Raw genomic sequence first — 46,418 nt, forward strand, 5'->3', positions numbered from 1 at the left:
CTCCGGGGTTACCACCGTCCACCTGGCCAACCCGGAAGGATTTCCCATCACGCTCACGCCCAATGCAGCGTCAGATGTGGATGCCACCGGCGTAATCGACCTGCCAGAGCCCGATGAGGACGAATGGTGGGACGCCGACGTCGACCCGGGGGTCGCACGTGCCGGTCATGCCGTGGCCGCGCGTCGCAGCGAGCTCGAAATCACCCAGCGCGGCCTGGCGAAGGACAAGGTCATCAATGCCGGCACTCTCATCGCGTTCGAGAAAGGGCGCAGCTGGCCGCGCCGCGGCACCCTGTCCAAACTCGAAAGGGCGTTGAACTGGTCACCGGGCACCATCGCGCGCATCCGTAGCGGGTCGGCTGTCGCCCCGATAACCGCCCCCGCCACAGCGCCCAGTCAGATCCCTGTCATCGATGACGCCACTGAGGTGTTGACCGACACCGTCCGGGCGCCGCTGATGGCCGAGGCCGTAGAACTGGCGATGCACAGCATCGCCGCTGCTGTATCGGAACTGCCCGAACCCACCGACCCGGCCTTCACGCCGAAAGTCACCAGGCTGCTGGCCGACCTACGCAAGCTGGAAAACGTCGCGGCGAGCGCTGCCCGCAACGCAAAGGGCACTCCATCGATCGTGCTGGCGTTGAGCAGCGTTCGCCGCACTTACAACGACGTGCGGGCCCGGGCCGCCCGATCACCCAACGCGACGCTGGGGCAGCGACTGTACGGAGCGCGACACCGCGCCGAACTCAGCCTCGAAGAGGCGGCCGCCGCGGTGGGTCTACCCGCGCCGCTCCTGGCCGATGCCGAGGCCGAGCGTCCCATTCCCGACGACGTCGCCGCCGCGATAACGACACTGATCGGGCAGCTCTCCGTCAGTTAGACGTCCGGTACTCGGGGTCGCTCACCACGGTCTGCTGCGCCGTCGGCGTCCCCACGGGGGCCTGGCTGTGACCGACATTGGGCAGCCCCGGGTGGCCAGGGTGAGCTCCGAAGGCGTGTCCGGAGGAGGGAGCGGACGCAGGGTCGCCGACGAACTCCGCGTAGCTGGCCTCCTGCGGCGCCGCCGCCCGCCGCGGCTCGGGTGCTTGGACTTGTGAGATCTGCTGGGCCTGCGCGGTGGCGCTTTCGTACCCGGCTTCGGGCTCGCCTCCCGGCGTGTACTGGCCGTAGTACTGTGCCGCGGCCTGCGCGTACTGCTCTGCATAGGCCGCGTACCAGGCCTGTTGTTCTTCGGTGGCACTCGGCTGGTTCAGCAGTGCAAAGATGGCGGCACCCGCCTGCAGGCCATTGAGGACCACCAGAACCCACAGCGCCCAGCCCGGTTCCACGCCGTCGGGGACGACGATCACCCGCGACAGAGCGTCCAAGAACCCGATCGCGGCCAGCGTCGCAAACACTTTGGGGACAGGCGTCTGCCGCGGCAGCAGCCCGAACGCCGCAAGCAGGCCCGCCAGCACGGCGAACCGCACGTCCCAATCGATCCCGCTGGCGCCGAGCTTCGGCCCGAAGCTGACCAGGTAGGAGCCCAAGCCCAGCAGCACCACCGCCAGCGTCAGATGCCGAGACGACAGTTTGGCTCCGCTTTCCGGCTCGGCGACCCACTGCGAATAGTCGCCGTACCCGCCGGATTGTTCGGCCGGGTAGTAACCCGAGCTGCCCGGATAAGACATGATCACTCCTTCAATGAGGCTTTGAGGTAGCGCATCTCGTCGTCGGTGGCGACCATGGTGACTACCGAGGAACCGGTTCGCGTGCTCACCTTGACCGTGTCGGCGTCGACGTTCAGCGATTCCAGTGCGACGTCGGCGTTGGCAGTGACCGCCGATTGGGGCGGGACCACCACGATCGCGGTGACCCCGACCCGCACCGACTGCTCGGACACCCCGTCGAACATCTCCACGGAGTAGTTGCGGTCGGCTCCCGCCTGCATTGCGCCGCGGTTGAAGTCGGCGACCCACAACAGGTCGTGGTCATCGACCTCGTCGACCATGGTGCGCCACTTCGTCGGCCGCCGACTGTGCACGAGAACGTGTGCGCCCAACGCCAGCGACCGGAGCACGACCTGCTGAGCCAGGTGCAGCGTCCCGGCGATTTCCACCCGGCGGACCGAAGGACCGAAGAGCGACAACGCAACTGCTCGACCGTGGTCGTCTGCTCCGATCACCTGGCCGCAGCCGGACGCCGGCACGTGCAGATGCTCGAAGTCCGCGCTGTTGGCCGGCTGAGTCGCTGTTCCCTTTGAGTAGGCCCACTTTTGGACCTGCCGCGGCGGCGGCGGGACCGGCAGGCTGGCCGCCAGCGCCGAATATTGCTGCCCCCGTAGATGCGTCAACCCGCGCAGATGTATCCGCGCTCGACCGTGGGTGTCGAAGCGGGCCAATCCGCGGATCTGCACCGGTCCGCGCGGATCGTCGCGGCGCAACGACAGGCACATGGTGGTCGAGTAGCTCGGAACGGTCCAGAGCAACCCCAGGCCCGCGGTGGTCAACATGCGCGGTTTTATGGCGAAGCTACGCAACCGGAAACGGCCTTCCCGGCACGTTCGCCAGGTTTCCTCGACGGTGGCCAGATCCACGCCGTCGGTCAGTTGATTGGTGGCCTGACCGATCTCCTCGGCCGTCAGCACCCGGGTGCGCAGTCCGCCCTCGGTCAGCCGGTTGGCCACCCGGCGGGTCGCGGTGGCGGCCGCACGCAGAATTCCGTTCCGGCCGCCGCCGCGGCGGCGCACCGCTGCCGCGCATCGAGACGGGTCGAAACGAACGGCGATCCACACATTGCGTTGGGCGATGGCGGGCAACGGGCCCAGAACGGCGTCGTACACCGCCGCCACTTGACTGTGTCCCTGAGATCGGGCGCCCTGGCTGAGCACATCAATCGAATCCAGCGTGATGTCGAACTGTTGCAGGCATTCAACCAGGGCCTGCACCGGTACGGTTTCGCCCGATACCGTCGTGCCGGGCTCCATGATCGTCATGGCTTGCGGATTCTCTTCGATCTGCAGCAGCGACATCAATGTGCTTCCGTCCCACCGGAAACCGATCAGCCCGCCCTCGGCGGTGGACACATCGAAGGGTTTGGCCGGGTTGGTTTTCTTGGCGCGCCTTCTGCGTTGGCGCCAGAAGCCCGTGCGCAGCCCGACCAAGCGCGGCAGTGTCGTCCCACGAAACCGAACGACCAGGACCAGCGCCACCGCGAACCCGACCACGCTGCCCTGCCAGCCGGGGAATCCGAGGATCGGCGCGATGACCGTTCCGGCCGCGACGAGCAGTTGCAGAACGAGCAGGTCGACCAGCGGCAGCAGGCGCTGCGCGCCGATGTCGGTCGTCGACCGCAGTTCGTTCGGCTCCGATGCTGCGCCCCGGTTCGGGGACGGAGCTAGAGGGCTCGGCAGGGGGCTGGGCACAGTCCGATTCCATCACAACGGGGACAGCTAATTGGTGCGCCTTTTGTCTGTGACGCCGTTATACGCTACCGAGGCTCGGTGCTTACCCGACGCTGATGGGGGTGTGTATGCCCGCGCAAGTGACCACGCGCGCGCAGGTCAATGGCTATCGGTTCCTGATTCGCCGGCTCGAACACGCGCTGATTCGGGCGGATTCCCGGATGATCCACGACCCGATGCGCGGGCAGATCCGGTCGCTGCTGGTGGGTCTGGCCGTCGCCGTTCTGGTCACCGGTGCCTGCGGCGTGTTGGCGTTCTTCAAGCCATCACCCAACATCGGAAATGCGCAGATCCTGCTCAGCAATTCGGGCGGCGGCCTCTACGTGCGCATCGGCGATCGCTTGCACCCCGTTCTCAATCTGGCATCCGCCCGGCTGATCACCGGCAAACCCGACGCGCCAAAGTCGGTCAGCGACAAGTGGTTACATCAGCTGCCTCGCGGGCCGATGGTGGGAATCATCGGTGCGCCCACCAGCATTCGCGGCGGTGCCGACCTGCGCACGTCGGGTTGGACGGTGTGCGACGGCATCGAAACGCCGGACGTCACCCAGACCACCGGTACCGCCAGCGTGCAGACCACCGTCATCGCCGGTGATCTGACGCTCAACGATGAAATCCGCAAGGCGGATCCAGCGCAGATGCTGCTGGTCAGTGCTGGATCAGGGGCCGGATCCGCCGTGTATTTGATCTACGACGGCGTGCGGGCGCCGATCGACCCGACCGATTCCGTCGTCGTCAATGCCCTGCACCTGCAGAACGCGAAGACCCGGCCCATCTCGGTCGGTCTGCTCAACGCATTCCCGCTGGTAGCTCCGATCCGCCCGGTGGTGATCGACGGCGCGGGCACGGTGATTCCGGGTATCCCGGCGACCTATCCGGTGGGGTCCGTCGTCAAGGCGGTCGACTCGCGGGGCGAGCAGCTCTATGTCGTGCTGTCCACTGGGCTGCAACCGATTTCGTCTGCGGCCGCAGACATCATCCGCTACAGCAACGCCGGCGACATCGCGTCGCAGGGGACACACGACATAGCGCCGTCGGTGGTCAGCCGGGTTCCGATCGTGCATTCCCTGCCGATCGACCACTACCCGAGTGTGTCGCCGCAGATCGTCAACGTCGAACCGGACCGGGTGGCGTGCATGGCGTGGGAACACGCCAACAGCGCCGCGGTGGCAGGTGTCCGGCTGTTGGTCGGCCATCGCCTCCCGCTGCCCGACGGTGCTCAGCCGGTTGCGCTGGCCACCGCCGACGGCAATGGTCCAAGCGTCGATGCGGTGTATCTCAAGCCGGGCACCGGGGAGTATGTCCAGGCCACCGGCGGTGAAGCGGACAGCCGGTCGGTAGGGCAGCTGTTCTATGTGTCGGATACCGGGGTGCGCTATCACATCAAGGATCTGCCTACCGCCGCCGCTCTCGGCGTCACCGGCGTACACGAAACACGCAGCGATGCCGATGTTCCACAACTCGCTCCCTGGCCGGTGCTGTCGTTGTTGCCGTCCGGGCCGGAGTTGTCTCAGGAAGCGGCCCTGGTATCGCACGACGGGATGGGCGCGGACCCACGCGGGTCGAAGGTCGAACAGCCGAAGTCGTGAGTTTGACCGATTAGACCCGAAGTTCGCGGAACATGGCATAGAGCCGAATGATCCAGCAGCACAACGGAAATACGGTTGCGATCGCGATGTACTCCAAGATCTCGACCTGACGGCGCAACACCGGTGAGAACTCCAACCGTGGTGCGGTGATGCCGCATGCGACGACCAACGCCATCAACACCACCAGTGCCAGCGCCGAGGGAAGCTCCCAGTTGTCGAGTCCGACTGCCATCTTGACGATCGACAGCAATGCGATCGCGAGGCCGGCGCCGATCAGTGTGACGGACTGGACCAGATCATGGTGGCTGCGCCCGCGCAGACACAGCACGGTGGCGACCGCCAGCGCGAATGCCGCACCCTGCCAATAGAATCGGCCGCTCACGTCGACAGCGAGATAGCAGCCGACGGTTGCGGTGATCGCCGCGGCCACCAACATCCCGGTCAGGTACTGGCTGGCCCGCCGGACCCGCAGGATCATGCCTTCCTCGGTAGGGATGACCTGCTTGCCGAGGGCGTTGACGCCCTCGACGGTGGTGCCGCCTTGGGTCTCGATGTCGTCGAGCGGCTCACCGGCCGTCGGCACTCGCGGGACCGGCAGTTTGGCCAGCAGGATCGTGACCCGCGGGGCGAGGTAGACGATCATCACCGACACGGTCGCCAGCACGGCGCCCACGGCGCGTTCGGCCGGATTCCACAGCAGGTTGACCACTGTGGCCCCGCCGCCGATGGTCGCCAGTGCAATCACCGCTGAATGCAGCGCCCGGCCGCGCCCGGTGATCAGCAACACCAGCAGTGACGCCAATCCCGTCAGGCCGAACGCCATCGGCAGCGACTTCGCCCCGAAGCCGTCCGGGACCACGTAGAGCGAACCGCCGAAGAGCAGCGGAGTCGCTATCGCGGCCACCCACTCCGAGCGTTGCGACCCGCCAGAGCGGTGTGCGATCACGCAGGCGACGATCACCGCGAGCACCCCGACAGCGAGCGCGGTAGCGGGCACGTAGACCTCGACGGCATGACGAGGTAACAGCAACGCCGCGGTGAGTGTGGCGGCCAGACCAACGCCGAAGCAGGTGATCAGCCGCGAATCGCGCGAAAGCCAGCTCTCGGTCCCCTCAGCTGCGGGAACACCTTCCAAATCGTCGAACAGCATCGGACGTGCCGGCTGGTCGATTTCCCGGATTGTCAGCAGCTCGCCGTCATAGACATTGGCCTCGGTCAGCGACCGGGTGGAATCAATCGCGTCGTCGCCCAGCCGGGCCAGGGTCCACTTGCCCTCGGTGGTGTCGAACGCGAGTCCGTCTCGGCCGGGATCAGTGCCGGGATGTGCCGCCAGCTGTTCGTTGGCGATGTCGATGACGTCGTCGATGAAGGTCGCGATGCTGGTATTGGACGGCAATCCGACGTCGAGGCGAAGTTCGCCGACCACCAAAGTGATGCGGCTGAGCGTGGGCTCGGCCTCGGATTCTGCGTCTAATTCCGATAGCGACGGCGGTAAAGTCATCGCTATCGACCTCCTGCGGCTTGTGTCATTAGTTGGTGACAATACCTACGGCCGTATGGGAATTAGTTCGAGAGTTTTCTGGAAGCTTCGGGGGATGACCAGTTGAGTACGCAGGGTTTTGTGCGCCGACTGCGGGTATCGCCGCCACGCATGCCTGGTGGCGAAGTCAACCTGCAGCCGCCGCCTGAGGTGCCACGGGTGATTCCGGGCAACCTGCTGATGAAGCTGATGCCGTTCGTGATGATCGTCGCGGTGGTCGGGATGATCGCGCTGATGGTGACCGTCGGTGGCCGGGATCTGATGAAGAATCCGATGTTCCTGATCTTCCCGATGATGATGGTCATGTCCATGGCGGGCATGTTCATGGGCGGCGGCGCCCGATCGGGCAAGGCGGCCGCGGAGCTCAACGAGGAGCGCAAGGACTACTTCAGCTACCTGGCGAATCTGCGCGACGACGCCGACATGACCGGTGACGGGCAACGCACCGCGCTGGAGTGGAGTCACCCCGATCCTCGGGCGCTGCCCGACGTGGTGGGCACCCGGCGAATGTGGGAGCGCCGTCCGACCGACAACGACTTCTGCCATGTCCGGGTAGGAATCGGAACGCACCGGTTGGCCACCCGGTTGCTGGCGCCCGAGACCGGTCCGCCCGAGGACCTCGAACCGGTGTCCACGGTGGCGTTACGCCGCTTCGTCAAGACGCATTCCGTGGTGCATGCGTTACCGACCGCGGTGTCCCTGCGCGCATTTCCCGCCGTCACCTTCGAGGGCGACCGAAAGTTGGCGCGGCAGTTGGTGCGGTCCATGGTGTTGGAGCTGTGCGCGTTTCACGGTCCCGACCATGTGCAGGTGGCGGTGGTGACCGCCAATCCTGATGGTGAGAACTGGGGCTGGGTCAAGTGGCTGCCGCAGGCCCAACACGCCACGGCGCGCGATGGCATGGGGTCGCTGCGCATGTTGTTTCCGAGTCTGGAGTTGTTGGAGCGTTCGTTGGCCACCGACTTGGGGGAGCGTGGCCGGTTCAGCCGGAATGCCGAACCGGCCAAGGGACTCAAGCAGATCGTGGTGGTGATAGACGACGGATACATCACTGGCACAGAACGTTTGGTCACCGATGCGGGACTGGACAGTGTCACATTGCTCGATCTGAACGGCGCCGACGGGGCCGCGAATCGGCGCGGGTTGCAATTGGTGGTGGACGGCCAGGACGTCGGAGCGCGGACCGCGGTCGGGGTCGAGCGCTTTGCGACCCCCGACACGATCACTGTCGCCGAGGCCGAGGCGACGGCCCGCCGGATCGGCCGTTACCGTTTGGCCAGCGCCGCGCACATCGTCAGCCTGGAAGCCGACTCGCGTGCCACCGACCCGGGGTTGATGGCGTTGTTGAAGATTCCCGATGCCGCCGAGATCGTCCCGGAACAGGTCTGGCGCAAACGTTCGCCGCGGGAGCGGCTTCGGGTGCCGATCGGGTACACCCCGAACGGTCAACCGCTGGAACTGGACATCAAGGAGTCCGCTGAATCCGGGATGGGCCCGCACGGATTGTGCATCGGCGCTACCGGTTCGGGTAAGTCCGAGTTTCTGCGCACCCTGGTGCTGTCGATGATCACCTCGCACTCACCCGATGTGCTGAACATGGTTCTGGTCGACTTCAAGGGTGGGGCAACGTTTCTCGGCTTAGAAGGGGTGCCGCACATCGCGGCGATCATCACCAACCTCGAGGACGAGCTGATCCTGGTCGACCGCATGCGTGACGCGCTCGCCGGTGAGCTGAACCGGCGCCAAGAGCTGCTCCGCTCGGCCGGCAACTTTCCCAACGTTACTGAGTACGAACGCGCCAGGGCCGGTGGTGCGGAACTGGATCCGCTACCGGCGTTGTTCATCATCGTTGATGAGTTTTCTGAATTGCTCTCGCAGAAACCGGATTTCGCTGAGTTGTTCGTGATGATCGGCCGGCTGGGCCGTTCGCTGCACGTGCACCTGCTGCTGGCATCGCAACGGCTGGAGGAAGGCAAGCTGCGCGGGCTGGACTCGCATCTGTCCTACCGGATCGGGCTCAAGACCTTCTCGGCCGGCGAGTCGCGAAGTGTCCTCGGCGTCCCGGACGCCTACCACCTGCCCAGCGTTCCCGGCTCCGCGTTTTTGAAATGCGATGCCTCCGAACCGATTCGGTTCAACACCTGTTATGTGTCCGGGGACTACGTCCGGCCGCGCCGCGCGGCCCTGGGCGGACGAAAGCGGCAACTCGGCGCGCTGGCACCGAAACTCTTCACGGCGACCCCGGTCAAGAAGGATGCCGTCACGACTGCCCAGGCGGAGGAGGCCGGTGCGTCCGAGACGTCTTTCTCCCCAGCACTGTCCCCGACGAAGACGACATTGCTCGACGTGGTCGTGTCGCGCTTGCGGGGGCACGGGCGTCCCGCGCACGAAGTGTGGCTGCCGCCGCTGGATGAAAGCCCGGCCGTCAATAGGCTGCTGCCAGATTCGAATTGGTCCGGCAGCGAGAACGTCAACGGGCGACTGTGGATGCCTATGGGTGTGGTGGATCGTCCCTACGACCAACGTCGTGATGTCTTGATGGTCGATCTGTCTGGCGCTCAGGGCAACGTCGCGGTGGTCGGCGGTCCGCAATCGGGCAAGTCGACGGCGGTGCGGACGCTGATCATGGCCGCCGCCGCCACACACACCCCGGAGCAGGTGCAGTTCTTCTGCCTCGATTTCGGTGGCGGAACACTGGCCAGCCTCGCCAATTTGCCGCACGTGGGTGGGGTGTCCGGCCGGATGGATGCCGACGGAATCCGTCGCAGCGTGGCCGAAGTGGCAGGAGTGCTGCGGGCGCGGGAGGTGCGGTTCCGTGATCTGGGGATCGAGTCCATGCGCGACTTCCGTCAGCGCAAGGCGCATTTGGCCACCCTCGCGCCCGAGGTCGCTGCACGGGATCCGTTGAGCCAGGACAAGTTTGGCGACCTTTTCCTGGTGATCGACGGCTGGGCGTCGATCCGCAGTGACTTCGAGGTGCTGGAACCGGCTCTCAATGCGTTGGCCGTGCAAGGCCTTTCCTACGGTGTGCACCTCGTCATCACCGCTACCCGCTGGATGGAGATGCGCCCGGCCGTCAAGGACATGCTCGGCACCCGCGTCGAGTTGAAACTGGGTGATTCGATCGACAGCGACGTCGGCCGCAAATTCGCCGACCTGGTACCCGTCGGGCGGCCCGGGCGGGGCATGACCCACCAGCGACTGCACCTGCTGATAGCGCTGCCACGACTGGACTCCAGCTCGGCCGTCGAGGATCTGCCGGAAGGTGTGTCCGCTTCCGTTGAAGCGGTCCGCGCCCGCTACGGCAAGCGCCAGGCACAACGGGTGCGAATGTTGCCGCACAACCTCGACCGCAGCGCCGTGGTGCGTGCCGCGCGCACCGCGGGAATGCTTGGTAAGTCGCGAATCGCGATCGGTATCAATGAATCTGACCTCATGCCGGTCGTTCTGGACTTCGATTCGCAACCGCACCTGGCGGCGATCGGTGACGGCGAATGCGGAAAGACCGGACTGCTTCGCAACATCGCGACGGGCTTGATGGAGAACTCGACGCCCGAACAGAGCAAGGTCATCCTGGTCGATTTCCGTCGCTCCATGCTCGGTGTGGTGGCCAATGAGTTCCTGGGTGGCTACGCGACCAGTTCGCAGTCCTGCACCGAGCTGATGAACGCTCTCGCCAAGTCGCTGCGGGACCGGCTGCCCCCCAGCGACATCACCCAGCAACAGCTCAAGGAACGATCCTGGTGGTCGGGGCCCGAGTTGTTCTTGATGATCGACGACTACGACCTCATCGCCGGCGGTTCGCTGAGTCATCCGCTCGGCCCATTGGCTGAATACCTTCCGCAGGCACGTGATATCGGGTTGCGGGTCATTGTGGCCCGGCGCCTCGGAGGTGCGCAGCGGGCGATGATGGATCCCTTCCTCGGCCGGATGAAGGACTTGTCGTGCAACGCATTGATAATGAGCGGCTCCAAAGATGAAGGTGCGTTCTTCGGCTACAAGGCCAGCCAAATGCCGCCGGGGCGCGGCATGCTGATTTCGCGCACCATGAAAAGCGGCGTCATCCAACTATCGAACATGCCGGACCTGTGACCGGGGCAAGTGAGCTGAGGCAGCTGCACGTGGTCTCGGCCGCGCCGGAACAGATCCGGGTGTCGGTGTTCGGCGGACGAACCCAGCTTGACATTGCGCTGCCACTGGATGTTGAGGTGTCGGGCTTCGTCCCGGAATTGGCCCGGCTGATCCGTTCCCGGGATACCGAGCAAACGGATGAAGTCCCGGCGAAAAAGGATGAGCGGCGCGACTTTTGGGTGCTCAGCTATTTCGGCGACGGCACCGTGCTGCGGCCCGACCAGACGTTGCGTGAGGCCGGCGTGGGCAGCGGCGAGCTGCTACGACTGTCGTCGCAACGGGCGTTGTCGTCACCCACCCTCTACGACGACGTGGTCGACGCCGTCGGGCGGTTGAACAAGGCCGCCTACGCCTCCTGGAATACGGCATCCGCACGCTGGATGTCGTTCGCCGGCATCCATCTCGCGGCCTTCGGCATCGTCTACTGCCTGATCGGCAGGGTCGGCGCGGCGGACCGTCCGGTGATCGTCGGACTGGCTGCCGCTTCGGCACTGGCGCTGGTCGGTGGGGCCGCAATGGCCCACCGTTCGTACCGGCTTGATGAGGTCGCCGCCGGGCTGGGGTGGGCGGCGATTCCGATCACGGCGGGGATCGCCGGCGCGCTGCTGCTGCACCACGGCGACTACGGCGTGGCCGCCGCCTGCGGGGTTGTGCTGATATGTTGCGCCGTCTTCGACCGGGTGGTCGGAATCGGGCATTGGGCGTATCTGGCCGCAGCGGTGCTGTCCGGTCTGATCGGTGCTGGGATGCTCGCTCGCGCACTGCACGCGCCCGCCGTCATCGTTTTCGTGACGCTGGCGGTGGTGGCAACGCTGAAGTGCCTGGTGGTGAAGCGGCTGACCGCACGGCTGGGACGATTCGACACACCGACCGTCGACCTCGAAACCAACCGGGAAGACTGGGATTTCGCGAATCCGTTCGAGCCATCCGCACCGACCGACGAAGGCGATTCGGGCTCGGCGATGCCGACGGCGGAGGCGGTGTGGACAAAAGCCAAGTCGGCGGCCATCACGCGCGCGGCGTTGCTGGCCGGACTGGCGGCCGGCGTTGCGGTCGCCGTGACACTTTTGCTGGCCGGCGGCGTCACCTGGCCCAAATTCGTGTTCGCGTTGGCATGCGCGTCCGTGCTGGGACTGCGGAGCCGAACGCTGGATACCTGGTTCGAGCGTGCCGGGCTGGCGGCACCGGCCGTCGCGATCGTGGTGGTCAGTTGCGTGCTGGCACAGAGTGGAATCAGGTTTCTGCCGGTGACAGCGCTGGGTGTGCTGCTCGTCGTCGCGGTGGGGGCTGCTGTGGCCGGATTGGCCAGGCCCGGCGCTGGGACCCGCTGGGCGACAATGCTCGCCTATCTGGAGTACATCGCCGTTGGTGCGCTGATCCCGTTGGCGCTCTGGGTAGTCGGGGTCTATCAGCGATTGGCATGGTGATGGCCGGGTTGCTGCGGGTGGCCGCGCTGGTGGCCGCAGTGTTGCTGACGGCCGCATTGGAGCCCGCGCAGGCGTGGGCGATCCAACCGCCGGTTGTCGAACCCGGCCCGCCGCCGAACGGTCCACTGGGGCCGGTAGAGCCGACCGAACTGAAGGCGATCTGCGGGGTCCCAACCGGATTGCTTCCCCAGTCCGACTTCTCGGTGCAAACCAGCGCCGAAGCCATGCTCGATTACACCGAAGCCTGGCGGTTTTCCCGCGGCGCCGGCCAGAAAGTGGCCGTCATCGACACCGGGGTGAATCGCCACCCGCGGTTGCCGTCATTGGAGCCCGGTGGCGACTACGTGTCCAACACGGACGGGCTGCAGGACTGCGACGCGCACGGCACCCTGGTCGCGGGAATCATCGCCGCTGCACCGAGCGCCACCGACACTTTCGCCGGTGTCGCGCCCGAGGCGACCATCCTGTCGATCCGGCAGAACAGCACTGTATTCAGCGTCAAGGAGGGCGGCTCGGGGCAGCAGAACGACCCCAACGCCATCTCGCCGGGCTACGGCAACACCCTGACGCTGGCGTACGCGATCACGCACGCGGTCAGCTTGGGCGCCACCGTCATCAACCTGTCGGAGGTCGCCTGCAGCCCGGTCGGCGCCGGACTCGACGATGCGCCACTGGGACGGGCGGTTCGCTACGCATTCGAGCGCAACGTCGTCGTGGTGGCCGCGGCCGGAAACTTCAGCAACCAGGGATTGTGCAAAACGCAGAACGTCATGCCTGACCCGAATATGCCGTTGCGGAGCGGGTGGAATTCGGTGCGCACCATCGCCAGCCCAGCCTGGTTCAACGACTACGTGTTGACGGTTGCAGCGTTGACGACGTCGGGTGAGCCCGCCGATTTCAGCCTGCGCGGGCCCTGGGTCGGCGTCGCCGCACCCGGGGAACGAATCACGTCACTCGATCCGAGTGGGCCGGGGTTGACGAACGCCGTCATGAGCCAACAGGGGCTGGCGCCGATCAACGGGACGAGCTTCGCGACGCCGTTCGTCTCCGGGTTGGTGGCGTTGATTCGTTCCCGGTATCCCGAACTCAACGCGGCTCAAGTCATTGATCTGGTCAGGCGCACCGCCCACACGCCCGGTGCCGGACCGAACGAGGCAACGGGGTACGGCGTGATCGACCCGATCGCCGCGTTGACCTATCGACTTCCCCCGGCCGGCCAGGTGCGCAACCCCGACGCGGCAACACCGATCGCCGGACGGCCCCACGTCGACCCGGCCAGTCAGCGCGCCCGCATCATCGTGTTGTCGGTCACCGCCGGAGCCGTGGCACTGGCCGCGATCGCCTGGGCACTCTCGGTGGCGAGGAGGCGTCGGGAATCGCAGACAGCCGATTCTCAGCCGGTGAAGTAGGGAAACCCCGGAAATTAAGCCATCCGCGCTACGTACGATTGAAGGCGGCGTCAAGCGAATAATCGGGCCCGAAAGGGGGGATGACGTTGGCCAAGCAAGTGCCCAAACCTGAGCAGGCACCCAGCGAGGATGAGCGCGGGCTAGCACGTCCCCCTTGGTTGCCCGGCGAGAAGAAGCGGCGGCGCGTCCACATCGGTCTCGGCAAGCGGCAAGACAAGGACGATGCCGACCATCGGCCCGATGAGACGGCCGTCGAACCTGGTACGGGACCGCAGCGGGTGGTAGCCGACGAGAATCCGCTGGCAACAACGGCAGCTGATCCGCAAGTTAAGCGGGAGCGCGTTCCCGCGCCGCGCGCCAAACTCGACGGCGCTGCAGCCTCCGAGCCGAGCAGCGACTCGCAGGACGGTGCTGCAGATGCACGACCGAAGCGGGTCGCCGTGGGCTATGACCGTGCCCGGCGCCTGCAACAACTGGATGCGCCGTCCAATCCGGTCGCGAGTCTCGAGCCTACGTCGCCGACCGAGAATGGCCCCCAGGAAGCGCAGGCGGTCCCGGCTGCGGCAACCGCTGCCGCTGCGTCTGTTGAGCCGGAGTTGCCGGCCATCGATAGCGTGATCGATGACGACGTGCTCGCTGTCGAAACCGCCGATGCAGACCTTGATGCGATCGCACCGGACCCAGATCTGGAAGATGACTCCTGGTTCGTGGTAACGGCAGAGCCCGATACGCCTTTATATGCCGAGGCGCTGCGGCAGGCCGAGTCGCAGTACGAAGAGTTCGTGCCAGGTCTGTTCGTGGCGGAACCCGTGGTGCGGCATGAAGTTTCGGAAGAGCCTGAGATAGTTGCCTTCGAGCCTGCGGTGGATTCGGAACAACTGGTTGAGGTGTCGCGTGAATTTGAGTCGCATGCTGCGGCGGCGGTCCCCGAGGTGGTGGTAGAGGTTCCGGCTGAACCCGAGCCAGAGCCCGTTGAGGTTTGGGAAGCGCCCGAGCCTTCGGTAAAACCGGATGAGCCGGTTGAGGTTTCGCGGGAGTTTGAATCCCACACCGATACGGCGGTGCCGCAAGAATTGGTGACCCCTCAGTCGCTTGAACCGGAACCGGAACCCCTAGGAGAGTGGAACTTCGGGATTTCAGATCGCCTTGAGGATCTCCAACCTGAGCAGGCCGCACCCGAACCCGAGCCCGAGCCCGTTGAGGTTTCGCGGGAGTTTGAATCCCACGCCGACACGGCGGTGCCGCAAGAATTGGTGACCCCCCAGTCGGTTGAACCGGAACCGGAACCCTTACGAGAATGGGACTTCGGGGTTTCAGATCGACTTGAGGACCCGGAACTGGAACAGACCGCTCCCGAACCTGAGCCGGAATCCTCATCCGGCGAACTCGATGAAATCGAGATGCGCGCCGCAGCCTTGCTCGAACAGATGGCAGCCAAGAGGGCGGCGGTGGGCGCCGAGCCGATGGAAGCGCCGGACGACTCCGGTGGGGGACCTGAGCTCGCAACGCCGGACTGGGCGGAGTCCATTGAGGCTGATGCTGAGCCGATAGCGGAAGTCGAAGAGCACACGGATGTCGCCGTCGAAACAGTGATCGAAGACGGCGAGCCCGAGATCGAGTCGCTGGCTGAACCGCAAGACGATGCTCCATCGCTGCCCGAGGAACCTTCGCTGCCCGAGCCGTCAGAGGCGGATGCCGTCGCGCCTAGCGAGGAACGGCCCAACGAGCCCTCAAACCGTCGCCCGGCCCTGCCGCCCTGGCAGCAGGCAGGTGCGAAGATGCCGGCAGAGTTCGAGCCGGCCCCGATAGAGGATCGGGCGGTGGCGCGAGAGCAGGCGTCGGTGCCCGAAAAGCATTCGGCACCAACACCTCAAGCAGCCCCCCCGCCCGGACAGCGACCGCCGCCCCGGTTCCGCCCGGGTGCCATGCCGCCGTGGCCACCGCCACCTCCGCCCGGTCCGTTTCCGCCGCCGCCGTGGTGGCCCGGACCACCACCGCCGGGTCAGCGCAACGCGCCGCCTCGGCAACCCGCGCATGCTGCCGGTAAGCCGCCGGTTGAATCGCGCCCGGTTCCGCCGCCGAGCAGCCCGCAGCCGCCACCAGGCGGCCCGCCGCCGAATTACCAGCCGTTCCGGCTGCCGCCGTCGATCGACGAGGCCGAGATCACTAACCTGGATCGGTTCGCGCCGCCGTCCGGCTGGCGCCGTGCCGTGCATAAGGCAACGTCGGGCCACCTCAATCCTGGCGCCTCGCGAAAGGAACGCCAGCAGGAACATCTGCTGGCCGAGATCCGGCAGCCGATCGTCGGCGACTTCCGGATCGCCGTGCTCTCGATCAAGGGCGGCGTCGGAAAGACAACCACCACATTCGGTTTGGGCTCAGCGCTGGCAACCGTGCGCCACGACCGGGTGATTGCGGTGGACGCCAATCCGGACCGGGGCACCTTGGGTGAGCGGGTCGGCGATCTGTCGACACGCTCGACGGTTCGAGATCTGTTGTCGGATCCGAACATCAACCGCTACGCGGACGTTCGCAATCACACCCTGATGGCGACCAGCAGGCTGGAAGTCATTGCCAGCGAACAGGATCCGGCGGTGTCAGAAGTCTTCGGCGCCGATGACTACCGGCGCACGGTTGACATCCTGCGGCACTTCTACAACATCATCCTGACTGACTGTGGCACCGGCATCATGCACTCGGCGATGTCAGCGATCCTGGATCTCGCGCACACCATCGTGCTGGTGAGTTCTCCGGCTATCGACGCGGCGAAAAGTGCGTCAGCGACCTTGGATTGGCTTAACCAGCATGGACATTCGGGCCTGGTGCGGGAAGCTCATGTCGTGCTGAGCGCCTCTCGCCCGGGTTCGGCAGCGCTCAAACTAGACAAGGTCTACGAACATTTCCAGTCACGCTGCCGCTCGATCCACCTGATCCCGTTCGATCCGCACCTCGCCGAGGGCGCCGATGTCGACTTCGGTCGTTTGAACCCCGCGACGAGACAGGCCTATCTGGAACTGGCCGGGTCGGTATCGGAGAATTTCGGGCGACTGCGCGCGCCACGGGAACAATCTTGAGTCACGTTTAAATGCGGGTCAGCACGATCTCTATTTGAAGGGATTGAGGGTTCGGCCTAGAACATACTGAATGCGTTGCGGGAGTGGGCGTATGGCTGCAGCAGTCATTTTGTTGACGGTGCCGGGTATGCAAACGGGTTTTCCGTCCTTGACCGCTGCCCACCCCTCCCGGACGACGGCCTCGGGCTCCTGCCACATGATGCCGGGCAGCCGGTCGGCGGCAGCTCGGGTACCCATCACGTCGTGAAACTCGCTGCGAGTGAAGCCGGGGCAGAGTGCCGTGACGTGGATGCCGTGAGGTTTGAGTTCCATGTCGAGGGATTGGGACATGTTGAGCAGATAGCTCTTGATTCCGGTGTAAAGCAAGCCTTCTGCTGCTGGTGCCAACGCTGCTAGTGAGGACAGGTTGACGATCCGTCCCCAGCGGCGTTCCTTCATGCCGGGGATGACGCGGTGGCACAGCTCAGTTGTCGTAGTCACCATGAGTTGGATCTCTGCGGCCAGTGCGTCCCAAGGCGTTTCAGCGAACTTTGTACTCGCCGACAGACCTGCGTTATTGATGAGGACGTCGATCTGCATCTCTAATGCGGCAGTGTGATCGATGATCGAAGCAGCAGCGGAAGGTTCAGAGAGATCGGCGGCGATCACTTCGCTGCGTACGTGGTGCTCTTCATGCAACTGCGCGGCCAGTTCCCGGAGTCGCTCGGCGCGTCGGGCGACAAGCACGACGTCATATCCTTCGGTAGCGAGGTGGCGAGCGAAGGAGGCTCCGATGCCAGCGGAGGCCCCGGTAATGAGAGCGGTTCGTTGGTTCGCGTTCACGGCTTCACTCCTCGTCGCGGGTGTTTCGGCCCGCGGGCCGAGTGGTCGGAGTGCGCGGGAAATCAGAACCGGCACCCCGACCCGCCTCGTCAGTACAGACAAGATCTCACCATTTATCAACGATGAAGGCCCGGACTCGCCGCTGTGGCGAGCCCGGGCCTTTGCTGCATCTGGTCAGAAACCGCCGGCCAGGCTGTTGTCCAGGGCCTGCATTTCATCCTGCTGGTCGCTGGCGCCTGCGCCGGTCGACTGGATGGCTTGCAGGTAGTCCTCGAGTTTCTGGTTGATCCGCAGGTGCGCGGCCTGAAGCGCTTCAGGCGTCGCACCCTGCCACAGGTCCGAGATTCCCTGGAAGATCTTGTGGACATCGTCAGCAATCGTGTGGATATCGCTGACGACCCGCTGGATGTGGTCTAGACCGTCGTGATTCTCTGCAAAGTTGTAGAGGATGTCGCTGCTATTCGCCATGTCAATTCCCTTCTGTCACATAGCCTGTTGGGTGATCTGGTTGGCTTTCTGCTGCGCCTCGGAGACGATGTGGTCGAGCTCGTTGCCGACGGCAGTCAGATCTTCGTCGTGAGCCTGCATGGCTTCGCCGAATCGCTTGGCCTGCCCGCCATGCCAGGAACTGTTAACCATTTCCTCCGCGCGTATCCGCATGTCGGTCTGGCGGTTCTTCACCTGCTTGACCTGCTCGTCGATGTTCCTCAGTACCTGCTGTGCCTGTTCCGGCGAAAGAGCAACAGTCATCGGCTTCTCCAATCTTTTGCTGGCCCGGGGATTCCCGGAAATTACTTAGTGGGATTGCTTCGCTGGTTTCTCAACTGTGATCTAAAGCCTCTCCCATCGTTCCGCTGATAACTCGACGAGTTGGCCGATCGCTTGGCCGAGCGCATGGTCTGAACCTGGCTTCAGCGTGGTCCAGAGCTGTCCGCTGGGGGAGGCGCTGGGTGCACCGACGATCCGGCCGTGCTTGGTGTAAAAAACCCCGATCGCGGCGGGTTGCCGCGAGATCCGATCTTCATCGGAACACAGTGCGTAGTAAACGATTTCGGCAAAAGCTCTGCGCGACGCCAGGGCGGCGCCCAGCATCATGGCGGTGCGTGGCTCGGCGCCGAGCGCGCGCACCCGATCGGCCAGTTGCGCCGAGTCGTGGGTGCCGATCAAGTTGCGGCTCACCGCTTCCAGCGGTGCCGGCACCGGGGTGAACTGCGCGGCCTGAGCACGCGGCAGTTCGCCGATCAGGGCTCGGACAACGCCGGGCAGATCCAGGGGGGTGTGGATCACGCGGAGCGTGATGTCATTGGCCACCCGGCGCGCCAAAAGCTGCAAGTCGCCGCGTCGCACCATGGAAATTCGTGCCATGCCATCGGGGGTGACCAACCGCATCGCCAGCTCCCGGTGCGGACGTTGCAACGCCTGCAGTAACGGCAGCAGGTCGGGCTCGACGACGCCGTCGATGATCAGGTTGCGCGCGTTGAGGTGGCGTGTCGCGATGTCGAATGCCGACGTGAGTGCGTCGACGGTGCCGTACCGCGGTCGTATCCCTAAAACCGTTGGGAAACTTTGGATTCCGACTCGTGATCCGATGACCTGCAACTCGTCGTCGGTCAAGGTGAAGTCCGGGGCTACGGCGGTGGTCACAGAGTCACCTCCTGGTCGGCGCCGATGACTGCCGGCGAAACCCAACGATCCGACACCTGCTGAAGCGTGCGTTCCGGTTCGTTGGCGAACGCCTCTACTTGTTGCGGTTCAGGCGTGGCCAGATCGTCGAAGATCGCGGTGTTCGGACCCCAGCTCACATTCGAGACCGTGAACGGCGCATCGCTCTGCTGCGCGGCCGGCAACCAGGAGTGGCCGGTATCGGACAGGCTCGCGCCAGGTTCGCCGCCACCTTCGAGTGTCTCTGTCTCCCGGAATGATTCGTACGCGCGACTGCTGTCTTCGCGTCTGTTTCCGGCCATCGGCGCGTAACCCCCGCCGCGGCCCATTCCGCTGCCGCTGGACGCATCGCTGGCGAAGCTGACCTTTTTCAATTGCTTGGCTTGGTCGCTGGGCCTGATCGGATTGGCGAGCATGGGGGAGAGCTGCCGCGGAGCGCCTCCGCCGCCACCGCCCCCTCGTGACCCGCCGCCGCCAGATTTGCCGTCCTTCTCCGACTTGAGTGCGGCGCTATTGGTGACCTGCGGGGGAACCGGTTGCTCCCAGGGTTCGGCCAGTTCTGCGACGGCGTCCTCGTACCGGTTCATCACCGCGGCCGCGTCCGCCTGCTGGGTTGAGGCCGCCTCGTCGAACTCGGCGAAGCTGCCCTGCAGGATCGCGCCGTTGTAGGCGGACAGCGCCGACATCATGTCCTGGGCCGCCTTGGCTTCGACGGCCTCCGAGACCGACGGCATCGACAGGATCGCGACCGTGTCGGCGACCGCTGCTTCTTCAGCGCGGCGTCCGTTCGCGGCTGCGCTCAGGCTGGCCGCCTGCAGCCACTTGCCGAACGCTTCCAGCTTGTGGACCACCGCTTCGGAGGCGTTGCTTTCCCATGAGTCGCGGAATCGTTCGACGATCTGGTCGTAGTCGGCGGAGATTTTCGCGAACTCGTTCGCGACCCGGATCCACGCTGCTCCGGCTTCACCTACCGAGGCGGGACCGGGACCCTCGGTCAGGTCGCGCGCCAGCTGTTCAGTGCTGCGCGATTCCCACACCACATTGGTGAATCCCATGGTCTAGCCCCCTTTCCCGTTGTCAGAGTGGTCTCGAAAGTCGTTGTCGCCGAGGGATTAAGCGAGGTCGGCTTCGGCGATGCGTCCGGAGTGCGCGCGCACGGTTGCGGCGATCTCTTGAATCTCGTTGGCGCCCTGGTCTGATGCCTTGGTGAACGAACCGAGCACCTCGTTGAGCGTGTGCGCGACCCGTTGTGACACCTCTTCGTGTCCCGAGGCGATCACGTTCAGGTTCGACGCCTCGGTCTGCATCACCCGCTGCATGCGGCTGGCGAGTTCGTCGAGTTGCTTGGTGACCTCGTTGACTTCGTTCGGTTGGATTGAGAGACGGTTGTTTTCGGCCATTTTCACTGCTCCTGTAGGACGAAGTTTTCCTAAATGCGAAGTTTGATGTCGGGGCTGTCCCCGGGATCGACGGCGGTTTCGCCGATCACCGGGGGAGTCGCGTTGCCGAGATCGCCGACAATCTCGCCACCTTGATCGGTCGTGTGCAGGAACGACGCAGCCGAATGGCTGCCTCCGGCACCGGCTTTGCCGTGTTGAGCGCCTGCTGCGCCGGCTCCCATCATTCCCGCGCCACCCATGCCCATCCCGGCACCGCCGGCCGACGGCCGGGCGGCAGCCAGCGATCGCGCCGCCGATGCGCCGCCGGTCTCGTTCTGCAACATCGGTGAGGACGGTGTCGCCCTGGCCGGCGTCGTCGCACCGGGTCCGCCGCCACCGCCGTGTCCGCCGCCGCTCGGATGTGCCGCACTCACCATTCGGCCGGTGTGGCCGAGCGCGGAAGCGGGTGATGCAGCGCCCTGGGCCGCCTGGCCCAATCCCGACATCAGACTGGTGCCGGCCTGCATACCTGCCTGCAGCGCCTGGGTACCGGCCTGGACACCCATGGTCAGCGGCATCATGCCCATCTGCATTGCGGGGCCGATCATGCTCATCCCCACCGACATCATCGGCCCGAGCATGCCCATCGCCATCTCGGGGCCCTGGGCGACCGCGACCGGCGCTCCGGTGGCGGTGGTGGCCGCCGCCTGGCTGGTCAGGGTGCTCTCGAGTTCGGTGATGGCCTCGGTGGCCAGCGCGCTGGCCCGCGATGCGGACTCGACCATGTTCGCTGCGGTCCAGGGCAGGCCGCCGGAGAGCGCCTCGAGCTCGTTCTGGCATTGCGTGAGGATCTCGAGCAGCCGCGCCTGGCCCTGCGCGACGTTGGCAGCCGCGGCGCTGTACTGACCACCTAATGCGGTGCCCTGCGCGCCGACGGCGGCGCCGTTGGCCAACGTCTCGCCGGTCTTGGAGGCGGCCGCGGTGGCCGCGTTGCCGGCCCAGCCCTGGCCGCCCATGCCGCCCATCATCTGACCAAGTGCCTGCTGCAGTCCGCCGGCCGCCTGTTGAAAGGCCTGCGTGACGCCGCTGAACATCTGCGTCGGATTAAGGCCCTGGAAAAGTCCGGGTCCGAGGGTTCCGAGCATGTCGGTGACGGGTTTGAGCAACCCACTAGAGAAGTTGCTGCCCGCGCCCCCCGGCGCTCCGGAGAGTTCGGCGGGCAGACCCTCCAGCCCGGAGAAGTCCGGGCTGCCGGTGGGGAGCTGTCCGAGGTTGAACTGGCTCAAGATGTCCTGCACCGGCCGGTTGAGCCAGGATTGCAGGTCATTTTCCAGTGAGTTGATTACCGGTAGGTGATCGAACTGAGCAATATGGTCGATCTCGCCGGATGACCCTGCACCTGGTGCAGAGTCCATGGTGCCCATCGAATGTGCCTAAACGTCGGTGGGTGTATCCGCGGCGACAACGGCTGCCTGCGAAAGGTTGGTGGCGGTGCCCAGTAATGCGTGATTCGTCGCTGTCAGCATGCCGCTCATCACGTTGTTGGCCGTCGATTCGAACATCGCCGGAATCATGTTCGCCACTGCGATCGGGCCCAACGCCGTCGCGAATGAGCTCAGCTGTGCCGGAGTGACTGCGCTGAATGCGCTGGTGATAGCGGTGCTGGCGCCCTGTTGTGCCGCCGTCAACCCCTCGACGAATTCAGGTTCCATAGAAAATGTCATGACGTTCCCCCAGTATCCCCACTGTGTTTGCGGCTAAGTCGCTGGTCTCTTCACCGTAAGCGCCGCCGTGCGCAATAAACTGCACGAATTTTATCCAGACAGGCGCGTCGACCGCAGGTCACTTGAAAATTGCGACGCAATTTGGCGCGCGTTGAATAATGTTATTCCGGCTCGATAATGGTGCCGTCGGAGCGCACCAAGGGGGCCTTTTGCAGCTCGTCCAGGCGGGCGGTGAACTCTTTGAGCAGGAAGCCGTACCGCTGCGCGGCAACCTCGGCCGCAGCCCTTGCGGTATCGACGATCAGGGTCGCCAGGACGTCCGGATCCAGTCGGCTCGCGGGTGGTCCCAACCACAATCCGGTGAGCTGGCCGAGCCCGTCGACTTCGGCGCTGACCGCCCGGTCGCGGCTCGTCACCCGGGCGGTGATGGTCTTCGACTGTTCGGTCATCGACTGCAGTAGGTCGCGCTGCTTGATGGCCCGGGCGATCACGGACTGCGCCAGGCTGGTCATACCGGCCTCATCCACGTTGCCGGCGGTTCGTTTTCGTCGTCCTCTTCGTCGAACAACTCGTGTTCGGCGCGGGCAAGATCGTCGTCCGTCGGCAATCCGAGCTCGCGGATCACCGATGCGGTGAAGCCCTTGGCTTCGAGGCCACGCCGGTAGGCCACCTGGGCGCGCAGCGCCGACAACTTGCACAACGCGAGGATCTCGCTCGCCAGCTCCTGGGGCGGTCTGGTGAGCTCGGTCCGGTCGATTTTGAGGGCCGTCGGCAGGCCACGCTCGGTGGTGACGACCGCGATCGTCCCGGCACGGGACCGCACGGGTTGCTGTCGTTGCTGTGGCATGTGGCATCACCTCCGGGGGTCGGGAAATCCAGGCCACTCTGTTCATATCTTGACTCAGATTTGGCGAGGTAATGAAACTCATCGGCTCGGTAGAATGGTTTTCCTACCGCTAAGACCCGGCTCGGGAGCGGTTTTATTCGCGTTACCCGTTACTAGCGGCCCCAAAGTAGTGAGGACACCAAGTACATGCCTGGCACCAGGGACGCCCAGCGGGTCTTCGACGCCGGCGTGCTGTCGCTGGGGATCCCGATCGACGGGTTGGAGACGGACCGCGATGTGCAGTACGCGGCCCTGGCGTTCAAGCGCGCCACCGAGCACGACCCGCAGATGAGTGACGCCTGGCTGGGGCGAGCGGCAGCCGGTGACACCAGCAGTGAGGTGATCTACAACCTGTGGCGCACCAGCAGGGAGAATCTCAACCGTGAGCAGCGCCGGCTTGGGCTACCCAGACATGCGCTCGCCGGCCGATTTCAGACCGGGCTGTACCTCGACTACACGCTGAGCACCCTCACCGAGGTGTGGTTGGCGTACGCGGCAACCATGGTCGAGGGCAAGGATTTCGACGAGGCCGTGCGGGTGCTCGACGAGTTGGACGACATGCGACGCTCGATGCCCGACGGCGGCGCGGACGCCGCCGAGATTTGTGCCTACGTTCGGGCGGTGGTGTACTTCACCACCCAACGGTGGCCGGATGTACTTACCGCGCTGGCTAATTCGGCCTCATTCGAGGACCAGTACATAGCCGCGGGGGCGCACCTGATGGTGGGCTCGGCGTGTGCGCAGATGGGGTTGTTCGGCGAAGGTATTCGTCGTTTGGATCAGGCCATCGAGGGCCCGATTCCGGCCGCCGGTCGCGCTGCGGAATTCTGCAAAGGCCTGACACTGCGCGAGATGAACAAAGAGGCCGAAGCCCGGGTGATCTTTGAGCGAATCTATAGCGAGGAGCCAGGATTCGAGGCGAACACCGCGGCGTTGCACGACCCGAAATACCGCCTCATCATCTGCACCAGGGAGGACATCGAGTCCCGCGCAAACAAGTGGGATCCCGCCAGCGCCCGCAGTGCGCGAGAGGTCAACGCCGAAAGTCTGGCTGAACGCGGCAACGAGTACCTGCGGACCGCACAGATCGAGTTGGACCGTCAGATCGGGTTGACCGGGGTCAAGCTGCAGGTTGCCAAGTTGCGGTCGGCGGCGAAGTTGGCCAAAGTCCGCGAAGGCAAGGGACTGAGCGCGGCCGCGCGCAGCCTGCACCTGGCCTTCACCGGGCCTCCCGGAACCGGTAAGACGACCATCGCCCGGGTGGTTGCGCAGGTTTACTGCGGTCTGGGCCTGCTGAAGACGCCCGCGGTGGTCGAGGCGAAGCGCAGTGATTTCGTCGGCGAACACCTTGGCAGCACGGCGATCAAGACGTCGGCTCTCATCGACTCGGCGATGGACGGGGTGTTGTTCATTGACGAGGCATACACACTCATTCAGTCCGGACTGGCCGGCGGCGACGCCTTCGGCCGTGAGGCGGTGGACACCCTGCTGGCCCGGATGGAGAACGACCGCGATCGGCTGGTGGTGATCATCGCCGGATACGACGCCGAGATCGACCGGTTCCTGGCTTCCAATGAGGGCATGGCTTCTCGCTTCACCAAGCGGATCCGGTTCGCGTCCTATGACGCAACGGAATTGGGTGACATCGGCCGACTGATCGCCAAGACTCGCGACTCCGAATTGACCGATGGCGCCTATGACGAACTGGTCGCTGCCTGTGAACTTCTCTACGGAAATGAGTCCGCCGACGACACCGGCCAGCTACGTCGTGAGATCGATCTGGTGGGCAACGGACGTTTCGTCCGCAATGTCATCGAAACCGCCGAGGAGGAGCGGGAGTATCGGCTCAGTGAGCGCGAGGACATCAGCGTTGAAGACCTCGACGAGGCGCAGTTGATGCGCATCGAGGTCAGCGACATGCGCGCCGCATTGGAGAACGTGCTCGGTATGTCGGCGCGCCCGTTGACCTCGAGAACGCAGTAGTCGTGAGCGAATCCCCCCAGGCGCCCCGGCCATCCACGGGTTTCAAGCGCAGCAGTGACGCGGACACCAATCCTATTCCGGTGCAGGCAATTCAGGCGCAGCTTGCCCAAGAGGCGCAAGCGGCGCAAGAGGCGCAGGTAAGCGCCGACACCGACGAGGTGACCGTCGCCGAGAACCTCCCGGCCGCCGAGAACGCCCCGATCGCCGAGGACGTCGCGGTCGTCGAAGAGCCTCCGGCGCGTTCCGGCCCGATGACGGCGGGCACCCGGGTTATCGACCTGCCGCCACCGGCGGATCCCGACCCGATGTCGCAAGGCACGCAAGTCATTGAATTGCCTTCGCAGCCAGTACTTCCGGATCCGATAGCCGAAGGTACGGTGGTCTTGCCGCTGCCCGCTCGACCGCCGCAGCTGCCACCGGCACCTCCGCCGCCACCACTGCCGCGGCCGCCGGCCAGACCGGACCCGAGGCTGAATCCGCCCGCACCACCACCGATGTCAACACCCTTCACCAGAGGCGCTGTCAGGCCCGACGCTGCACCGCCGCCACCCGGGTTCGGAGACCCGCGCATGCCGTCGCCGACGGATCTGGGTCTGGTGCGTCGGGTCCGGCCATTGCCGCAGAGCGGCTGGCGCAAGGTGGTTCACCGGGTCACCGGGCTCAATCCCAAGGAATCCGAGCAGGAGAACACCCGCCAGCGATTGGTGGCGCGGGTGAGTCAACCGGTGCGCGGCGACTACAGCATCGCGGTTTTGTCGATGAAGGGCGGCGTCGGCAAGACCACGACGACCGTGGGTTTGGGATCCACCTTCGCGGCGATTCGCGGAGACCGTGTCATCGCCGTCGACGCGAACCCCGACTTCGGCACGCTGGCTCAGCGGGGGCCCGATCAGAGTCGCTCCACGGTGCGCGATTTGCTGTTGGACGACAACATCTTTCGCTACTCAGACATCCGTCGGCACACCTCGCAGAGCACCAGCCGACTGGAAATCCTTGCCTCCGAACGCGATCCGGCCACTTCGGAAGCTTTCTCCGACGCCGACTACCGCGTGGTGATCCGGCTGCTGCAGCGGTTCTACAACCTCATCCTCACCGACTGCGGCACCGGACTGGTGCATTCGGCGATGGAAAGTGTGTTGGACGAAGCCGACGCCATCGTGTTGGTCGCCTCGCCCGCAATCGATGCTGCGCGAAGCGCTTTGGCGACGTTGGACTGGCTGGAGCATCATGGACGTGGCCATCTGGTACCGAATGCGACGGTGGTCATCAGCGCCTCCCGGCCGGGTAAGTCGTCGGTCGATCTGGATCGGCTGGCCGCGCAGTTCCTCACCCGTATCCGCGCAGTTCATGTGATCCCGTTCGACGACCATCTGGCCCAGGGCTCCGAGGTGGTGCTGGATCTGATGGCAAGCCGTACCCGCCAGGCCTTCCTCGAGTTGGCCGCGTCGATCGCCGACGGTTTCGCGCACACCAAGCGCGCGGACCGGATTCCTCGCCCCTAATCGCGACCGCGCGAGATACAGCCACGGCGGCCTTTTTGGCGCGTCGTGTACGTCAGCTATCAGTCGCGGCGCTACCTCCCGTGCCCTCCCTGTCAGCAAGTTCCACGGTTGTTGAATTGCCCCTTGACAAGTCTAGTCACCAACTGTTGACTTAATTCAACAGTTGTGGACATGAACGGCTTGTGGAGGTCTGTGATGTCGTTTCTCAGCGTCATGCCCGATGTGGTGGAGTCCTCGGCGCTCTTTGGTGACGGTGGTGCCGGCGGCGTCGGCGGCTACTCCAACCAGGGCGTCGCCGGCGCCGGTGGCGGGGGCGGGTTCGCCTGGCTGCTCGGCGCCGGCGGCAGCGGCGGCACCGGCGGATATGGCCGGCTGGACATCGGCGGGGCCGGCGGCGTCGGCGGCAACGGCGGATTGCTCGCCGGGCTGCTGGGTTCTGGTGCCGGCTCGGGCGGACAAGGTGGGTTTGGCAGCGTCGCCGGCGGCGCGGGTGGTGCCGGCGGCAACGCCGGATGGCTTGCCGGTCCGGCCGGCGCGGGTGGTGCCGGCGGCGGAGGCTCGATCGCCGGCGCGGGCGGAGCGGGCGGCAACGCCGGGCTGTTGTGGGGCAGCGGCGGTGACGGCGGAAACGGCGGTGCCGGTGCAATCGGCGGCGCGAACGGTGGCACCGGCGGCGGAGGCGGCTTCCTGTTCTCCAGCGGCGGCGCAGGAGGTGCCGGCGGTTACGGGGCCAGCGGATCCGGCGGGACGGGCGGCACCGGCGGCCAGGCGATCTTCCTCGCGTTCGGCGGGTCCGGTGGTGCCGGCGGCAGCGGCTCCGTTGCTGGGGGTGTCGGCGGAATCGGCGGCACCACAGCCATTTTGGGCGTGTCCGGTTCCGGTGGTGAAGGTGGTCAGGGCCAACTGCTCGGTGGCCAAGGTGGCAGCGGCGGCGATGGCACGCTCGTCGGCGACGCCGGTAACGGTGGCAACGGCGGAACCGCCGGCGCAGTGGGGACACCCGGCGCGGGCGGGAGCCGCGGCAGTGGTGGAGTGGTCTTCGGTATCGACGGGCTGGACGGGCTGCCGTGAGCCCGGACTTGCAATCGCGTCTATCCGCCGCGCGCCGCGATCATGGCCGAGCGATTGACTTTCGTTGCCGCGGTGCGGGGTATCGCGTCGACGAACTCGACGGTCTTCGGCGCCTTATAGGGGGCCAGGCGCCCCTTGGCGAAGTCGATCACCTGCTGCTCGGTCAGCGGTCCGGCGGCTTGTGCTGAGACTTGGACGACGGCATGCACCCGCCGCCCCCATTGTGCGTCCGCCAGGCCGATGACGACGACGTCGGCGATGTCGGGATGCCCGGACAGCGCCGATTCGACTTCTGCCGGAAAGACATTGGCGCCGCCGCTGATGATCATGTCGGCGCGGCGGTCGACGATGTAGAGGAAGCCGTCCTCGTCCAGGTGGCCGATGTCACCGGCGGACCGGAAACCGTCTTCTGTCGACGGCAGCGGTGGTGCCCCACCCAGATAGCGGTAGCCGGCGCTCATCGCCGCCCGCAGGTATACGTCGCCGTCGTCCCCGGGGCCGACGGGACGTTTGTCGGCGTCCAGAATCCGGATCTCGGTGTCCCGGAAGCCCCGTCCGACGCTGCCCGGATGACTCAGCCACTCGTCGCCCCGCAAGGCGGTGAGCCCCAGATTCTCGGTCATGCCGTAGGCCGTCACGATCTGTTCCGGGCTGAGCAACTCGAACCAGGTGCGCAACAGCGACGGCGGCATCACCGCGGCGCCCTGCAGGATGAACACCACGCTGGACAGGTCGCGTTGCCGGATGTCGGGCAGCGCTGCGACGCGTGCCAGCATGGTCGGAGTGGCGGTGAAATTGCTGATCCGGTAGCGCTCGATGATGTCGACAAACAGTGCCGCGTCGAACTTTTCGAGGATCACCAGATGATCGCCGCTGAGCAGCATCAGGAAGGTGGCGAAGCCGTTGGTGTGATACATCGGCGCCGGCACCATGATGATCTGCGGCTTGGCCACCGGAGTCCAGTTCGACAGAAACGGATCGCCCTGCTGCGGTATCCACAGCGACGGCGCCAGGTTGAGGATCACCTTGGGTACACCGGTGGACCCGCTACTGCAGATTCCATTCGCTGTCGGGGAAATGGCTGTGGGCAGCGGGCTTTCGGGTTCAGTCTTCGCGAGTGCGTCCAACTCCCAACGGCTGGTGTCGTCGACCACCACGGTGGGATTGATCACCGCGCGCACCCGGTCGCGCTCCCACTCGGGCAGATCCCAATGCATCGGAATCGGAACCGCGCCGACCTTCCAGCACCCCAACGTGGCCAGCACCAGATGTACGGAATTCGGGATCGCAATGGCGACAAGGGAACCCGTGGTGGCGCCGCGCGCGGCCAGCGCACGTCCCCATTGATTGGCGCGGGCATCGAGTTCGGCGAAGGTTAACTGCTGCGTGCTGCCGTCGAGCGCGACGACGGTTACCCCGGGCTTGTCGCCCTGTTGTTCCGCCATCTCCTGCAGTTTGGTGCTGAAAGGTACGCCGTCCTCGAACGGGTTGACGGGTGCCTCGGTGCTCTGGGACTGTGCGCTCGTCACGCCGAGACTCGTCTGTTGAACAACGTCTCCAGGTGCTCGTCGCGCACGTCGGGAATCAGGCGCAGGCTCAGCGCCTCGGGGCTCAACGGCAACCGGATCAGCGGTTGGGTGTGCCGGTCGAGCACGCTGACGTCGGACTCGTCGCAGAATCCCAGGGCGCCGAGCAGTTGGTGTGAGGTGCGCAGCACCTGGCGTGCGGTGTCGGCGGCCTTCAGGCGCAGCACTAGGGCGTCTGCCGAAAAAGTCTGCGCTGGTGTCGATTCCGGCCGGCTGATGGTGTACTTGGCGAGTTCGTGCAATCCGCGCGCCGCCACTGCGGCATCGGCGATCGAAAATCGGACGGCTTGGAAGTCCGCGAGTGGCTTGCCGAACTGCACCCGGGCCTGCACATGCCCGGTGACGATGGCCAAAGCCTGCTGCACCGCACCCAGAATCCGCCATGATCCCAGCACGAGATGAAGACTAACGTCGGCCGCCGGAACACTTCTTTGGGGTCCCTCGAGGGCCGACAACGAGGCCGGCACCAGGAATGGTCCCAACTTGGAGTTGGTCCGCGACGCCGGACGTGCCTGAAAGCAATTTCCGTCAAGGTCAGTGGCGATCCAGTCGCCCGGCAGGTCGCCGTGGTCGATGCGAGGTGCGGTTGGGTCTATCAGGCTCAGCCGAGCGTCGTCGATTGCCAGCAACTCCTCGACGAGCGGGTACGGCAACGCGGTCGCGCCGGCCGCCTGGCAGAGCACCGCGGCGGCGAGCAGGTCATCGGACCCGGACCGGACATCCAGGTCGAACGCGCCGAGTTCGCTAAGGGCGATGCGGGCTGCCTGCCGGACGCTGTCGTCGGTCTCGGCGCGCAGCGCCGCCTGCGGACCGCCCACCCGGGTCAGTCGCTTCGTGGCAACGGCCGCAAAGTCGGCAATATCCTGCGGCAGTTCGGTATTCACCGGTGCTCTCCTAAAACTTCGCGCGCCACCATCATGCGCTGGACTTCGATCGTTCCCGATGCCACCGTGGCGGCCTGCGCATAGCGCCAATGGTCGTCGACCGCGCCGTGCAGCGCCGCGGAGCCGCCACTGTCCAGGGCGGTCGGACCCAGCACATCGAAGAGCAGTTCGGCGACCAGTTGATCGCAGGTCGTGGTGGCGATGCGTGCCGCACTGGCCGCAGCACCGGCCGACGGGTCGTCCTGCAACGACACCGCCCGATAGGCCATCAGCCTGGCTACCCGCAGGTCCACGAGCGCCCGAACCCACCGCGCGCGAATCGATTCGGGCAGCCGGTCCCAGTCTTCCCCCAGCTGAGCCTGCATCCGGTCCAGCAGTGATTCGCAGCGCGCATACCGCGCGATACCGACGCGCTCGAACGCCAGTGCCTCACGCATGACCCGCCAACCGTCGCCGGGCTCGCCCAGTATGTCGCCGGGGTAGGCCGCCAGATCGTCCAGGAAAACTTCGTTGAGATGATGCGGCCCCAGCATCGACGGAATGCCTCGGACGGTGAACCCGGCGCGGTCCATCGGGATCAGAAAAAGACTGAGCCGCTTGGACTTCGGCGCATCCGGGTGGGTGCATGCGGCGAGCACGCACCAAGATGCCATCCGTGCATACGACGTCCACACCTTCTGCCCGGTGATGCGGTAGCCGTCTCCGTCGGCGACGGCGCGAGTGCGCAGCGACGCCAGATCGGTGCCTGCTTCGGGTTCGGAGAATCCCTGGCACCAGATCACCTCGCCGGAGGCGATGCCGGACAGATGTTGTGCCTTCTGCTCGGCCGTACCGTGCCGCATGATGGCCGGGCCGACCCAGTTGATGCCCATGTACTGCGGACCGCGGGGTTCGTAGTTGGCCCACATCTCTTCGCGCAGCACGGTCTGCTGCCAGATCGAACCGCCGCCGCCGCCGTGCTCTTTGGGCCACGCCAGCGCCAGCAACCCCTCCGAGGCCAGCAGTTTGCAGAAGGTTTCGGTGGTGGCCAGGTCGTCCGGATCGTCGGTGCAGGCGCCGAGGAAATCTGCGGGGATGTTGTCAGCAATCAACTGCCGCAACCGGTTTCGCAGCTCTCCGGCGTCGTCGCCGAGGTCGTAATCCATCGTGGTCATCCCTTCGGCAGCCCGAGCAGCCGCTCGGCGATGATGTTGCGCTGGACCTCTGAAGTCCCGCCGTAAATGGTCGCGGCCAGGGCATCCTGGCGTTCGAACAGCAAGTCCGGGTCGTTGATCGATGCTGGCCCGGCCGCGGCCGCGCTCAGCTCCCAAACACGTTGCAGCGTAACCGATCCGAGTAGCTTCATGGTGTCGGCTTCCGGGCTGGCTCGACCGGCGAGCTCATTGTCCAGCGCGCGGTATCCGGTGGCCCGCAGCGCCTCGGCGTCGGCAAGCAACGTGCCCAGTTCGGTGTAGAGATCCGGGCTGTTCGCGGCGGCGGCAGCGCCTGCGACCGTAGCCAGACCGCGTTTGATCTCGACCCAGTTCATGATCCAAATCATCTGGCGCTCATGGTGTAACGACGACAGCGCGACGTTCCATCCACCGTTGAGCGGGCCCAGCAGGTTGTCCACCGGAACCTCGACGTCGTCGAGGAATACCTCGCAGAAGGTCTCGTCGGAAATCGATGCCATCCGAATCGGTTCGATCCGCACACCCGGTGACTGCAGGTCGAGAATCAAGCACGAGATGCCGCGATGCTTCGGTGCGTCCGGATCAGTGCGGGCATACAGCGTGCACCAACGGGACAGGTGTGCATGGGTGGTCCAGATCTTGTGGCCGTTGACCCGGAAGATGTCTCCATCGCGTTCGGCGCGAGTACGCAGTCCGGCGAAGTCCGATCCGGCTTCCGGTTCGGACATGCCCAGCGCCCACCATTCCTCGCCGCGCAGCAGTGGAACCAACAGGCGGTCCAGCTGTGCGGGTGTGCCGAACTGGCGGAGGCCAGGTGCGACGACACCCGGGCCCTGAATGTTGGGCAGTTTCGGAGCGGAGCGCAGTGCGCCTTCGATGCGGATCTCCATCGCGTCACGCAGCCCCAGCGACCGCCCACCGTGTTCGCGCGGCCAGGTGGGTTGCAGCCAGCCGGCCTCGAATGCCGCCCGCTGGTAGTCGGTGCGCAGCGGAATGTCCCAGCGGTACTGGCGATATCGCTCGTAGTAGTCGTCCGGCAGGAAGTCGCCCAGCCAGGCGCTGAACTCCTCGATCACTGATGTCATGCCGCGCCTCCCGCGAACCGGCGGCCGACTTCGTGGTAGAGCGCGCGGCTGTCGCCGAGCATGGTCGCGCCCTGCCAGGCGTGTCGCACGTAGAGGTGGGCGTCGTGCTCCCAGGTCTGGCCGAGTGCGCCGTGGACCTGGACGGCGGCGCGCGCGCAGGCCGTCGCGGCGTCGGCGGCGGCCGCCTTGGCCAGGGCGGCCGACGTCCAGTCAAGTGGCCGGGACGCCGCGGCGTAGGTGAGACTGCGGGCGCGCTCCACACTCACGTAGTTATCCGCCAGCGCGTGCTTGACGCCCTGGTACGCGCCGATCACGGTGCCGAACTGCTTCCGGTTCTTCGCGTACTCGACCGATCGCTGCAGGGCGGCACTCGCCACGCCGACCAGGTCGGCGGCGGCCGCCAGTAACGGCGCGGCCAGTGCCGATTCGATGGATTCGACGGCGGCGACGGCCAGGGGTTCCGTGTCGATCTCGACGTCGGCACCGGGTTGGGCGGGGTTCGTCGACTCGCCCGAAGAAATCGTTATCTCGTCACCGTTGCGTGCCACCGCCACTACTGGCCCGTCATCGGTGGCGGCCAGCGTGACGATCAACTCGGCTCTCGCAGCGTTCGGAACGGCCACCGCGTAGCCGCGCAGGCGTCCGTCTCGCAGCGCGCAAGGTGCGCCCGGCAGTCGTCGTGCGGGGGAGTGGACCGCCAGGGTTGCCACCACTCCGGCGGCAATGTCGGCCAGCACATCGGCAACGCTGCCGTCGGGAAGGGCAGCGGTCAGTGCGCCCGCAGCCATTCCGACGCTGCTCAACAGCGGGACCGGCGCGAGCGCGGCGCCACACTCCTCGAGGACCAGAGCCAGCTCAACGGGGCCGAATTCGCCGGTCGGATCGGGCGCGGCGAGTTCGGCCCAGCCCAGGTCGACGACCGTCTTCCACAGAGTGCGCCAGCGCTCCGGATCGTCCAAGGACTGGCGGGCGGCGTCGGGTGGACACTCGGCGCGCAGGATGGCACGCACGGTGTCGCGGAGAGCCACCTGCTCCGAAGTCAGACCAACATCCATAAGACCCCTAACATAATAAAAATAGTAAACTAGCGACCTGCGCGCAATCGCAGCCGTCGGGGACCATGTTCGGCGAAATGATTAGGTGGACGAATGGTCGAGTGGTATCTGTTTCTGCCACAGGTGCGGTTGCCGGTCGCCGACATCGTGCATCGGGCCCAGCACGCCGAGGTGGCCGGATTCGACGGGATCGCCTTCATCGATCACCTTGAGGCACCCGGGCAGGCAACCGAAAACATCTGGGAGGCAATGAGCATTGCCGGCTGGGTGGCGGCGATGACCCAGCGGTTGCGCGTCGGCCATCTGGTGTTGTGTGACGCATTTCGGCATCCGGCCGTGCTGGCCAAACAGGCGGTCACCCTGGCGGCGGCATCGGAAGATCGGTTCGATCTCGGCCTGGGTTCGGGATCCTGGCCTGCGGAGTTCGCCAGATTCGATGTTGGCCAGCAGGATCCGGTGGCCCGCGTCGAACAACTGGGCCGTCACCTGGAACTGATCCGGCACTACTGGGACGGCGGCCAGCAGCCCGGGCCGGCGCAACCGATACCGCTGGTACTTGGTGGCAGCGGCCCCAGGATGATGAAACTCGTTGCCCAGTATGCGGATTGGTGGAATCTGCAGGCGAATCACCTGGACCGGCTGCCCCGGCTTGCCGACGACGCGGGTTCGGCACGGATCTCGGTGCAGCAGATGGTCGGTTTCGCACGCTCGGATAGTGATCCCGCCGCGGTGCGCGAGGTGAGCACTCGGCGATTCGGTCACCTCGGGCCGGGCCTGGTGTGCGGCGGCGCGGACGAATTGAGCGGGCATTTCGCAGGTCTGGCCGAGCAGCGGGTCGAGCGCTTCTACGTATGGTTTGCCGACTTCGCCGCCCCGGCATCGCTTGCCGAATTCGGGGAAACGGTGATCAAGAACTTCCCGCACGCTGCGTCGTCGCACGGCGACGGGCTTCGGTAGGCACCACCGGCGGACGCGCGTACGGCCCGCGCTCCACCGCGCTCAGCCGGATCTCCGGCAGATCGACGGACGGGGCGACGGTGTCCAGCCACGCCACGGCCTCGGCGATATCGGACACCTGAATCGCGTACATCTCGAAGGGAACATCCTGCAGCATCTCGGTTTCCACCGGACCCGGGGTAACCAGATGCACGGCGATACCGTCGCGGTCGACTTCCATTGCCAAGGCGCGGGCGAACGCGTTCATGCCTGCTTTGGAAGCTGAGTAGGCGGTCCGGCCCATCATCGGTTCGTGGGATGCCGACGACGAGATGAAGATCAGCCGCGAACCGGGGCGCATCCGGGGCAGCACCGCCGAGGTCACCACGAAGCACGAATCCAGATTGGCCGAGATGATCGTGCGCCACTGCTCGAACGTCTGCTTGCGGGCATACGTTCCGCCCAGCGCGCCCGACGCGTGAACGACGAGGTCGATGTGCTCGAGTGTGCTCATCGCAGCGGCGAAGCCGTCCGGATCCGATGCGTCGGCCACGATCGCCCGCGCGCCGAGTTCGTCGGCCGCTGCACGCAGCGGACCTTCGCGACGTGCCACTATCGCCACGTCGTAGCCGAGTTCACACAGCTTGGCGGCGCAGGCTTTGCCGATGCCACCGCTGCCGCCGGTGACTACCGCGGTTCTCACGGCCTGCGGACGTCCCGTGGGCGTGACATCGCTTGCGGGGACAGTGCGTAGATCCGTTGTTCGGGCCGGCCGGACAACACGTAGGTCTGGGTGTCGGCGAGGTGTCGGCCTGCGATGCGGCGGGCGCGGTCGACGTCGCCCTCGGCGATGGTTTCGGTCAGCTTGATGTGGGTGTTGAGCGCCGCCCGCCGTCGCGCCAGCGACGGGTAGGTGCCGCGGGCAGCACTTTCGTCCGCCCACTGCTGTTCGTGGCTGCTCCATAAGGTTTCCAGGCTGCCGACGACCGCGATGATGGTGTGGTTTCCGCAACCGCGAACGATGAGATTGTGGAATTGGCGGCCGATTTCGGTGAATTGCCGGCCGTCCTCCAGGTTTTCGGCCATGGCGTCGTTGACTTGCTTGAGTTCGGGTACCAGGGTGTCGGCGCGGTCGGCACGCTGGGCGGCCAGTGCGGCACACGCGGGCTCGAGTTCCTGCAGCGCCATACCCAGATCGCTGACGGCGACGTTCTCGCTCTGCAGCACCAGACCGAGCATGTAGGCCGCGCTGGTCTTCGCCGGCGCGTGCACCACAGCGCCGCCACGATTTCCCCGTCGCACCGAGACCAGTCCCTCGGTCTCGAGGATGCGCAGCGCCTCGCGCAGCGAAACGAGGCTGACCTTGAACTGGTCGACCAGCACCTCCTGGCGCGGCAACAGATCGCCGTCCGCGAGTTCGCCGTCGATGATCTGACGCCGCAGTTCGTCGGCTACGATTTCGGCGATTCTCGGGGCCGACAGCCTGCGACGGGCGTCGGGTCCAATTCCCAGGGCGGTCATCCGAGTCCTCGCAAGCTAAAGCAGGATCAAGCGCACGGTCGCTGGCCCCGCGAACTCAACTGGCTTAGCTATTTTAGCAGTAATGGTATAAATAGCCGCGTGAGTCACGGGGCCGATCACCGGCCGACGCCGCTTGACGATCTGCGGGTCGTCGAGGTCAGTGACCGCTTGGCGGGCAGCTACTGCGGGAAGCTGTTGGTGGATGCCGGGGCGCAGGTCCGTAAAATCGAACCGCCGCAAGGAGATCCGTTGCGGCGGTACTCGGCGACGTGTTCGCCGGTTCCCGATGGTCAGGCCTCGCCGTTCTTCAGCTACCTCAACGCCGGCAAGGGCAGTTTAAGTGTGTCGCCGGATTCACCGCGATTTGAAGCCGAACTCGCCGCTGCCGACGTGGTGGTGGTAACCGCCGGGCGATCGGGGGCCGCGGCGCTGGGGATCGATCCGCAGCAATTGCTGGCCTCCTCTGAGCAGGCAATCGTCGTCACGATCTCCGATTTCGGCTGGACTGGTCCGTTCGCCGACCTCGCCGCCACCGAGTTCACGCTGCAGGCCTGGTCGGGTTGCACCGGCTTTCGGGGAGATCCCGCCGGACCGCCCATCTCGATCGGTGGCGATCTCGGTGAGTACATGGGGGGTGTGTACGCCGCATTCGGCGCGCTGGCGGTGCGGCGTCGCGTCGAGCGCGGCGGCCCGGGCGAACACCTGGACCTGTCCATGCTGGAGGCGATCACCGCGATGCAAAGCAGCGAATGGCTGCATTCCCAGCTGCTTCGCGTCCCGCCGATCCGCCGCACGCTGGAAGTGCCCTCCATCGTCGCCGCCAAAGACGGCTACGTCGGAATCACGATGGTCACCGGCCAGCAATGGCTGGATTTCGCCGCGATGGTGGAATGCCCTCAGTTCGAGGAGATTCCGCAACTGCGTTTCCAGATCGGCCGCTGGGAGTACCGGGACTTCATCTACGAGTCCATCGGTCCGTGGATGGCGCAGCGGACCGTGTCGGAGATCGTCGAGTTGGGCCAGCTGTTCCGCCTGCCGATCGCTGCGCTGGGCAACGGGGCGACCGTCCGCGACATGGATTACATGACCGAACGCGGGGTGTTCGTTGCCAACCCCGCCGGCTTTCACCAGCCCCGGCCGCCCTGGCTGATGTCGCGGTGCGCGCCCGCCCCGCTGGGTGAGACCCCGGATGTCGGTGCAGCTGACAACGAATCTCCTTGGCAGGAAAGAGAATCCGCACCGGCGACGAAAGCGGCCGGGTTGCCGCTGCAGGGTGTTCGCATCGTAGATCTGACCGCCTTCTGGGCCGGCCCGGCGGCCACTCATCTGTTGGCTGCCTTCGGCGCCGACGTGATCAAGGTGGAGTCGATCCAGCGCCCGGACGGTATTCGGTACTCGGGCGGCATGCGCACCGACGTGGACGACTGGTGGGAGTACGGCTGGGTTTTCCAGGCAATGAACACCAACAAGCGTTCGGTGACACTGGATTTGGGATCCGAGGAAGGGCGGGGACTGTTCCGGACGCTGGTTGCTCAGGCCGACGTGGTGATCGAGAATTTCTCGCCGCGAGTCATGGATCATTTCGGTCTCACCGCCGAGGTACTACTGGACATCAACCCGGAACTCGTCGTCACCCGGATGCCGGCGTTCGGGTTGGACGGACCGTGGCGTGAACGAGTCGGGTTCGCTCCGACCATGGAGCAGATCGGCGGTCTCACCTGGGTGACAGGACTGGCCGAAACACCGCCGGTGACTCCGCGCGGAGCCTGCGATCCGCTGGCCGGCGTGCACGCCGCGTTCGCTGTGCTGGCTGCGCTGCACTTCGCCGAACGCACCGGAACCGGCCAGCAGGTCCAGCTACCGATGGTGGAGGCGGTGTTGAATACCACCGCAATACAGCCGATCGAAGCCGAGGTCTTCGGCAAGACGCTGAGCCGGCGGGGAAATCGCGGTCAGGGCGGAGCGCTGCAGAACATCTACCGATGCGCCGGACCCGACGACGACTGGATCGCGGTCAGCGTAGGTGACGACACGCAGTGGGCAGCGCTGGTTTCGTTGCTGGGTAAGCCGGCCTGGGCTGATGGCGTGTCGACCGTCGTTGACCGACGTGAGCGGGCCGACGAGATCGACGTCCAACTGGCAGACTGGTTCGCCGGTCGGCCGCTCGAACCGACGGTGGACCTGCTGGCGAGTGCGGGCATACCGGTCGCGCCCGTCGTGTCACCGACATTGGTGACCGAGAACGCCCAGTTAAACGACCGGGGGTTTTTCGAGTCGCTGACCCACCCAAGCACCGGACCCGGCCTCTATCCCACTCCGCCGTTCGCCCTACTCGCCGGGCAACGCCACTGGCTTCTGCGCCCACCGCCGACTCTCGGCGAGCACAATGAAGAAGTACTGCGCGATCAGTGCGGGCTCAATGAGGAGGACCTCGCGCACCTCGCTGCCGGCGGGGTGATCGGAAACCGACCGGCGGGCCTCTAGAGAAAGTAAGGGGACATCTGATGCGCGTGATCGTTGATCCGGACATGTGTGAAGCCAACGGGTTCTGTGAGTCGCTCGCGGCAGACATCTTCGAGTTGGGTGACGAGGACGTGGTGCAGATCGCAGACGGCGATGTGCCCGAAGACCGCGAGATCGACGTTCGCGCCGCAGTGGATCAGTGCCCACGGGCAGCGCTGCGCATCGTCGACTGACCGGATCTGTCGGCGCCTCCCTTTAGAGTCGGTGCGCACAGCAGTCGAGCTAACCGGGAGGCGTCGATGAACGCGCTTGATATGTCGAACTACGCCGCGATGCGGCCGTACTTCGAGTTGATCGCCGAGGCGTTGACCGGCCTGGTCGACGGGAACGATTTCTTCGCCATTCATGCCGAGGACGTGGTGGTCGAGTACATCATCACGGTTCCGGACTACCCGCGCAGAATTGTCGGGCGCGACGCGCTGGCCGAACTGTATTCCGGATACGGGCAGGCGATCGTGCAGACCGGCAGCAGCGATGTGCACCGCTACTACGACCCAGACAAGTCGGTGGTGGTGCTGGAGTACACAATTCACGGCCATGTGGTGACGACGGGTGCGCCGTACGCCAACCGATTCGTCTCGGTGATCACCATCAGAGACCGCAAGATCGTGCACTGGCGCGACTACCTGGATCCGTTGGCGGTGCAGGCCGCTTTTGAAAGCTGAAGGGCCACATGGTGAATGGCGGTGCGCGCTGACCGCCCAGGGGCCGGATTGACGTTCAATGTCTAAAATAGTAAAAATAGAGATAGTTGTCGAACCGCGGTGAAGTGCGGGCGGCCCCTTGCCGTGCGGCCGCGTGCGAAACGGAGAACTCGTGACGGATACCATTTCAGGCACCGATTCAGGCCTCGGTGCGGACCGGATCGATCCGTCGGAACGGGAGTTCGGTCCGTCCGGCATCGCGTTGTCCACCTATCGCTTCCCGACCGGCTGGTTCATCGTCTCGTTCGCCTCCGACTTGAAGCCCGGCGAGGTCAAGCGTGTGCACTACTTCGGCGAAGAGTTGGTACTGTTCCGTACCAAGTCTGGCAAGGTGCACGTGCTGGACGCGTATTGCCAGCATCTCGGCGCCAACATGGGTGTCGGCGGCACGGTCGAGGGCGAACACATCGTCTGCCCCTGGCACGGCTGGCAGTGGCGCGGCGACGGCACCAACGCGCTGATCCCGTACAGCAAGATCGGCTGTAAGAACAACGTCCGTATCCGGACCTACCCGACCACCGAGTGGTACGGCTTCATCCTGGTCTGGCACGAGCGACACGGTCGCGCACCGTACTGGCAACCGCCAGTGTTGCCGGAATTGGAAACCGACGAGTATTACCCGCTGCACCCGCACAGCCGGATGGTCAACCGGGTCAAAGTTCACGCGCAGATGATCATCGAGAATGCGGCCGATCCGTACCACGTGCAGTACGTGCACAAAGCCGCGAATCCCGCCAACACCACCTCGTTCGAGACGAACGGCTACCACCTGCACGCCACCGTCAGCGCCCATTTCGGTGGCGGTCGGGCCAAGACCTGGCTGACTCCGAACGGACCGGTGGACGCCAAGATCATCTACGACAACTACTCGTTGGGGCTTGGCCTGGTGCGGTTCCCCAGCGACCTCGTCGCCACTATTGAAGTCACCGGCCAGACCCCGGTCGACGAGGACTACACCGACTACTTCTACACCCAGGCCTCCGTTCGCGAGCCCGGGGATTCCGGCGACGTGCCCACCGGTCGCGCGGCCAAGTTTCTGGCGCTGCAGCAGGAAGTCATCAAGCAGGACTTCTTTACATGGGAGAACATGAAGTACCTGGAGAAGCCGAACCTGGCGCCGGAGGAGGCGCGCGACTACGCCACCCTGCGGCGCTGGGCGCACCGCTTCTACCCTGGCGTGGAAGCGTCGCCGAAGGATTTCGGATACACCGCTGACGGTGAGCCGGACCCGGCGGCATCGCCGGCCTGACCGGCAGTCGGATTAGCACCCAGCGTCTGATGTGCGCCGAACGGGCCGGCCCACCCAATCCTGCCGATTTCGGTGTCGATCACTTCGCTGTTTCCGACGTACTGCGCCGTCGCGCTGAGCAGTATCCCGACCGGGTGATGATGTCCGTGGCCGGCGAAGATATCACCTTCGAGCAGATGCGAAGGCGGTCGGGTGCGGCGGCCGGCTTGCTGGCCGATCTCGGCGTGGGCGTGGGTGATTGCGTGGCATTGTTCACCGCGACCTGCCCGGAATGGATCTACTTCTGGCTGGGTGCCGCACGGATCGGAGCTGTGAGCGCCGCGGTGAACGCGGCGAACAAGGGCGACTTTCTGTTGCACAACATCGCGCTGTCGCAGGCCAAAGTGATCCTCACCGACAGCGAGCGGCGAACCCGGATCGAGGAGATCTCCGATCAGCTGAAATCCGTGAAAAGCATTTTGGTGCTGGGAGATTCACTGACAACGGCGCTGGAATGCGGTGACCCTGCGCCGGACACGACAGTCGACGACGCCGGTGTCGGGGCACTGTTCTTCACTTCCGGCACCACCGGTCCTTCGAAAGCCGTTGCCACGTCGTGGCAGTACCTGTTCTCGGTGGCCGCGACCGTCGTCTCGGCGTGGGAGTTCGCCGCCGGGGAAACGCTGTGGACCGCGATGCCGCTGTTTCACCTGAGCGCGGCTCCGGCGGTGCTGGCGCCACTGCTGGTTGGCGGAAAGACTCTGCTGGCCAGTTCTTTTCATCCTGGCGAGGTATGGGACGAGGTGCGTGCTCACAATGCCATCGGCTTTGTGGGAGCCGGCGCGATGGTCTCGATGTTGCAGAGCCTGCCCCCTGACCCCCAAGACACCCAGTTGCCCTTGCGATTCATCTCCGCAGCGCCGATCGATGCGAATTCCTACCCCGCGGTCGAGCAGCGTTATGACTGCCGCATCGTCACGATGTACGGCCTGACCGAGGCGTTTCCCCTCGCGGTCAATGGCGTTGCCGACGAAGGTGTTCCCGGCGAATCGGGCCGGCCAAATCCGAATTTCGATGTGCGGATAGTCAACGCCGACGGCACCGAGTCGGCAACCGGAACGGTGGGCGAGATCAGTTGCAGGGCGAGATATCCGGGAGTGATGAGCCTGGGTTACGTGTGCGCCGACGAGCGGCAGGGGCTGTCCGTGGATCCGCACCCAGAATGGTTCCGCACCGGCGACATGGGCAGATTCGACGCTGACCGCAACGGAGACTTGCACCTGACGTATGTCGACCGCGTCAAGGACTCGTTGCGCCGCCGCGGTGAGAACATCTCTTCGGTGGAGCTGGAGACGGTGGTGATGGGCCATCCGGCGGTGCAGGAGGCCGCCGCGGTCGCAGTGCCCAGTGACCTGGGTGAGGACGACATTCTGTTGGTTGTGACGTTAAAGTCCAGTGCCACACTTGATTACACCGAGTTGCTGGATTACTGCTCCGCGCGGATGCCCTACTTCTGCGTGCCCCGATTCGTCGATATCGTCGATCAACTACCCAAGAATGTCATCGGTCGGATCCGTAAAGACGTGTTGCGCGCCCGCGGATTGAGTGCGGATACGTGGGATCGGGAGAGTCACGGCTACGTAGTAAGCCGATGAAAGACAGGTTGGAGAAGAAATGAGCATGACCTATCAGGAACAGCAGATGCTGCAGGCCGCAACTGGCCGCGCGGGCATTCTGGATCTGACCGCCCGGCACAATCGGGCGTACTCGGAAGGCGACCGCGACGTCTGGATCGCCACATTCCGTCATTCCGGCGCCAGCTATCTGCGTGACGGGAAGACGTTCACTGACCTGCGTGCGGCCTTCGACGGCGGCGACGGGCAGCGCCTGGTCACCGTCGACAACGAGATCCATGTCGATGGCGTCAATGCGACCCAGCACTGTGTCGCGATTCTTTTCACCGCCGTACACGACGAACCCGCCCTTCGGGCCACCGGGACCTATCGGGACCAGCTCACCTATGAGCGCGGCGGTTGGTACTTCACATCCCGGGAACTGCAATGGGATTCGGTGCCGAGCCGTCACCTCGTCGGGTAACTGACAGGTCACCGGGGCCCCCGAACCTCGGCACAGCTCTCAACTTGCCTTCGGCGCTCGTGAGACGCGCTGCGGGGGTGGTCTGAAATACGCGTCGCTGCGCCTGAGGATCGCTCCTTAACACCATCAACTATTGCCCCGGGAGATAGTGGAGCCAGGCGCTATTTGGCGTGTGCGCAATTTTGCTGCGTTGAATGATGCTGTTCGGGCGTAAAGCGGGTCCCGGGGGCGTAGCGTTTCCATCCGGCTGTCGGAGGCCTTCTCTTGCGTCAATTTTATAACTAGTGATCGGGCGTTCTGATGGCTTCGTATGTGTTCTTGGCACCCGGCGATCTGGCTGCGGCGGCGACGGATTTGGGTGGGATCGGGTCGGCAGTGAGTGCGGCGTCTTCGGCGGCGGGGGTGTCGACGACTGGGGTGGCGGCGGCGGCCGGCGATGAGGTGTCGGCGGCGATTGCCGCGTTGTTCGGCACGTATGGCCGGGAGTTTCAGGCGGTCAGTGTGCGGGCGGCGGATTTTCATGCCCGTTTTGTGCAGACGCTGACCGGCGCCGGTGCGGTGTATGGGGGTGCGGAGGCGGCCAGTGCGGCGTCGTTGGAGCAAGGTCTGCTGGGTTTGATCAATGCTCCGACGAATCTGTTGTTGGGGCGTCCGCTGTTGGGTCCGGGTGTTGATGGTGCGGCGGGGTCGGGTGCTGCTGGTGGTGCGGGTGGGTTGTTGGTTGGTCGTGGTGGTAACGGTGGGTCGGGTGCGTCGGGGCAGGCCGGGGGTGCGGGTGGTGCTGCTGGCTTGTTGGGTCCGGGTGGCGTGGGAGGGACTGGCGGTGTTGGGGCTGCCGGCGGTGTGGGGGGTAGTGGTGGCTGGCTATTCGGCAATGGCGGGGCTGGTGGGGTGGGGGGTGTGGGTAGTTCCGGCGGTGCTGGGGGTAGCGCATTGTTGTTCGGCCATGGTGGCGCTGGGGGTGCGGGCGGTTCAGGCGTGGCAGGGGCATTGGGGTCTGCGGGGGCGGCCGGTTCTGCGACTGCGGCGGGCGGCACTGGTGGGCTGGGCGGAGACGGCGGTAGCGCGGGTTCGGGCGGGGCTGGTGGTCGTGGTGGGTTGATATTCGGTGATGGCGGCGCCGGTGGCACTGGTGGTGGGGGTGGTGTCGGGGGTGCCGGCGGTGCCGGTGGTGTGGGGTGGGCGGCGACTTCGCCTGGTGTGACGGGTGGCGAGGGTGGTGATAGCGGTACTGGCGGGCATGGCGGTGCTGGTGGTGCGGGTGGGGTTGGTGGGCAGGGTCATGGGTTGTTTGGTCGTGCGGGTGTCAATGGTTCCGGTGGTGCTGGGGGTGCCGGCGGTAATTCGGGCGTTGCGGGTACGGGCGGGGTCGGCGGGGCCGGGGATGCGGTGACCGCTGGCGGTATCGGCGGGGTGGGTGGCGATACCGGCGGCGTCGGAGTGGGTGGTGTCGGTGGGGCCGGGGGCGGTCCGGGTGCTGGTGGGGGCGCTACGGGTGCGACGGGGTCGGTGGTGGCTGGGGGTACCGGTGGTGCGGGTGGGGCTGGGTTTAATGCCACGACAGCAGGTGGGTCGGGCACGGCCGGGGGGATGGGTGGCGCTGGGGGTAGTCACGGTAATGGCGGTGCCGGTGGTGCGGGCGGCAATGGTGCGGCCGGCACTGATGGGGTCGCCGCGACAGCGACGGGGCAATCCGGCGGTGACGGGATGGCCGGCGGGTCGGGTGCGGTCGGCGGGGCCGGTGGCGCGGGTGGATCGGTGTCGGGCAATGGCGGTGCCGGTGGTGCCGGCGGTCGCGGTGCTGATGGCGGTGACGGCGGCGCCGGGTTCAGTGGCGAAGCCGCGAAAGCGCCTGGTGCTGTGGGGCAGGCCGGTGGTTCGGGAGGCAACGGTGCCGGCGGCGGTAATGGCGGTAACGGCGGAGCCGGTGGCACCGCGGTAAGTGGAGCCGCGGGTGCTACCGGTGCGGGCGGTAGTGCCGGTAATGGCGGTAACGGTGCGATCCCGGGTGATGGTGGCACCGGCGGCGCCGGGGATGCGGTGACGCGTGATGGCGGGGCAGGTGGAGCTGGCGGTGATACCGGGTTCGGCGGCAAGGGCGGCACAGGAGGCGTCGGTTCCAGCACCGGAACCAACGGCATTGACGGCACGACACCCACTGGGGTGCTGGGCAACGGCGGTGCCGGCGGTGCGGGATTCAACACGCTGGCGGCGGGTGTCGATGGCGGTGATGGTGGCGCTGGTGGTGCGGGCGGTAACCGCGGTAATGGTGGCGCTGGTGGTGTGGGCGGCAATGGTGCTGCGGGCACTGATGGGGTCGCTGCTTCGGTGACGGGCCAGTCCGGTGGTGTCGGGATGGCCGGCGGGGCGGGTGGTGTCGGCGGGGTCGGCGGTGTGGGCGGGTCGCTGGCGGGTAACGGTGGCGCGGGCGGTGCGGGTGGGCACGGCGCTAATGGGGGAAATGGCGGGGTCGGGGCGACGGGCGCTGATGCGACAGCGGCCGGCGGGGTGGGCCAGGCGGGCGGTTCGGGCGGCGACGGCGGGGTTGGCGGCAATGGCGGTGCCGGCGGGGCCGGTGGTTCGGCCGCGAAGGGCGCCGCCGGGGTGACGGGTGTGGGCGGTGCCGCCGGCGATGGCGGCAACGGTGCGACTCCCGGCGACGGCGGCAAGGGCGGGGCCGGTGACGCGGGTACCCGTAACGGCGGTGCGGGCGGTGCCGGCGGGAACACCGGGTTCGGTGCGGCCGGCGGCAAGGGTGGCACCGGTGTGAGCACTGGTGCTGACGGCAGCAAGGGCACGACGCCGACGGGTGTGTTGGGTAATGGTGGTGCCGGCGGTGCGGGATTCAACACGCTCGCGGCGGGTTTCGATGGCGGGGACGGTGGCGCGGGTGGCGCGGGCGGTAACCGCGGCAATGGCGGTGCTGGTGGTGCGGGCGGCAATGGCGCGGCCGGTGGTAACGGCGCTGCCGGCATGGCGCCCGGTGAGTCTGGTGGCAATGGGGTGGCGGGCGGCGCTGGTGGTGTCGGCGGCGCCGGCGGTGTGGGCGGATCGCTGGCGGGTAATGGCGGTGCCGGTGGCACGGGCGGGCACGGTGCTGACGGCGGTGATGGTGGCGCTGGGGTTACCGGCGACGCTGCGACGGTCGCCGGCAGTACCGGCCAGGCTGGCGGTAATGGCGGCAACGGCGGTGGCGGCGGCAACGGCGGCAATGGCGGGGCAGGCGGTACCGCGGCGAAGGGTGCCACCGGGTTGACGGGTGCGGGCGGTAATGCGGGGAACGGCGGTAACGGTGCCGCCCCGGGTGACGGCGGCAAAGGCGGCGCCGGTGACGCGGTGACTCGCGATGGCGGGGCCGGCGGAGCGGGGGGTGACACCGGGCTCGAGGGCAAGGGCGGCACGGGCGGCACGGGTGTGAGCACCGGCAGCAACGGTATCGATGGCACGACACCGTCGGGGGTGCTGGGTAACGGGGGCGCCGGGGGTGCCGGGTTTACCACCACTGCGGCGGGTGTCGCCGGCGGCAATGGTGGTGCCGGCGGTGCGGGCGGCAACTACGGCAACGGCGGCGCCGGGGGTGCTGGTGGTAACGGTGGGGCTGGTGCGGCGGGGGTGAACCCGAACCCGGTGGCTCCGGCGGCTGATGGCGATGACGGCACCGGCTACCCGCCATCCTTCAACGACGCAACGCCGGGCACTGGTGGCGCGAACGGCACGGTGAGCGGTCAGGCCGGCGGTAATGGCGGCACGGGCGGCACCTTTGTGAGTACCGCGGGTCCGGGTGTCGGTGCGAACGGTGGTGCCGGCGGCGACGGCGGCCTGGGCGCGCCCGGCGGCAGTGGTGGTGCCGGTGGAACAGGCGGATCAGTTGCGCTGACCCAGGCCACCGGCGGTACTGGCGGTGCCGGCGGCGATGGTGGTGCGGGCGCGGCTGGTCAGGCCGGTGGCGCGGGTGGCGCTGGTGGGGCCGGCGGGTTGGGCGGATC

At 66.0% G+C, this 46,418-nt stretch carries 37 protein-coding genes (1 of these 37 only partly in view); 17 read left to right on the plus strand and 20 right to left on the minus strand.

What is annotated here, in order from left to right:
* Positions 1 to 880 carry the 3' portion of an FHA domain-containing protein gene (locus tag ACZY1I_RS31400; RefSeq protein ID WP_463761484.1) on the plus strand. 254 nt of this gene lie to the left of the window's left edge, so only the last 880 of its 1,134 coding nucleotides appear in the window; its start codon lies beyond the left edge, outside the window; its stop codon occupies positions 878 to 880.
* Here the strand turns inward: ACZY1I_RS31400 and ACZY1I_RS31405 are convergent.
* Positions 873 to 1,670 (minus strand): DUF5336 domain-containing protein, encoded by a 798-nt coding sequence (locus ACZY1I_RS31405; protein WP_463761485.1) that lies wholly within the window; start codon positions 1,668 to 1,670, stop codon positions 873 to 875. The two genes, ACZY1I_RS31400 and ACZY1I_RS31405, sit on opposite strands and share 8 nt — an antisense overlap.
* Positions 1,671 to 1,672: 2 nt before the next feature.
* Positions 1,673 to 3,403: a type VII secretion protein EccE gene (gene eccE / locus ACZY1I_RS31410; RefSeq protein ID WP_463761487.1), complete on the minus strand. Its 1,731-nt coding sequence runs from the start codon at positions 3,401 to 3,403 to the stop codon at positions 1,673 to 1,675.
* A gap of 107 nt (positions 3,404 to 3,510) precedes the next feature.
* Between eccE and eccB the strand changes: the two genes are divergently transcribed.
* Complete coding sequence (gene eccB, locus ACZY1I_RS31415; RefSeq protein WP_463761488.1) at positions 3,511 to 5,031, plus strand: type VII secretion protein EccB; 1,521 nt, start codon at positions 3,511 to 3,513, stop codon at positions 5,029 to 5,031.
* 10 nt (positions 5,032 to 5,041) lie between these two features.
* Here eccB and eccD (ACZY1I_RS31420) read toward each other — a convergent pair whose 3' ends face one another.
* On the minus strand, positions 5,042 to 6,532 hold the full coding sequence (gene eccD / locus ACZY1I_RS31420; protein WP_463761489.1) for a type VII secretion integral membrane protein EccD: 1,491 nt from the start codon (positions 6,530 to 6,532) through the stop codon (positions 5,042 to 5,044).
* Positions 6,533 to 6,634: 102 nt separating this feature from the next.
* Between eccD (ACZY1I_RS31420) and eccCa the strand changes: the two genes are divergently transcribed.
* The 4 genes from eccCa to ACZY1I_RS31440 all read left to right on the plus strand — a co-directional run bounded on the left by eccCa (position 6,635) and on the right by ACZY1I_RS31440 (position 16,612).
* On the plus strand, positions 6,635 to 10,663 hold the full coding sequence (gene eccCa / locus ACZY1I_RS31425; RefSeq protein ID WP_463761491.1) for a type VII secretion protein EccCa: 4,029 nt from the start codon (positions 6,635 to 6,637) through the stop codon (positions 10,661 to 10,663).
* Positions 10,660 to 12,129, plus strand: coding sequence for a type VII secretion integral membrane protein EccD (gene eccD, locus ACZY1I_RS31430; RefSeq protein ID WP_463761492.1), 1,470 nt, complete (start codon positions 10,660 to 10,662; stop codon positions 12,127 to 12,129). Before eccCa ends, eccD (ACZY1I_RS31430) begins: the two co-directional genes overlap by 4 nt.
* On the plus strand, positions 12,123 to 13,538 hold the full coding sequence (gene mycP / locus ACZY1I_RS31435; protein WP_463761493.1) for a type VII secretion-associated serine protease mycosin: 1,416 nt from the start codon (positions 12,123 to 12,125) through the stop codon (positions 13,536 to 13,538). The genes eccD (ACZY1I_RS31430) and mycP overlap by 7 nt, the downstream gene beginning before the upstream one ends.
* Before the next feature lie 86 nt (positions 13,539 to 13,624).
* A complete protein-coding gene (locus ACZY1I_RS31440) occupies positions 13,625 to 16,612 on the plus strand; it encodes a nucleotide-binding protein (RefSeq protein ID WP_463761494.1) in 2,988 nt (995 codons plus the stop codon).
* A 30-nt stretch (positions 16,613 to 16,642) separates the two neighbouring features.
* Here the strand turns inward: ACZY1I_RS31440 and ACZY1I_RS31445 are convergent, their stop codons facing one another.
* The 10 genes from ACZY1I_RS31445 to ACZY1I_RS31490 all read right to left on the minus strand — a co-directional run bounded on the left by ACZY1I_RS31445 (position 16,643) and on the right by ACZY1I_RS31490 (position 23,046).
* Positions 16,643 to 17,434: an SDR family NAD(P)-dependent oxidoreductase gene (locus ACZY1I_RS31445; RefSeq protein WP_463761496.1), complete on the minus strand. Its 792-nt coding sequence runs from the start codon at positions 17,432 to 17,434 to the stop codon at positions 16,643 to 16,645.
* Between the two features lie 174 nt (positions 17,435 to 17,608).
* Positions 17,609 to 17,902 carry a WXG100 family type VII secretion target gene (locus tag ACZY1I_RS31450; protein WP_463761497.1) on the minus strand — a complete coding sequence of 98 codons (294 nt, stop codon included), beginning with the start codon at positions 17,900 to 17,902 and terminating at the stop codon, positions 17,609 to 17,611.
* A gap of 15 nt (positions 17,903 to 17,917) precedes the next feature.
* Positions 17,918 to 18,184: a WXG100 family type VII secretion target gene (locus ACZY1I_RS31455; protein ID WP_463761499.1), complete on the minus strand. Its 267-nt coding sequence runs from the start codon at positions 18,182 to 18,184 to the stop codon at positions 17,918 to 17,920.
* An 81-nt stretch (positions 18,185 to 18,265) separates the two neighbouring features.
* Positions 18,266 to 19,078, minus strand: a complete 813-nt coding sequence (locus ACZY1I_RS31460; protein WP_463761501.1) for an ESX secretion-associated protein EspG — start codon at positions 19,076 to 19,078, stop codon at positions 18,266 to 18,268.
* Positions 19,075 to 20,151 carry a PPE domain-containing protein gene (locus tag ACZY1I_RS31465; protein ID WP_463761502.1) on the minus strand — a complete coding sequence of 359 codons (1,077 nt, stop codon included), beginning with the start codon at positions 20,149 to 20,151 and terminating at the stop codon, positions 19,075 to 19,077. The genes ACZY1I_RS31460 and ACZY1I_RS31465 overlap by 4 nt, the downstream gene beginning before the upstream one ends.
* Before the next feature lie 57 nt (positions 20,152 to 20,208).
* Positions 20,209 to 20,496 carry a PE family protein gene (locus tag ACZY1I_RS31470; RefSeq protein WP_463761504.1) on the minus strand — a complete coding sequence of 96 codons (288 nt, stop codon included), beginning with the start codon at positions 20,494 to 20,496 and terminating at the stop codon, positions 20,209 to 20,211.
* A gap of 29 nt (positions 20,497 to 20,525) precedes the next feature.
* A complete protein-coding gene (locus ACZY1I_RS31475; protein ID WP_463761506.1) occupies positions 20,526 to 21,890 on the minus strand; it encodes a hypothetical protein in 1,365 nt (454 codons plus the stop codon).
* A gap of 18 nt (positions 21,891 to 21,908) precedes the next feature.
* On the minus strand, positions 21,909 to 22,199 hold the full coding sequence (locus tag ACZY1I_RS31480) for a hypothetical protein (protein ID WP_463761508.1): 291 nt from the start codon (positions 22,197 to 22,199) through the stop codon (positions 21,909 to 21,911).
* Positions 22,200 to 22,360: 161 nt separating this feature from the next.
* On the minus strand, positions 22,361 to 22,711 hold the full coding sequence (locus ACZY1I_RS31485) for a YbaB/EbfC family nucleoid-associated protein (RefSeq protein WP_463761510.1): 351 nt from the start codon (positions 22,709 to 22,711) through the stop codon (positions 22,361 to 22,363).
* Positions 22,708 to 23,046 (minus strand): hypothetical protein, encoded by a 339-nt coding sequence (locus ACZY1I_RS31490; protein ID WP_463761511.1) that lies wholly within the window; start codon positions 23,044 to 23,046, stop codon positions 22,708 to 22,710. The genes ACZY1I_RS31485 and ACZY1I_RS31490 overlap by 4 nt, the downstream gene beginning before the upstream one ends.
* 186 nt (positions 23,047 to 23,232) lie before the next feature.
* Here ACZY1I_RS31490 and eccA point away from each other — a divergent pair, with 186 nt between their 5' ends.
* The 3 genes from eccA (at position 23,233) to ACZY1I_RS31505 (ending at position 27,641) form a co-directional block, all read left to right on the plus strand.
* The gene (gene eccA, locus ACZY1I_RS31495) at positions 23,233 to 25,068 is read left to right on the plus strand and encodes a type VII secretion AAA-ATPase EccA (protein WP_463761512.1); all 1,836 of its coding nucleotides are present in this window, start codon (positions 23,233 to 23,235) and stop codon (positions 25,066 to 25,068) included.
* Positions 25,069 to 25,148: 80 nt separating this feature from the next.
* Positions 25,149 to 26,570, plus strand: coding sequence for a MinD/ParA family ATP-binding protein (locus ACZY1I_RS31500; protein WP_463761537.1), 1,422 nt, complete (start codon positions 25,149 to 25,151; stop codon positions 26,568 to 26,570).
* A gap of 171 nt (positions 26,571 to 26,741) precedes the next feature.
* Positions 26,742 to 27,641, plus strand: a complete 900-nt coding sequence (locus ACZY1I_RS31505; protein WP_463761513.1) for a hypothetical protein — start codon at positions 26,742 to 26,744, stop codon at positions 27,639 to 27,641.
* A 20-nt stretch (positions 27,642 to 27,661) separates the two neighbouring features.
* Here the strand turns inward: ACZY1I_RS31505 and ACZY1I_RS31510 are convergent, their stop codons facing one another.
* The 5 genes from ACZY1I_RS31510 to ACZY1I_RS31530 form a co-directional block, all read right to left on the minus strand.
* On the minus strand, positions 27,662 to 29,086 hold the full coding sequence (locus tag ACZY1I_RS31510; protein ID WP_463761538.1) for a class I adenylate-forming enzyme family protein: 1,425 nt from the start codon (positions 29,084 to 29,086) through the stop codon (positions 27,662 to 27,664).
* A gap of 80 nt (positions 29,087 to 29,166) precedes the next feature.
* A complete protein-coding gene (locus tag ACZY1I_RS31515) occupies positions 29,167 to 30,111 on the minus strand; it encodes an acyl-CoA dehydrogenase family protein (protein ID WP_463761514.1) in 945 nt (314 codons plus the stop codon).
* The gene (locus ACZY1I_RS31520; RefSeq protein ID WP_463761515.1) at positions 30,108 to 31,265 is read right to left on the minus strand and encodes an acyl-CoA dehydrogenase family protein; all 1,158 of its coding nucleotides are present in this window, start codon (positions 31,263 to 31,265) and stop codon (positions 30,108 to 30,110) included. The genes ACZY1I_RS31515 and ACZY1I_RS31520 overlap by 4 nt, the downstream gene beginning before the upstream one ends.
* Positions 31,262 to 32,368: an acyl-CoA dehydrogenase family protein gene (locus ACZY1I_RS31525; RefSeq protein WP_463761516.1), complete on the minus strand. Its 1,107-nt coding sequence runs from the start codon at positions 32,366 to 32,368 to the stop codon at positions 31,262 to 31,264. Before ACZY1I_RS31525 ends, ACZY1I_RS31520 begins: the two co-directional genes overlap by 4 nt.
* Positions 32,365 to 33,423 carry an acyl-CoA dehydrogenase family protein gene (locus ACZY1I_RS31530; RefSeq protein WP_463761517.1) on the minus strand — a complete coding sequence of 353 codons (1,059 nt, stop codon included), beginning with the start codon at positions 33,421 to 33,423 and terminating at the stop codon, positions 32,365 to 32,367. The genes ACZY1I_RS31525 and ACZY1I_RS31530 overlap by 4 nt, the downstream gene beginning before the upstream one ends.
* 93 nt (positions 33,424 to 33,516) lie before the next feature.
* On the opposite strand from ACZY1I_RS31530, the gene ACZY1I_RS31535 reads away from it, so the two are divergent.
* Positions 33,517 to 34,380 (plus strand): LLM class flavin-dependent oxidoreductase, encoded by an 864-nt coding sequence (locus tag ACZY1I_RS31535; protein WP_463761518.1) that lies wholly within the window; start codon positions 33,517 to 33,519, stop codon positions 34,378 to 34,380.
* Here the strand turns inward: ACZY1I_RS31535 and ACZY1I_RS31540 are convergent.
* Both ACZY1I_RS31540 and ACZY1I_RS31545 read right to left on the minus strand, forming a co-directional pair.
* Positions 34,331 to 35,062: an SDR family oxidoreductase gene (locus ACZY1I_RS31540; RefSeq protein ID WP_463761519.1), complete on the minus strand. Its 732-nt coding sequence runs from the start codon at positions 35,060 to 35,062 to the stop codon at positions 34,331 to 34,333. The genes ACZY1I_RS31535 and ACZY1I_RS31540 overlap by 50 nt on opposite strands.
* Complete coding sequence (locus ACZY1I_RS31545) at positions 35,059 to 35,880, minus strand: FadR/GntR family transcriptional regulator (protein ID WP_463761521.1); 822 nt, start codon at positions 35,878 to 35,880, stop codon at positions 35,059 to 35,061. Before ACZY1I_RS31545 ends, ACZY1I_RS31540 begins: the two co-directional genes overlap by 4 nt.
* Positions 35,881 to 35,967: 87 nt before the next feature.
* On the opposite strand from ACZY1I_RS31545, the gene ACZY1I_RS31550 reads away from it, so the two are divergent.
* From ACZY1I_RS31550 to ACZY1I_RS31580, 7 genes are all read left to right on the plus strand, one after another.
* A complete protein-coding gene (locus ACZY1I_RS31550) occupies positions 35,968 to 38,364 on the plus strand; it encodes a CaiB/BaiF CoA-transferase family protein (protein ID WP_463761539.1) in 2,397 nt (798 codons plus the stop codon).
* Positions 38,365 to 38,384: 20 nt separating this feature from the next.
* Complete coding sequence (locus tag ACZY1I_RS31555; RefSeq protein ID WP_463761523.1) at positions 38,385 to 38,576, plus strand: ferredoxin; 192 nt, start codon at positions 38,385 to 38,387, stop codon at positions 38,574 to 38,576.
* A gap of 66 nt (positions 38,577 to 38,642) precedes the next feature.
* Positions 38,643 to 39,068 (plus strand): nuclear transport factor 2 family protein, encoded by a 426-nt coding sequence (locus ACZY1I_RS31560; RefSeq protein WP_463761525.1) that lies wholly within the window; start codon positions 38,643 to 38,645, stop codon positions 39,066 to 39,068.
* A 163-nt stretch (positions 39,069 to 39,231) separates the two neighbouring features.
* Entirely contained in the window at positions 39,232 to 40,356 is a 1,125-nt protein-coding gene (locus ACZY1I_RS31565; RefSeq protein ID WP_463761541.1) for an aromatic ring-hydroxylating oxygenase subunit alpha, read from the plus strand.
* A 29-nt stretch (positions 40,357 to 40,385) separates the two neighbouring features.
* On the plus strand, positions 40,386 to 41,990 hold the full coding sequence (locus ACZY1I_RS31570) for an AMP-binding protein (protein ID WP_463761526.1): 1,605 nt from the start codon (positions 40,386 to 40,388) through the stop codon (positions 41,988 to 41,990).
* A 19-nt stretch (positions 41,991 to 42,009) separates the two neighbouring features.
* Positions 42,010 to 42,432, plus strand: a complete 423-nt coding sequence (locus ACZY1I_RS31575) for a nuclear transport factor 2 family protein (RefSeq protein WP_463761528.1) — start codon at positions 42,010 to 42,012, stop codon at positions 42,430 to 42,432.
* A gap of 300 nt (positions 42,433 to 42,732) precedes the next feature.
* Positions 42,733 to 46,418 (plus strand): PE family protein (locus tag ACZY1I_RS31580; RefSeq protein WP_463761530.1); only part of this gene is annotated, 3,686 nt, incomplete at its 3' end.

Source organism: Mycobacterium sp. IDUB_37 (assembly GCF_055419245.1).

Coding starts and splice junctions, on each gene's coding strand:
- ACZY1I_RS31405 (WP_463761485.1), bottom strand. CDS start 1,670: ATGTCTTATCCGGGCAGCTCGGGTTACTACCCGGCCGAACAATCCGGC.
- eccB (WP_463761488.1), top strand. CDS start 3,511: ATGCCCGCGCAAGTGACCACGCGCGCGCAGGTCAATGGCTATCGGTTC.
- eccD (WP_463761489.1), bottom strand. CDS start 6,532: ATGACTTTACCGCCGTCGCTATCGGAATTAGACGCAGAATCCGAGGCC.
- mycP (WP_463761493.1), top strand. CDS start 12,123: ATGGTGATGGCCGGGTTGCTGCGGGTGGCCGCGCTGGTGGCCGCAGTG.
- ACZY1I_RS31450 (WP_463761497.1), bottom strand. CDS start 17,902: ATGGCGAATAGCAGCGACATCCTCTACAACTTTGCAGAGAATCACGAC.
- ACZY1I_RS31455 (WP_463761499.1), bottom strand. CDS start 18,184: ATGACTGTTGCTCTTTCGCCGGAACAGGCACAGCAGGTACTGAGGAAC.
- ACZY1I_RS31465 (WP_463761502.1), bottom strand. CDS start 20,151: ATGGGATTCACCAATGTGGTGTGGGAATCGCGCAGCACTGAACAGCTG.
- ACZY1I_RS31470 (WP_463761504.1), bottom strand. CDS start 20,496: ATGGCCGAAAACAACCGTCTCTCAATCCAACCGAACGAAGTCAACGAG.
- ACZY1I_RS31475 (WP_463761506.1), bottom strand. CDS start 21,890: ATGGACTCTGCACCAGGTGCAGGGTCATCCGGCGAGATCGACCATATT.
- ACZY1I_RS31480 (WP_463761508.1), bottom strand. CDS start 22,199: ATGACATTTTCTATGGAACCTGAATTCGTCGAGGGGTTGACGGCGGCA.
- ACZY1I_RS31485 (WP_463761510.1), bottom strand. CDS start 22,711: ATGACCAGCCTGGCGCAGTCCGTGATCGCCCGGGCCATCAAGCAGCGC.
- ACZY1I_RS31490 (WP_463761511.1), bottom strand. CDS start 23,046: ATGCCACAGCAACGACAGCAACCCGTGCGGTCCCGTGCCGGGACGATC.
- eccA (WP_463761512.1), top strand. CDS start 23,233: ATGCCTGGCACCAGGGACGCCCAGCGGGTCTTCGACGCCGGCGTGCTG.
- ACZY1I_RS31505 (WP_463761513.1), top strand. CDS start 26,742: ATGAACGGCTTGTGGAGGTCTGTGATGTCGTTTCTCAGCGTCATGCCC.
- ACZY1I_RS31510 (WP_463761538.1), bottom strand. CDS start 29,086: ATGGCGGAACAACAGGGCGACAAGCCCGGGGTAACCGTCGTCGCGCTC.
- ACZY1I_RS31520 (WP_463761515.1), bottom strand. CDS start 31,265: ATGACCACGATGGATTACGACCTCGGCGACGACGCCGGAGAGCTGCGA.
- ACZY1I_RS31525 (WP_463761516.1), bottom strand. CDS start 32,368: ATGACATCAGTGATCGAGGAGTTCAGCGCCTGGCTGGGCGACTTCCTG.
- ACZY1I_RS31530 (WP_463761517.1), bottom strand. CDS start 33,423: ATGGATGTTGGTCTGACTTCGGAGCAGGTGGCTCTCCGCGACACCGTG.
- ACZY1I_RS31535 (WP_463761518.1), top strand. CDS start 33,517: ATGGTCGAGTGGTATCTGTTTCTGCCACAGGTGCGGTTGCCGGTCGCC.
- ACZY1I_RS31545 (WP_463761521.1), bottom strand. CDS start 35,880: ATGACCGCCCTGGGAATTGGACCCGACGCCCGTCGCAGGCTGTCGGCC.
- ACZY1I_RS31555 (WP_463761523.1), top strand. CDS start 38,385: ATGCGCGTGATCGTTGATCCGGACATGTGTGAAGCCAACGGGTTCTGT.
- ACZY1I_RS31560 (WP_463761525.1), top strand. CDS start 38,643: ATGAACGCGCTTGATATGTCGAACTACGCCGCGATGCGGCCGTACTTC.
- ACZY1I_RS31570 (WP_463761526.1), top strand. CDS start 40,386: ATGTGCGCCGAACGGGCCGGCCCACCCAATCCTGCCGATTTCGGTGTC.
- ACZY1I_RS31575 (WP_463761528.1), top strand. CDS start 42,010: ATGAGCATGACCTATCAGGAACAGCAGATGCTGCAGGCCGCAACTGGC.